Annotated in this window: 55 protein-coding genes (2 of these 55 cut by a window edge); 25 read left to right on the top strand and 30 right to left on the bottom strand. The window is 52.4% G+C overall.

Annotated features, from left to right (window positions below):
• The 3 genes from K3T82_RS19550 to K3T82_RS19540 all read left to right on the top strand — a co-directional run.
• A protein-coding gene (locus K3T82_RS19550) for a hypothetical protein (RefSeq protein ID WP_220195238.1) crosses the window boundary here: on the top strand, positions 1-63 show its final stretch. 93 nt of this gene lie to the left of the window's left edge; the window shows 63 of its 156 coding nt (coding positions 94-156); the start codon falls outside the window, past its left edge; the stop codon is at positions 61-63.
• Between the two features lie 400 nt (positions 64-463).
• Complete coding sequence (locus K3T82_RS19545; protein WP_220195237.1) at positions 464-1,024, top strand: TetR/AcrR family transcriptional regulator; 561 nt, start codon at positions 464-466, stop codon at positions 1,022-1,024.
• A 17-nt stretch (positions 1,025-1,041) separates the two neighbouring features.
• Positions 1,042-1,770 carry an MBL fold metallo-hydrolase gene (locus K3T82_RS19540; protein ID WP_220195236.1) on the top strand — a complete coding sequence of 243 codons (729 nt, stop codon included), beginning with the start codon at positions 1,042-1,044 and terminating at the stop codon, positions 1,768-1,770.
• Between the two features lie 156 nt (positions 1,771-1,926).
• Here K3T82_RS19540 and K3T82_RS19535 read toward each other — a convergent pair whose 3' ends face one another.
• Together K3T82_RS19535 and K3T82_RS19530 are read right to left on the bottom strand one after the other, a co-directional pair.
• A complete protein-coding gene (locus K3T82_RS19535; protein ID WP_220195235.1) occupies positions 1,927-2,931 on the bottom strand; it encodes an ATP-binding protein in 1,005 nt (334 codons plus the stop codon).
• A 277-nt stretch (positions 2,932-3,208) separates the two neighbouring features.
• Positions 3,209-4,108 carry a DMT family transporter gene (locus K3T82_RS19530; RefSeq protein WP_220195234.1) on the bottom strand — a complete coding sequence of 300 codons (900 nt, stop codon included), beginning with the start codon at positions 4,106-4,108 and terminating at the stop codon, positions 3,209-3,211.
• A 208-nt stretch (positions 4,109-4,316) separates the two neighbouring features.
• On the opposite strand from K3T82_RS19530, the gene K3T82_RS19525 reads away from it, so the two are divergent.
• The gene (locus K3T82_RS19525) at positions 4,317-4,958 is read left to right on the top strand and encodes a flavin reductase family protein (protein ID WP_220195233.1); all 642 of its coding nucleotides are present in this window, start codon (positions 4,317-4,319) and stop codon (positions 4,956-4,958) included.
• Positions 4,959-4,990: 32 nt separating this feature from the next.
• Here K3T82_RS19525 and K3T82_RS19520 read toward each other — a convergent pair whose 3' ends face one another.
• From K3T82_RS19520 to K3T82_RS19500, 5 genes are all read right to left on the bottom strand, one after another.
• Positions 4,991-6,313: a sensor histidine kinase gene (locus K3T82_RS19520; RefSeq protein ID WP_220195232.1), complete on the bottom strand. Its 1,323-nt coding sequence runs from the start codon at positions 6,311-6,313 to the stop codon at positions 4,991-4,993.
• A 15-nt stretch (positions 6,314-6,328) separates the two neighbouring features.
• Complete coding sequence (locus K3T82_RS19515) at positions 6,329-6,991, bottom strand: response regulator (protein WP_220195231.1); 663 nt, start codon at positions 6,989-6,991, stop codon at positions 6,329-6,331.
• A 223-nt stretch (positions 6,992-7,214) separates the two neighbouring features.
• Positions 7,215-8,480, bottom strand: coding sequence for an ABC transporter permease (locus K3T82_RS19510; RefSeq protein WP_220195230.1), 1,266 nt, complete (start codon positions 8,478-8,480; stop codon positions 7,215-7,217).
• A gap of 119 nt (positions 8,481-8,599) precedes the next feature.
• Entirely contained in the window at positions 8,600-9,028 is a 429-nt protein-coding gene (locus K3T82_RS19505) for a DUF6069 family protein (protein ID WP_220195229.1), read from the bottom strand.
• 49 nt (positions 9,029-9,077) lie between these two features.
• Positions 9,078-9,896, bottom strand: a complete 819-nt coding sequence (locus K3T82_RS19500; RefSeq protein WP_220195228.1) for an ABC transporter ATP-binding protein — start codon at positions 9,894-9,896, stop codon at positions 9,078-9,080.
• 414 nt (positions 9,897-10,310) lie between these two features.
• Between K3T82_RS19500 and K3T82_RS19495 the strand changes: the two genes are divergently transcribed.
• The 3 genes from K3T82_RS19495 (at position 10,311) to K3T82_RS19485 (ending at position 13,193) form a co-directional block, all read left to right on the top strand.
• Positions 10,311-11,630, top strand: a complete 1,320-nt coding sequence (locus K3T82_RS19495) for an MFS transporter (RefSeq protein WP_307811087.1) — start codon at positions 10,311-10,313, stop codon at positions 11,628-11,630.
• Between the two features lie 328 nt (positions 11,631-11,958).
• A complete protein-coding gene (locus K3T82_RS19490) occupies positions 11,959-12,405 on the top strand; it encodes an MFS transporter (protein WP_220195226.1) in 447 nt (148 codons plus the stop codon).
• A gap of 26 nt (positions 12,406-12,431) precedes the next feature.
• The gene (locus tag K3T82_RS19485) at positions 12,432-13,193 is read left to right on the top strand and encodes an MFS transporter (RefSeq protein ID WP_220195225.1); all 762 of its coding nucleotides are present in this window, start codon (positions 12,432-12,434) and stop codon (positions 13,191-13,193) included.
• 96 nt (positions 13,194-13,289) lie between these two features.
• Here K3T82_RS19485 and K3T82_RS19480 read toward each other — a convergent pair whose 3' ends face one another.
• On the bottom strand, positions 13,290-13,727 hold the full coding sequence (locus tag K3T82_RS19480; protein ID WP_220195224.1) for a DoxX family protein: 438 nt from the start codon (positions 13,725-13,727) through the stop codon (positions 13,290-13,292).
• 228 nt (positions 13,728-13,955) lie between these two features.
• Here K3T82_RS19480 and K3T82_RS19475 point away from each other — a divergent pair, with 228 nt between their 5' ends.
• From K3T82_RS19475 to K3T82_RS19465, 3 genes are all read left to right on the top strand, one after another.
• Complete coding sequence (locus K3T82_RS19475) at positions 13,956-15,185, top strand: hypothetical protein (RefSeq protein ID WP_220195223.1); 1,230 nt, start codon at positions 13,956-13,958, stop codon at positions 15,183-15,185.
• Between the two features lie 21 nt (positions 15,186-15,206).
• Positions 15,207-16,226, top strand: coding sequence for an NAD(P)-dependent alcohol dehydrogenase (locus K3T82_RS19470; RefSeq protein WP_220195222.1), 1,020 nt, complete (start codon positions 15,207-15,209; stop codon positions 16,224-16,226).
• 980 nt (positions 16,227-17,206) lie between these two features.
• Positions 17,207-17,566, top strand: a complete 360-nt coding sequence (locus tag K3T82_RS19465; protein WP_220195221.1) for a thioredoxin family protein — start codon at positions 17,207-17,209, stop codon at positions 17,564-17,566.
• A gap of 376 nt (positions 17,567-17,942) precedes the next feature.
• On the opposite strand, the gene K3T82_RS19460 is transcribed toward K3T82_RS19465, so the two are convergent.
• On the bottom strand, positions 17,943-18,500 hold the full coding sequence (locus K3T82_RS19460; protein WP_220195220.1) for a GNAT family N-acetyltransferase: 558 nt from the start codon (positions 18,498-18,500) through the stop codon (positions 17,943-17,945).
• Positions 18,501-18,727: 227 nt separating this feature from the next.
• On the opposite strand from K3T82_RS19460, the gene K3T82_RS19455 reads away from it, so the two are divergent.
• Positions 18,728-21,199, top strand: coding sequence for a beta-glucosidase (locus K3T82_RS19455; protein WP_220195219.1), 2,472 nt, complete (start codon positions 18,728-18,730; stop codon positions 21,197-21,199).
• Positions 21,200-21,266: 67 nt separating this feature from the next.
• Here K3T82_RS19455 and K3T82_RS19450 read toward each other — a convergent pair whose 3' ends face one another.
• From K3T82_RS19450 to K3T82_RS19425, 6 genes are all read right to left on the bottom strand, one after another.
• Positions 21,267-22,349 (bottom strand): glycoside hydrolase family 43 protein, encoded by a 1,083-nt coding sequence (locus K3T82_RS19450; RefSeq protein ID WP_220195218.1) that lies wholly within the window; start codon positions 22,347-22,349, stop codon positions 21,267-21,269.
• A gap of 140 nt (positions 22,350-22,489) precedes the next feature.
• The gene (locus tag K3T82_RS19445; RefSeq protein ID WP_220195217.1) at positions 22,490-23,560 is read right to left on the bottom strand and encodes a sialidase family protein; all 1,071 of its coding nucleotides are present in this window, start codon (positions 23,558-23,560) and stop codon (positions 22,490-22,492) included.
• 176 nt (positions 23,561-23,736) lie between these two features.
• The gene (locus tag K3T82_RS19440) at positions 23,737-25,767 is read right to left on the bottom strand and encodes a glycoside hydrolase family 2 protein (protein ID WP_220195216.1); all 2,031 of its coding nucleotides are present in this window, start codon (positions 25,765-25,767) and stop codon (positions 23,737-23,739) included.
• Between the two features lie 30 nt (positions 25,768-25,797).
• On the bottom strand, positions 25,798-26,703 hold the full coding sequence (locus tag K3T82_RS19435; RefSeq protein ID WP_220195215.1) for a carbohydrate ABC transporter permease: 906 nt from the start codon (positions 26,701-26,703) through the stop codon (positions 25,798-25,800).
• Between the two features lie 3 nt (positions 26,704-26,706).
• Entirely contained in the window at positions 26,707-27,636 is a 930-nt protein-coding gene (locus K3T82_RS19430) for a carbohydrate ABC transporter permease (RefSeq protein WP_220195214.1), read from the bottom strand.
• A 147-nt stretch (positions 27,637-27,783) separates the two neighbouring features.
• Positions 27,784-29,148, bottom strand: coding sequence for an ABC transporter substrate-binding protein (locus tag K3T82_RS19425; RefSeq protein WP_220195213.1), 1,365 nt, complete (start codon positions 29,146-29,148; stop codon positions 27,784-27,786).
• A gap of 320 nt (positions 29,149-29,468) precedes the next feature.
• Between K3T82_RS19425 and K3T82_RS19420 the strand changes: the two genes are divergently transcribed.
• Entirely contained in the window at positions 29,469-30,527 is a 1,059-nt protein-coding gene (locus K3T82_RS19420; protein WP_220195212.1) for a LacI family DNA-binding transcriptional regulator, read from the top strand.
• A 148-nt stretch (positions 30,528-30,675) separates the two neighbouring features.
• Here K3T82_RS19420 and K3T82_RS19415 read toward each other — a convergent pair whose 3' ends face one another.
• Both K3T82_RS19415 and K3T82_RS19410 read right to left on the bottom strand, forming a co-directional pair.
• Positions 30,676-30,915: a GreA/GreB family elongation factor gene (locus tag K3T82_RS19415; RefSeq protein WP_220195211.1), complete on the bottom strand. Its 240-nt coding sequence runs from the start codon at positions 30,913-30,915 to the stop codon at positions 30,676-30,678.
• 110 nt (positions 30,916-31,025) lie between these two features.
• The gene (locus tag K3T82_RS19410) at positions 31,026-31,796 is read right to left on the bottom strand and encodes a hydroxypyruvate isomerase family protein (RefSeq protein WP_220195210.1); all 771 of its coding nucleotides are present in this window, start codon (positions 31,794-31,796) and stop codon (positions 31,026-31,028) included.
• Between the two features lie 204 nt (positions 31,797-32,000).
• Here K3T82_RS19410 and K3T82_RS19405 point away from each other — a divergent pair, with 204 nt between their 5' ends.
• A complete protein-coding gene (locus tag K3T82_RS19405) occupies positions 32,001-32,735 on the top strand; it encodes an MgtC/SapB family protein (RefSeq protein ID WP_220195209.1) in 735 nt (244 codons plus the stop codon).
• A gap of 70 nt (positions 32,736-32,805) precedes the next feature.
• On the opposite strand, the gene K3T82_RS19400 is transcribed toward K3T82_RS19405, so the two are convergent.
• From K3T82_RS19400 to K3T82_RS19385, 4 genes are all read right to left on the bottom strand, one after another.
• Complete coding sequence (locus K3T82_RS19400) at positions 32,806-33,024, bottom strand: hypothetical protein (RefSeq protein WP_220195208.1); 219 nt, start codon at positions 33,022-33,024, stop codon at positions 32,806-32,808.
• A gap of 217 nt (positions 33,025-33,241) precedes the next feature.
• Positions 33,242-34,258, bottom strand: coding sequence for a zinc-dependent alcohol dehydrogenase (locus tag K3T82_RS19395; RefSeq protein ID WP_220195207.1), 1,017 nt, complete (start codon positions 34,256-34,258; stop codon positions 33,242-33,244).
• Between the two features lie 216 nt (positions 34,259-34,474).
• A complete protein-coding gene (locus K3T82_RS19390; RefSeq protein ID WP_220195206.1) occupies positions 34,475-35,224 on the bottom strand; it encodes a hypothetical protein in 750 nt (249 codons plus the stop codon).
• Between the two features lie 179 nt (positions 35,225-35,403).
• On the bottom strand, positions 35,404-35,922 hold the full coding sequence (locus K3T82_RS19385) for a hypothetical protein (RefSeq protein WP_220195205.1): 519 nt from the start codon (positions 35,920-35,922) through the stop codon (positions 35,404-35,406).
• A 527-nt stretch (positions 35,923-36,449) separates the two neighbouring features.
• Between K3T82_RS19385 and K3T82_RS19380 the strand changes: the two genes are divergently transcribed.
• The 3 genes from K3T82_RS19380 (at position 36,450) to K3T82_RS19370 (ending at position 42,837) form a co-directional block, all read left to right on the top strand.
• Positions 36,450-39,245 carry a tetratricopeptide repeat protein gene (locus K3T82_RS19380; RefSeq protein ID WP_220195204.1) on the top strand — a complete coding sequence of 932 codons (2,796 nt, stop codon included), beginning with the start codon at positions 36,450-36,452 and terminating at the stop codon, positions 39,243-39,245.
• 241 nt (positions 39,246-39,486) lie between these two features.
• On the top strand, positions 39,487-41,892 hold the full coding sequence (locus tag K3T82_RS19375) for an FAD-dependent oxidoreductase (protein ID WP_220195203.1): 2,406 nt from the start codon (positions 39,487-39,489) through the stop codon (positions 41,890-41,892).
• Between the two features lie 480 nt (positions 41,893-42,372).
• Positions 42,373-42,837: an SRPBCC family protein gene (locus K3T82_RS19370; RefSeq protein WP_220195202.1), complete on the top strand. Its 465-nt coding sequence runs from the start codon at positions 42,373-42,375 to the stop codon at positions 42,835-42,837.
• A 256-nt stretch (positions 42,838-43,093) separates the two neighbouring features.
• On the opposite strand, the gene K3T82_RS19365 is transcribed toward K3T82_RS19370, so the two are convergent.
• Positions 43,094-44,221 (bottom strand): ArsR/SmtB family transcription factor, encoded by a 1,128-nt coding sequence (locus tag K3T82_RS19365; RefSeq protein WP_220195201.1) that lies wholly within the window; start codon positions 44,219-44,221, stop codon positions 43,094-43,096.
• A gap of 130 nt (positions 44,222-44,351) precedes the next feature.
• Here K3T82_RS19365 and K3T82_RS19360 point away from each other — a divergent pair, with 130 nt between their 5' ends.
• From K3T82_RS19360 to K3T82_RS19335, 6 genes are all read left to right on the top strand, one after another.
• The gene (locus K3T82_RS19360; RefSeq protein WP_220195200.1) at positions 44,352-44,594 is read left to right on the top strand and encodes a S41 family peptidase; all 243 of its coding nucleotides are present in this window, start codon (positions 44,352-44,354) and stop codon (positions 44,592-44,594) included.
• A gap of 93 nt (positions 44,595-44,687) precedes the next feature.
• Positions 44,688-44,858: a hypothetical protein gene (locus K3T82_RS19355; RefSeq protein ID WP_220195199.1), complete on the top strand. Its 171-nt coding sequence runs from the start codon at positions 44,688-44,690 to the stop codon at positions 44,856-44,858.
• Positions 44,859-45,155: 297 nt separating this feature from the next.
• On the top strand, positions 45,156-46,508 hold the full coding sequence (locus K3T82_RS19350; protein WP_220195198.1) for an FAD-binding oxidoreductase: 1,353 nt from the start codon (positions 45,156-45,158) through the stop codon (positions 46,506-46,508).
• A gap of 93 nt (positions 46,509-46,601) precedes the next feature.
• The gene (locus K3T82_RS19345) at positions 46,602-47,045 is read left to right on the top strand and encodes a DoxX family protein (protein ID WP_220195197.1); all 444 of its coding nucleotides are present in this window, start codon (positions 46,602-46,604) and stop codon (positions 47,043-47,045) included.
• 42 nt (positions 47,046-47,087) lie between these two features.
• Positions 47,088-47,312 (top strand): hypothetical protein, encoded by a 225-nt coding sequence (locus K3T82_RS19340; protein WP_220195196.1) that lies wholly within the window; start codon positions 47,088-47,090, stop codon positions 47,310-47,312.
• Between the two features lie 47 nt (positions 47,313-47,359).
• Entirely contained in the window at positions 47,360-47,659 is a 300-nt protein-coding gene (locus K3T82_RS19335; RefSeq protein WP_220195195.1) for a hypothetical protein, read from the top strand.
• A gap of 239 nt (positions 47,660-47,898) precedes the next feature.
• Here K3T82_RS19335 and K3T82_RS19330 read toward each other — a convergent pair whose 3' ends face one another.
• Positions 47,899-48,594, bottom strand: a complete 696-nt coding sequence (locus tag K3T82_RS19330) for a response regulator (protein WP_220195194.1) — start codon at positions 48,592-48,594, stop codon at positions 47,899-47,901.
• A gap of 2 nt (positions 48,595-48,596) precedes the next feature.
• Positions 48,597-49,799: a sensor histidine kinase gene (locus K3T82_RS19325; RefSeq protein ID WP_220195193.1), complete on the bottom strand. Its 1,203-nt coding sequence runs from the start codon at positions 49,797-49,799 to the stop codon at positions 48,597-48,599.
• 266 nt (positions 49,800-50,065) lie between these two features.
• On the opposite strand from K3T82_RS19325, the gene K3T82_RS19320 reads away from it, so the two are divergent.
• Positions 50,066-50,494, top strand: a complete 429-nt coding sequence (locus tag K3T82_RS19320) for a hypothetical protein (protein WP_220195192.1) — start codon at positions 50,066-50,068, stop codon at positions 50,492-50,494.
• A gap of 338 nt (positions 50,495-50,832) precedes the next feature.
• Here K3T82_RS19320 and K3T82_RS47780 read toward each other — a convergent pair whose 3' ends face one another.
• From K3T82_RS47780 to K3T82_RS19295, 6 genes are all read right to left on the bottom strand, one after another.
• Entirely contained in the window at positions 50,833-51,009 is a 177-nt protein-coding gene (locus tag K3T82_RS47780) for a hypothetical protein (RefSeq protein WP_236031385.1), read from the bottom strand.
• Positions 51,010-51,055: 46 nt separating this feature from the next.
• Positions 51,056-51,226, bottom strand: coding sequence for a hypothetical protein (locus K3T82_RS47775; RefSeq protein WP_236031382.1), 171 nt, complete (start codon positions 51,224-51,226; stop codon positions 51,056-51,058).
• A gap of 416 nt (positions 51,227-51,642) precedes the next feature.
• Positions 51,643-51,909 carry a hypothetical protein gene (locus K3T82_RS19310; RefSeq protein WP_220195191.1) on the bottom strand — a complete coding sequence of 89 codons (267 nt, stop codon included), beginning with the start codon at positions 51,907-51,909 and terminating at the stop codon, positions 51,643-51,645.
• A gap of 153 nt (positions 51,910-52,062) precedes the next feature.
• Positions 52,063-52,545 (bottom strand): 1-aminocyclopropane-1-carboxylate deaminase/D-cysteine desulfhydrase, encoded by a 483-nt coding sequence (locus K3T82_RS19305; RefSeq protein WP_220195190.1) that lies wholly within the window; start codon positions 52,543-52,545, stop codon positions 52,063-52,065.
• A 228-nt stretch (positions 52,546-52,773) separates the two neighbouring features.
• Positions 52,774-52,950, bottom strand: coding sequence for a hypothetical protein (locus K3T82_RS19300; RefSeq protein ID WP_220195189.1), 177 nt, complete (start codon positions 52,948-52,950; stop codon positions 52,774-52,776).
• 42 nt (positions 52,951-52,992) lie between these two features.
• Positions 52,993-54,084, bottom strand: a complete 1,092-nt coding sequence (locus tag K3T82_RS19295) for an SDR family oxidoreductase (protein WP_220196483.1) — start codon at positions 54,082-54,084, stop codon at positions 52,993-52,995.
• A 141-nt stretch (positions 54,085-54,225) separates the two neighbouring features.
• Here K3T82_RS19295 and K3T82_RS19290 point away from each other — a divergent pair, with 141 nt between their 5' ends.
• Entirely contained in the window at positions 54,226-54,621 is a 396-nt protein-coding gene (locus K3T82_RS19290; RefSeq protein WP_220195188.1) for a winged helix-turn-helix transcriptional regulator, read from the top strand.
• A gap of 1,224 nt (positions 54,622-55,845) precedes the next feature.
• Positions 55,846-57,671 carry the 5' portion of an FxSxx-COOH system tetratricopeptide repeat protein gene (fxsT, locus tag K3T82_RS19285; RefSeq protein WP_236031558.1) on the top strand. Its footprint extends 706 nt past the window's final position, so only the first 1,826 of its 2,532 coding nucleotides appear in the window; it begins with the start codon at positions 55,846-55,848; its stop codon lies beyond the right edge, outside the window.

Genomic DNA, 57,671 nt, shown 5'->3' with positions numbered 1-57,671 from the left:
TCGTGGTATCAGATTTCCGGACCCAAGGGTCACCGCACCTTCGACGATGTCACGGAGTGGTGAAGACATCCCCATCGCATCACCAGACGGCGGACCCGGGGATCTCCCGGGTCCGCCCGTTTTTACCATTAGAAGGAGTGTTCATCCAAATCCTCAAGTCCTGGCCCCCTTTCAAGACCACTGACCTTACATTCTTGTTGCTGATATAACGGATGTTATAAGGGCTGGCTCTACCACTCCTCTTAAAGCCAGGGCATCCGCTCACCCATCGTTGTTGGTCGGGATTGCGTCGCTGTCGTTGTACGGTTTCCCAGCATAGCCTCTACTGACTTCTTCTTTATGAAAGAAGAAGCTTCACCCGTGTATTTTAGTTTGCTCGTTAGGCTATATGGGCCTTGACTTTCGCTAGACCAGTCGGTACAATTATAAATAATTGCTAGACCAGTCGGTACAGGAGGATACTATGGAGACAGAAGGAACACGTGCTCGTATCATCGCGACCACAGTTGAATTGATGGAGGCTCAGGGCTATCATGCGACAGGCCTAAATCAAATTCTCCAGCAAAGCGCCGCGCCTAAAGGCTCGCTCTACCATCACTTTCCAGGAGGGAAAGAAGAACTGGCCGCAGAAGCGATTTCAAGCGCCGGGCAGGCCTTTACTCACGAACTCGATGCTATCATTGGAGAAGCCACGGATGTGAACATGGCGCTCTCCTTGCTCACCACTTTTTTTCGTGAGCGCCTTCATGCTTCCCAGTTTCAAAAGGGGTGTCCGCTGGCAACTGTCACCTTAGAGATGGCGGCTACCAGCGATCCTGTACAGCATGCCTCGCGCGCTAGTTACCGCTCCTGGCTGGCACGCCTCGAACGCTTGCTGATCGCCTCTGGTTGTGAGCCTGCAAGGGCTCCTGCTAAAGCACTCTTCGCGCTCTCGGTAATAGAGGGGGCGCTTTTACTCTGTCAAGCCGAGCGCAGCACACAACCTTTAGAGCAGGTTGTGGAAGAGCTTCGGCATCTTTTCTAAGGAGATAGCGCAATCCTATGACTTTATCTAACCTTGCATCCCATCAGAAACCTCCCGCCGTTGATCCAGATCAACGGTTACATATGAAGATGATCGCTCATCATGTCTGGCAGTTGAGTAACCGCTTTCCAGACAATCTCTTCAATGTCTATTTGATCGAAGATGTGCTCATAGATGCGGCTTCGCGCTGGGATGCATCCACATTGCTCAAGCGCCTGGCTAACATCCCTCTCTCTCAGGTGGCACTGACCCATTGCCACCCCGATCACCAGGGAGCGGTCAAGCGAATTTGTACTACCAGAGGCATCCCACTTGCCTGCCCCGAAGGGGATATCGCGAGTATGGAAGGGCAAGCCCCTATGGTTCCCAGGACTGCCGCCATAAAATTGATGGAGTTGGGGTTTGCGGGCCCTGCTTATCCTGTTCAACGGAGCCTGCGCGATGGGGACGAGATTGCTGGATTTCGAGTTATCCATACTCCCGGACATACTCCGGGTCATGTGATGTACTTTCGTGAGTCTGATCGGGTGGCGATTGTAGGAGATATCTTGCGTAATAATCATCCTATTACGGGCAAAACTGGCCTGTATGAACCGCCGGTCGTCTTTACGCTGGACCCTGAAGAGAACTGGCGCTCTATTCGTAAGCTTGCGCAACTCCGTCCAACGCTTGTCTGTTTCGGGCATGGGCCAGTGCTTACTGATATGGAGCAATTTGATCAATTCGTCGCCCGACTGCCTTCTTAGGTAGAATCAAGCATGCTTGAGCTTTCGCCAATGCCATACCCTAACGCTGAATGCTTACATATCCGTGGGGTACGCCATTAGCGAAAGCTCAATGCCTAAATATAAAGAAGCTCAGAGCCTTTGATCGTTGACAGTGCTAGCGTGTGGATGAAATATCTATTCTTCCTTCTTGAAAGGAATGCTTACCGAACAGGTCACTCCATGATCCTCCGAGGAAGTGATCCAGATATGTCCTTGATGTCGCACAACAATTTCTTTGCAGATGGTGAGGCCAAGTCCCCATCCTTCTCTGTTCATGGCTTCAGCGGAGGGGGCGCGATAAAATGGTTCAAAGAAAAGGTCCTGTTGCTCCCGAGGAAGTGCGGGACCTGCGTTGTGAACTTGGAGGAGCATTGAGGACGCCTCCGTGTTTAAGGTGACGTGAATCACGCTGTGCCTGGGCGAATACTGAATGGCATTCTTTATCAGATTAGTAACAACCTGATAGAGTCTTTCGGCATCGGCTTGTAGTATGAGAGGAGCGGGCGGACCTTTCCATATCAATGTTCGCCCTGTGAAGGTCCCTTGCTCCTCTATGGCTTCCTGGCAGATAGAGCTAACATCGCATGAATTCATTCTTAATGGCATGTCTTCTGAACTTAAACCACTCAGATTGATCAAGTCCTCTACTAATGTATGCAATGTCTCGGCTCGCGCGCGAATCTTTTCAAAATGTCGCTTCCAGACAAGCATATCCAGCACAGATGTATCTTTCTGTAACCGGCGCAGAGCAAGTTGCGCCTCCCCAAGGATCGTTGTGAGTGGGGTCCTTAGTTCGTGCGCGGCCCGTATGAGAAACTGGTCCTTAAGATGGCTGGCTCGCTCCAATTGTTGATTTGCTACTTCGAGGTCTCGCGCGTAGGTGTGCATCTTATGTTCGGCGGCGAGGGCGCGTCTGTATTGCACATGATGTTGAGCCGCGAGCAGCGCAATCGCGAATTGCGCGATGACGAAAGGGGCGAGGTATTTGAAATCATTCCAAAGAGGCGAGGTTAGTAAATCGTATTGAGGAACGACGAAGATATTGAAGGCAAAGAAGCCTAAAGCCACGGTAAATAATGCAGGACCAACTCCCCAGATAAATCCAGCAACGACTGTGACAAAGCAAAATGGCGTCCACATAAAGTGCGGGGTCCTGACAATGAGGTTGAAGATCGTGCTTAATAAAACAAGAAATAGTCCAACTATATAGCCCAGGTAATGCTGTTGCCACCAGGGGGAAGTGTATGTGTGTGCGTCATGGCGGCAAAGGTACTGGCTTTCTTTTTTGTGGTATAGCATAGATACCTCTCGCAGCCCCTAATCCTGTCAACCTACTCGCGAGCTTTCTCTTTTTACTCTACACTCCTTGCAAATCACAACAGATTGAGGATGAGACAAATCTAGCCTGGACTGCAAATCACGGGATGGAAGAGGTGGTTTGGGTACCCTTGCCAAGCGCTATTATTCCAGGCAGGATGGTCGCGGCAAGAATGATGGCACCACCGAGCAATGTGAGGGGTGTGGGAATATCATGGAGCAGGAGCAGCCCGAAGACGATTCCCCACACAGGTTCGAGGCTAGCTAACAGGCTCGCAGTCTGCGCGGTAATCGTCCGCATGCTGGTAATAAAAAGGGTGTGTGCGAGAGCGGTGCAGATCATACCAATGAGGAGCAGGATGACGAGTCCGCGAGGCGTCCAGAGGGCGCTTGTGTTGTTTAGAAAGAGAGTGGGAGTAAGGACAAGCGCGGCGATTCCGTTTTGATAAAGGCTAATCATCTGGCTGGGGTAAGTTCGCCCAAGCCAGAGATTCGTGACGGAGAGTAGGGCGAACGTCGCGCCCGAAAGCACCCCCCATGCAACCCCCAGTGTTGTGCTATTTTCCAGCGTAAAAGATGGCACAAGCAGGTAAATGCCAACCAGGATGAGGAGCGCGGCGACAATCTGCACATGGCTGGGACGCCGTCGCAGGAGCAGAGGTTCGAGTGCGGCGGTGAAGAGGGGGAAGCTAGAGAAGGAGAGCAGGCCGATAGCGACGTTAGAGACGTTGATGGACTGGAAAAAGGCCACCCAGTGTAGCGCCAGGAGCGCTCCCTGCCCAAGTAATAACCAGCCGTCGCGCGTCCGAAGCGGACGCAGTGGGACGCGCCATAGCCAGCAGGTAAGTAACAGCACCAATGTGGCGAAAAAGGCCCGCCCAAAGACTATAAGCGGGGCGGGTAGTTCGCTAAGCTTTCCCAGAACCCCAGCCATGCCAAAGAAGAGTACGGCGATATTCGCGAAGAGCAATCCTTGCAGGGGTTTGTCGCGTGTGGGCATCCGGTCTCTCTTTCCTCTCTGCTTGCCGTTGCGTGTGTGGTGTTGTCAGTTAAAGACCGATGATACCTGATCCCATGCCTATTTGCAAGCCACAAATAGTCCAAGCATTCTGGTTGCCTCGGGCAAAGCTCACGGCTGAAACCCGCCAGACTTCTACCCTTATCTGATCTATACTGGTGCTCAATACAAATATGAGGGAGCGCGAACGATGCATACAGTAATTGAACCGAACATTCTTTACTTTGGAACACCAGTTGTACTTATCAGCACTATAAATGAAGATGGCTCGCCCAACCTGGCTCCTATGTCGTCTGCCTGGTGGCTAAACGATGTGTGCATGCTTGGGATGGGTACACGCTCGAAGACAGTTGAGAATTTGAGGCGTGAGCGGGAGTGTGTTTTGAATCTACCATCGGCGGATCTGGTAGGGGCCGTGGACAAGCTCGCTCTCTTGACAGGTAAGAATCCGGTACCTGAGCGCAAGGCGGCACAAGGCTATCGCTACGAGCCTGACAAGTTTGGCGCGGCGGGATTGACAGCCGTACCCTCCGATTTAGTCCGGGCTCCGCGCGCACTAGAATGCCCGGTCCAGTTAGAAGCGCGCATTCAAAACATACGCCATCTGGGGGATGAGGATAGCCATCTAGCAGGGATTGAGGCGGTTGTGACACGCGTCCATATTGAGGAACGCTTATTGATGGCAGGAGAGAAGCATTATATTGATCCTGAGAAGTGGAGCCCCCTCATTATGAACTTCTGCGAGTTCTTTGGCCTGAGCGGAAAGCTCCATCCCTCAAGATTGGCCCCCGTCTTCGGACCACCTCAGAAGAGTGTACTCAACCAACGTTAAGCGCCCTCGCGCCCATATGTAGGCACTCAGCTTTAGCGAGCGCCTTGCCCTTCAAGCAAAACATCGGAGGAAAGTGGCAATTCGGCTTCAATGGTTGTGCCCTCTCCCTGAGCGGAATGGAGCGCGAGGTGCCCGCCAATGGCTTCTATGCGTTCCCGCATCCCTCGCAATCCATAGTGTCCCCTGGGGCTACTATATGTCAGGCGACCATCTGGCTGCGTCTGGCACAATGCGGGAGGAAAACCAATCCCATCGTCGCTGATGTGTAGCACTAACTTCTGGCCCCGCTGGCTAATACGCATATGCACCTGTTGGGCATGGGCATGTTTTTCGATGTTTGTGAAAGCTTCCTGGCTTACCTTCCAGATGGTCTCTTCGAGTGCTTCAGGGAGCCGATCAATAGTGTCCTCAAAGGTATATTCGACGTGGAGACTGGTGCGCTGGGCTAGCTCCGTGGTCGCGCGAGAAAGCGCCTGATCGATTGGTTCATGCTCTAACGTCGGTGTGCGTAGGTTGGCGATAGAGGAACGCAAGGCCGTCATAGTCTCGCGCGCGATCTGCTTGGTAGATTCCATTTCGCGGTCGCAGCGTTCGGGATCACGCTCGCGGAGTCGCTGAGCGGCTTCCAGCTTGACGGAGATCAGCACCAGAGCGTGCCCGATGGTATCATGCATCTCGCGTGCCAGCCGGGTACGTTCTCGCAAGATCGCAAGTTCCTGCTCCTGAACAACCGATTGCCCGAGCTGGCGATGCGCTTCCTCTAGCTCGCCGTTCGCCTGGGTAAGTTGTTGGAAGAGGCTATTGCGCTCAAAGCGCTCCCTGATTAAATGCTGAAAGAGTGAGTTAAAGCCGGTTATACTGAGGAGTGATAGCGCCTGACCCGCGATGCTCACAAGCGCGTCGCTATTGAGCGGCCATACGAGAATGCCCTGAAAGGCGAAGAGTGTGAGGCCCATGATACTCACGGCAAGCCAGAGATAAGCCCCTTCAAATAAACCAAATCCCAGAGCAAAGAGCACATATAAATCCCAAGCAAAGAAGGGATTGATGAGCGCCAGAAGAGTCACGACGAGATACATGCTAACCCAGAGGGTTACAGAGTAGGGAAAGGGTGGCGGCCAGTTAAATTTGATGCTCATGCGGAACTGGGCAGCATAGATCAGGAATGCTAGAGCTGAAAGCGTGATAATGGCGAAACCACGCCAGTTGTGCATATATTCCTGGTTGCTCGACAGAAAGGCCGTGGTTATGACAACAAGATAGAGAGTGATCAAGATCGTGAACAGCGTAATGATACGTCTGGAGAAGCGAAAGAAGCGTGCATTATCTTTCTCTACATCGAAATGCGCTGACATAATTTGCCTCCTCCACTAGAGTAATTTTCGCTGTCGTGCCAGATAAACAGCCTGGGTGCGATTCTCAGTGTGTAGTTTGCTCAAGATATTCGAGACATGATTTTTGACGGTCCCCTCAGCCAGGACGAGCTTCTCGGCGATCCTGCGATTGCTGGCACCTTCCGCCAGTAGCTTGAGGATCTCTATTTCCCGTGGACTTAGCTCTTCTTGCTGCTTGGTGTTAGAAGCTCGACCCTTGCGCCCAAAATCCATCAGTAGTTTATTGGCGATCTTGGGTTGGATGGAGGCTTCGCCAGCATACACCTGGCGAATGGTCGCGACCAGTTCATCGGCGGGTACGTCTTTGAGGAGATAACCCATCGCGCCAGCTTTGATGGCGTCATAGACATAATCTTCATAATCAAAGGTCGTGAGAATGATCACCCGCGCGCCCGCGTCGCTGGTTGTGAGGACGGCAGTGGCCTGCACTCCGCTCATACGTGGCATTTGAACATCCATGAGCACGATATCGGGACCCAGGCCCTGATCGCGGAGTGTATTGTACTGGCTGACCGCCTCTTCTCCATCGGCGGCCTCACCTACGACCTGTAAACCCTGCTCAAGTTCCAGGATGGTGCGTAGCCCCTGGCGCATAAGGGTCTGGTCTTCACAGAGCAGGATACGAATGGTGTCGGTCATGGATACTTCTTCTCCTCAAGCTAGAGGCCCGGTGCAGGCGCTGTGTTATGGATGACAAGCGCAGGCTAAAACGTTGCGCCTACATATATGGCAATAATTGAAGGGCGCTGTGTTATTGCATTCATTATGACTGTACAGCGCTCAGCCTGTCAACGATTGTGGTTTGCTCACTCCCCGCGTCGCGAAAGAGTGACGCGGGGAGTAATGTGTAGTACAGGTGCGGTTACTTCACTACGGCGGTCTTCTGCTGGAAGCTGAAGAGGCGTAGGGAGAGCGCGAGACAAATCAGGCCATAGACCAGTAGCCCCAGGATGTCTGGTAGGACCTCCATAAAGCTCTTGCCGAGGATCATTGAACCGTTGAGTCCCTCCATAGCCCAGGCGGTGATACCGATCTTCGCTAGCTGCTGAAGCCAGGTTGGCTCCAGGAAGAGGGGCCACCACGCGCCACCGATAGCCGATGTGACGAGTACGACCAGGCTGACCACCGGGTTGATCTGGGCGCGCGTCCTGACCACAGAGACGAGCAGCATTCCCAGCCCTGTCGCGGCAAAACTGGTGCTCATCAAGAGCAGACTTACCGCTAACCAATCATTAATATGGACCTTGAATATGAAGTAGCCGACAATAAAGATGATAGAGAGCTGTGCCATGGTGACAATCCATTGCGCGAGCATCTTGCCACCTAACAGCGCGTATTTCTGGATCGGTGCGATCAATAAGCGCCGGAAGGTTCCATCCTCCTTCTCTTGCAGAATTGTGGCGGCGACGGCGTTGAGGCCGAAGAGCGAGAAGAAGATAGCGTATCCTGGAAGCGCCTGGTCGAATGGTCCGACCGTAATGATCTTGCCAGCGGTTAGAGTTTGCGTGGCCTGATCTGACTCGGTTGCAGCCTTCGCGACCGCTGCGCTAATTGCAGCTGGGTCGATGGTATTGGGCGCGCAGCGGTTCCCTGACTGCTGGCAGACCTGCTGAACCTGACCAACTCCGGCGCTCCCAACCAGTTGGGCCTGGACGACTCTATTGACAATATTCTGGACGACCGTGACGCGCAGGTCATTGGAGTTGGGTAACGTGTAGATCTGTACCAGATTCTTTGGTGTGACGCTCTGTTGTAGATTGTTGAGTAGTGTCTGACTGGCCCCTGTAGGAATTACAATCCCGACATTAGCGGCGTTGTCCGAAGCTGAGACCTGCTGTTTCACTTCCTCTGGTGAAGCATACTCGTTGACGTTAATAACTAGCTGGCTGGTATTGATTTTAAGTGCGTTGATGATGGACTTGCCAAGGAAGGCGTCTTGCGCCGTCTCCTGATTGTTGAGCGCGACCTTGATCTGAATCTGGCTGCTTCCATCGCCATAGAAGCTACCGAAGGCAAAGCCCACAACCGAGATGAGGATCAGGGGCACAATGAGCATGAATATCAGCCCGTTCCTATCTCTCGTTATTTGTAGCAGATCTTTCTTAGTGATATACCAGAGTGTTTTCATATAATTCCTCAAAAAAGACTCTTCTGTCTCACTCAAGCCTGTAGCAGCTCGCTACAGGCTTGAGCCCCCATATGTAGGCGCTGGGATATAGCAAGTGTCATGCTCACTGCGAAGCGCGCTTATCGCTTGCGTGTCAGAGTTGTGAACATGGTAATAACGATAATGGCGGAGACGATATGCATCAGGATCATGGTCCAGAAAATCGACAAGTTCATGCCTGGGGCGGGAATCTGCCCTGTCAGGGCCATGACGGGACTGAGCAATGAGAGACATAGCACGACAATTGCCAGGATGCGGTAGACGCGGATCGGGCGTCGCGCGATGCGCCCAACCAGGATAAAGGCGAGCAAAGCTACCAATAAGAAGACGATAGTGCTACCGATGATAGAAGGAGCCTGCAAGAACTGAAAAGACTCAGGCACGCCCAGGAGCGAGACGCCAATGGCGCGTATGATAAGATTGGCAATGGCGGTGACAACGATGGTGAGCGGTCCAACCCACCAGAGCTTGCGTAGAGCTACCTGTTCTACGGTTTGTGTTGCTTCCATACAATGTTTCTCCTATGTTCTTTTCGCAAAGATAGTGTTTCGTATAGTATTAGTCGCGTAAGGTCTTGCCAGTAAGTTGGATGAAGAGTTCTTGTAGACCGTGAGGACGTTGCACTTCGCGTTGCTGGTCGCGCATCGCTAGAAGCTGTTCCAGTGTGCCTAACGCGATGATCTGGCCTTCGTCTACAATCGCGATACGATTGCAGAGGCGTTCGGCCTCTTCCATATAGTGTGTGGTATAGAGGATTGTAGTCCCCTGATCGCGTAACTGTTCAATTGTCTCGAAGATGTATTCACGGGATTGGGGGTCAACGCCCACCGTTGGCTCATCCATCATCAAGAAGGCGGGCCGGTGCATCAGGGCGATAGCCATGTTGATGCGGCGCTGCATACCTCCTGAGAACTTCTTGACCGCGTCTTTGCGGCGGTCGTAGAGCCTGACGAAATGGAGAAGTTCCTGTGCGCGCTCTTTGCGCTCCTTCGATGAGAGACCATACATCTCGCCAAAGAACTCCAGATTCTCCAGGGCGTTCAAATCGTTATAGAGGGCTATCTCCTGCGGCACGACCCCAAGCGAACGTTTTACCGTGCGTGGTTCTCGCTTGATGGAGTGCCCATTGATGAGCGTATCGCCAGAGGTAGGTTCGAGATAGCCGCACATCATATTGATGGTGGTGCTTTTTCCGGCCCCATTAGGACCGAGGAGCCCGAAAATCTCGCCTTTGCCGATGGTGTATGAGATGTCCCTGACCGCCTCGTATTTGCCAAAGGTTTTGACAAGATGCTGCACTTCAACCGCTGTTTCACGACCATCTTTCGGCAGGTGGATTGGTCCTGTGCGCGTGATTTCTGAAAGCGATTCTGACATCGGTGAAGAGTCCCTTCTATGAAAAGTTGCTTGTGTTCAAGTTCGTGAGAGAAGTATAGCTGAAGTTGAAGCCAGGGGGAGAGTACGCAAAGGCACAATCCGGCATGTGACGAAAGTCATGGTCATCAATGACCGAAGGGCTACTGCTCCACTTTGCGCTAATTTGGGGGAGGATATGGACAAAAAAGTAAGCGTCCAGAATCATGAATTCTGTATAATAGGTCTACATTTAGGGGTGCTGTCTCTCGCAAGTGACTCGCGCGGGGCGAAGTATTACGCCCTTGCGGCAGCACAGGTCGGGAACACATCGACATACAGCTCTACGATGATGGAAGGACACTCAGAAAAAACTGATACGCATCCAGTGGTAAGCTAAGGTCCTCTGGTGGAATCCGCGGAGCAAAGGGGTTTGAAGTGTGGGTTCATAGGAAGCCAATAGTGCCTCCGAGCCTGCGGGAGCCAATCTTCCGCAGATACGTAGGAGCCCAGTTTGTGTCACAGGCTGGGAACGCGTCCCAGGCGTTCGCGATTGCTCTGATCGCGTTGTCTGGGCATGGGATCTGGGCGCTGCTCACAGCCGTCCTCCTGAATCAACTGCCCTACATTGCGCTCTCACTGTGGGGCGGGAGCATTGCCGACCGGTATCCACGCCGGACCGTGCTCCTATGGACGCTGGGTATCCTAATTACCCTGTCCATGATTCTCGGAGAGCTACAGCTCACGGGCACGTTGAGCCTGGGGTGGCTTTACGCAATACAGATCTTCAATAGCGCGGTGAGTGGGGTCTTTGGTCCCACTGAATCCGCGCTGGTGCAGGAGATCGTGCGCCCAGCAGTCATGCGCAATGCCCAACTCCTCAATTCCGTCGCAAGTGGCGGTGGAGTGATGATGGGTGGAGCGCTTGGGAGCCTCTTGAGTAGGCCTGAATTGCTGGGTTGGCTCTTCGCCTTCAATGCTGCCAGCTACCTTCCCGCCCTGGTGGTTGTGTGGTTGGTGCCAGTCGGAAGAGCGAGGCCTCAGGAACGGGGCATGCCCGCGCCGTATCGCGAGGCATGGCAGAGTCTCGCAGTGCGACCGGAGGCCAAGTTGGCGCTCATGGCCTATGGCATTGCTCTGTTCTTTTTCATGAATGGAGCCGTGTTGCAGCCGCTCATTGGTCACAGGCTATTGGGTGGCGCCCGGGCCTACGCGTGGATCTCGATGGCGAATGGTGTTGGCTACCTCATCATTACCGCTGCGCAAGCAATGGGAGAAGGGAACCGACCCAGGAGCTCGACAACCAGATTCACTCGAGCCAAAGGGACCCAACTTGATAGTATATTGGGCTGGGTCGTGCAAGATGGCGTTTGTATCGTGGCCTATGGCGCGGCCTTCGGGTTGTTCCCATCGATCTGCTTCATGCTCGCGTCGTGCTGGGGGTCGAACGCCGTAAAGGTCACAGTTCAGACCCTGCTTGTGATGGAACGCAACGGGCAGAAAGTCGAGAGCCGCCTGTTTGGGCGTCTTAATGCCGTGATGCAAAGTGTAGGCCTGGCTTGTATCATGCTGGGTAACTTGCTTGCGGCTGCCGTGGCTGATTTCTGGGGGTGCGTGCCGCCTCCGTGGGGATCGAAGTGGTGGGTGTGGTCATCTTCGGTGTCTGGTGGTTCTACAGGCGTCGTAGGAGCTGACGTACAGATGAGGTGTTCCGGGGAGCAACATGCCTTGATGGCGCTCCCCGGAACACCTCATTGAATATCTCTGCTTGCATCAATGACCGAAGAGCTCTTGCGCCACCTTCGCGCTAAATTGGGAGAGGATTCGGACAGAAAATAAGCATACAGAGCTCATGCGTACGGTATAATAGGTCTACATTTAGGGATGGTGTCTCTCGCTAGTGACTCGCGCGGGGCGAAGGATTACGCCCCTGCGGCAGCACAGGTCGGGAACACATCGACATACAACTCTACGATAAAAGAAAGGACACCCAGAAAACCTGATACACATCCAGAGATAAGCCAAGACCGTCTGGCGGAGCCCGCTGAACAAAGGGGTTGAAGTGCGGGTCAACAAAGAGTCAATAGTGCCCGAGAGCTTGCGAGATCCAGTATTTCGTAAGTATGTAGGAGCCCAGTTTGTGTCACAGGCTGGGAACGCGTCACAGGCGTTCGCGATTTCCCTGATCGCACTATCTGGGCATGGGATCTGGGCGTTGCTTACAGCCGTCCTTCTGAATCAACTGCCCTGCATTGCGTTCTCACTGTGGGGTGGGAACATTGCCGACCGGTATCCACGCCGAGCAGTGCTCCTGTGGACGCTGGGCATCATGACGGCAATAGCTGTGATTCTCGGGGGGCTACAGTTCATGGGTTCGTTGAGCCTCGTGATGCTGTACGCTATGCAGGTCCTCAGTAGCGCAGTGGGTGGGATCTTCAGTCCTGCTGAAGCCGCGCTGGTGCAGGAATTTGTGAGTCCGGCGGTTCTGCTCAATGCCAAACTCATCAACGCTGTCGCCATTGGCGGGGGATGACGATGGGTGGAGCGCTTGGAAGCCTCTTGTCTGAGCCTAGTCTACGGGGTTGGCTCTTCGCCTTCAACGCTGTCAGTTACCTTCCTGCTCTGGTGTTCCTGTTGCGGGCGCCAGTTGGAAGGAAGAGCCCGCAGGCGCCGGGTATGCCTGCGCCGTATCGTGAGGCGTGGCAGAGCCTCGCTTCGCGACCGGATGCTCGGTTGGCGCTGGTTGTATTCGGCATCGTTCTGTTCTTTTTCACGAACGGAGCCGTGTTGCAGCCGCTCATTGGGTACAGGCTGCTTGGCGGAGCCAGGGCCTACGCATGGATCATGACGGCCAATGGCGTTGGTAATCTCATCATTACCATTGCGCAAGCAATGAGAGAGAGTAGCCGACGTGCGGGCGCGATGTCCAGGCGGATCGGAGCAAAGGGGACTCAGCTCGACGGTATGCTTGGGTGGGGGATGTGCGTGGGCCTTTGCATCGTGATCTACGGTGCGGCCTTTGGATTGCTCCCATCCATTAGTTTCATGCTTGCGTCGTGCTGGGGGGCAAACTTCGTAAGAGTCACCGCCAACATCCTGCTTGTTCAGGAACGCGACGGGCAATATGTTGATATTCGCCTGCATGGGCGTCTCAATGCCCTGATGCAGACTATGGCTATCGTCTGTATCATGCTGGGTGACCTGCTCGCCGTGATTGTTGCCGATTCCCGGGGAGTGCGTGCAGCCTCCGTGGGGATCGAGGCGGTGGGCGTGTGTGTTGTTGGTGTCGTCTGGTGGTTCTACAGGCATCGTAAGAGCTGAAAAACAAATGAGGTGTTCCGGGATAGGCCATCAAGGCTTAGTATTCCCTGGAACACCTCATTCGTGTTTGTGCCTCTATTCTGCTTGTAAGGGGTATCAGGCGGTTTTGAGGTACGAGCGGCGGCCATAGAGAATGAGAGCGGCGAGTAGCCCAAGGACCAGGGGCATCAGGGCTCCCATGCTATCGCCACTCGCTAGCGTGATTGTGGTCGCTCCGATCATGATAATGATTAACCCGGCGGCTGCCAGGGGCGTCAGGATGCGCTGAATGCGGAAGAGTCCCGGCAGGATCAGGCCAAGCGCGCCAGCGACTTCGGCCACACCGAGGAAGCGAATGAAGAGGCCCGGCAGGGGAATCGCCATCTGGGTCGTCATCATCTCAATGGGCATGATAAGCTTACTACTACCTGAGAAGAGAAAGATAAGCGCGACCAGTACTTGAACAGCCCACAGCCCTATTGACATAGCTACTTTCCCATGTTGCGCCTTGCTATTGTTCTTGCTTGTTGCCCGATTAATGGTTAAATTCTGCATCTTCATTTCCCTCTTTCATATGATTACTTTTGTTTTGCAAGTATTACACTCTATTATTCCAAACAGGTGGTGAAAAAGCGGTAATTTAGAGAGACGGATTGAACGAGATTTGAGAAAACGTGTTAACTGTCTGGAGGGGGCTCTTTGCCCGCTTGACGTGCCTGTTTCGAGGGTGCTATCTTCAAGTAAAGGATGCCAATGTCTATTGCTATAGAGAGGGAGAGGTCAATGAAGGACCAGGAGAGCAGACAGCTTGCAGTGCAAGCCCTGGAGCAGGGAGAGGGCGTCGTAAGGCTGGCACCTGCCTGGGTGCCACGTGTATTTTGTGTGCCGGGTCGTCGTTTGCGCTTACATCCAAGCGATCTCTACGCTTTTGGCGCTCAACGTGGTGGAATTGATGAGCGCTGGTTATCGTCGACCGTGAAGGCCGATAATGGACCACAGACGACCGATGACGAAGGATTAAGCTATATTTATGTCACGGAGAATCAGCGGGTCACTCTGCGCGAAGCCATCGGATTAGAGGGAGAGGCATATCTCGGTCAGGAGGCATACACGCGCTATGGCGGATGGGTCATGCTGAGCAAGTTCTTTGACAATATGCATCCCCTGCCACACCATATGCATCAGAGCGATGAAGTCGCAGCCAGGGTTGGGCGCAGGGGGAAGCCAGAGGCTTATTTCTTCCCACCTCAGTACAACTTCGCGCTTAACACCTTCCCTTATACCTTCTTTGGCCTGGAACCAGGAACGACGAAAGAGCAGGTTATCGCGTGCCTGAAGCGCTGGCATGAAGGGGATAACGGTATCCTGCAACTCTCCAGGGCCTATCGCTTGACGCCTGGAACTGGTTGGAATGTGCCAACTGGCATTCTGCACGCGCCCGGTACACTCTGTACCTATGAGCCGCAACGCGCCAGCGATGTCCTCTCGATGTGGCAGTCGCTCGTTGCCGATTATCAGGTTATCGACCGCGAACTGTTGGTCAAAGATGTGCCCGAAGAGAAGTGGTATGATTATGAGTACCTGATTAGCATGCTTGATTGGGGGGCCAATGTTGATCCAGCGTTCGCTGCCCGGCATTTTACCGAACCTTGTCCGGCACGCGAGGCAGAGCAGATGCACGCTGAAGGCTATCATGAGAACTGGATTACCTATGGGAGTGATGCCTTTAGCGCCAAAGAATTGACCATTTATCCAGGTCAAGAGGTAACCATTACGGATGCCGCTGCCTATGGTCTTATTTGCGTGCAGGGCTATGGGCGCTTTGGCGTCCATGCAATCTCCTCGCCATCTATGATTCGCTTCCATGAGATGACCGAGGATGAGTTCTTTGTGAGTGCGCAAGCGGCCCACAATGGCGTCCATATTGTGAATCTGAGCACGACTGAACCACTGGTAATGCTAAAGCATTTCAACCCTGGCAATCCTGAAATGCCCGAGTGTAACCCGTTGTAGTGATATTAGAGGAGGAACATCATGGAGGCACTAGTTCTAGAGAAAGCAAAGGAGCTTTCGCTACGCGAAATAGAGCTACCTGACGAACTTGGACCACACGACGTACGCATCGCCGTTCACACAGTAGGCATATGTGGGAGTGATGTCCATTACTATCAGCATGGGGCCATTGGTCCATTTGTGGTCAAGGCTCCTATGGTTCTGGGGCATGAAGCCTCTGGAACGGTAGTGGAAGTGGGTCGCGAGGTCAGCCATCTCAAGAAAGGGGACCGGGTTTGTATGGAGCCCGGCATCCCCGATCCCAACAGCCGGGCAAGTCGTTTGGGTCTCTATAACCTGGACCCAGCCGTGCGTTTCTGGGCGACGCCTCCTGTACATGGCTGTCTCACTCCCTATGTCGTGCATCCTGCGGCTTATACCTTCAAACTGCCCGACAATCTCAGCTTCGCGGAAGGGGCGATGGTCGAGCCCCTGGCGGTGGGCATTCATGCCTCGGTCAAAGCGCGCATCAAGCCGGGCGATCTTGCAGTAGTGCTTGGCGCTGGCCCGATTGGTATGGTGACGGCGCTTGCCGCGCTGGCTGGCGGGTGCAGTCGCGTCGTGATAACGGATGTCTTGCAGCCTAAACTCGATCTGGCTGCGACCCTGGGTCCGATTACGCCAGTGAATGTCGCTCGCGAGAGCCTGGTGGAGGTAGTGAACAGTTTGAGTGGTGGCTGGGGTGCGGACCTCGTCTTCGAGGCTTCAGGAAATGTGCGCTCTGCCGCGAGTGTTTTTGAGTCGCTCTGCCCTGGCGGGACCGTCGTCTTTATCGGTATGCCGGGCGCTCCGGTACCTCTTGATATCGTTTCCGCCCAGGCCAAGGAGGCGCATATCGAGACCGTGTTCCGCTACGCGCATGTCTATCCGCGCGCATTGGCCTTGATGGAGAGCGGCAAGATCGATGTGAAACCCTTACTCACTGATACCTTCCGCTTTGAGGAAAGTGTCGCGGCCGTGCGCTATGAGGCGCATCGTAGTATCCCTGGCCCAACCAGGTAGAACTGAGAGGAATGTTCTAGGGTTGACGGCTCACCTTTGGCCTGAAAAGGCTAAGGGGACAGTAGCATGCCGATAACGCGAGAGGTATCTGAAAGCACTGTAAGATGCGCCTCGCAAGACCCGCGCGATATGGTAAAGGCTAAACTGCTTGAAACCCAATCTCCATTGGGGTTCACATTCCCCCATTGGTAGAGTGCTTGAAACCAATGTCATGAGATGCAAGGGCCTGAGTCCGCGACCCCTGCAACCTCTTTCTCATGAGCGATGGCTAACGAAGCCACCTAAAGAGATGAATGGGTTACCTACGTCGCGCTCGGACGTACTACGATGACGTACCATAGGATCATCTACAGGGAGAGATCCCCACGATGACGGACATCCCATAGTAGTCAGAGGAAAGGAAAGCTTTCTACACGGCAAAGGGGGTGAGGTGATGAGATACACAGAAAAGCGAGGTACTTGAGATAAGGACAGCCGAAACCGTCCTGAGTATCATTCAAGAACGTGGCCTACAGGAACGTAGGCATCGAACCTTGAACATCACTGGCGAGCCGGATGAGTCGAAAGGTTCAAGTTCGGTTCTGAGGGAGACTGAGAGAAAAGGAGCAAGCAAGTGAAACCTCGCTCCCAGTCTACCCTACTTTGAGTATGCTACCCATATGCGCCCGGAGTCGGTGAAGGCTCAAATCGTATTGCCGGACTAGACGAACGAAAGCGGCGCGGCTGGCTGTGTATAGAGCGGTCGCGTTGCTTTTTTCTTTGCTTCCCTCAAACGAAAGAGCTGCTCAGGACTCCCTACACAGACAATGTTTTCGCGAAAACAAATAGATGGTGTAGGTGAGTTTCGATGTTTAACCCCTCTTCAATATTCGCATGTTGCCCCTTGACTTAAAGTCAACTTGAATAGGTAGACTCCATAACAGGTTGATAACGCTGGTATCAGCCTGTTATGGAGTCTACCTATGAGAGGATGTTCTATCATGCAAGAGCATAACAATTTGTTCGAGGTCAGCGACCAAAATTTTGAGTCGCAGGTATTGCAATCTGAACTGCCGGTGCTGATCGATTTCTGGGCCGAGTGGTGCCCTCACTGCAAAGTTCTCGCGCCTAATTACGCGCGTTTAAGCGATACATACGCTGGCGCGGTGCGTTTCGCGACTCTCAACGCCGATGACAATCCCGATGTCCCTACCCGCTTTGGTGTGCAGGGATTACCAACGCTGCTGCTCTTCGCCTCTGGCAATCTTGTGGCGCGTATCGTTGGGCCACACCCGACGCGCTTGCAGCAGCGTATTGAGCAGGCGCTTTCCCAGAGCGGTCTCTCCCAGGCCATTCGGTAGCCTGTAATTACTGCATAAGCGTTTGATTTATGTTCAATCCGTCTGCCCTCCGCGAGAGGCAGCAGAGGCGGATATGGATTGTTTTCGCGAAAACAATTTTCCGGTGTACCCGTCTCTCGTGGGGGGAGAAGGAGTGTGGAATAAGCCCTGTGTAGGTTGAGGACTGTCTTGGGACCAACATCTTTAAGAGAAACGTCTGCATCAGCGTCCCAAGCTAATCTGCAGGGATGAGAGAAAATGGTAGGGAAAAGGCAAGATTCCCACAGATTGCACAACGAGGTGATCCACAAGCAAACAAAAAGAGAAACGACAATAATTCCTATCTTTGGAGACCTTTTTCTTCGGGTTTTGCCATGCTACCGCTTTTACGTGTGATTTAGACGGACTCGTGGAAGAACAGAAGCTCATACCGATATTCATGGCTAGTTGATCCTTTGAAAACATCGGCATTGAGTTTGGTGGCGACTCGTTGGAAACCCAGAGACTCGATCAATGTGATGGATGCCGCGTTGCGTGTATCAATCTCAGCCACGATGAGATGAACTTGATAGTCCTTGAACAAAAGATCCAGGACGCGTTGGCATCCTTCCCTGGCGTACCCTTGTCTCCAGAATGGCGGAAACAACATATAGGCAAGGTACGCGGTTTCATCAGGGTAAACTGACGCTTGAAGGAGCCCCACATAGACAGTCTCTCTCCGCTGGCGCATGGCCCAATTGAGCCAGATTTCCTGTCCATCGGGTGATCTCCTGGATGAGAGCCGCTGGTAACGGGTGGTGAGTGCCTCTGATGAGGTCGGAGGATTTTCTGGGAGAAATTCGTAGATGGCAGGTGATTGAAGAGGCTCATACAAGGCCAAGGCATGAGAGGGATAAAGTGGTTCAAGCCAGAGGCGCGAAGTTTCCAGAACAGCTTCAGATTGAACAAGATCCAAGATGGTGTTCCTCTCTTCTTTTTCGTCTCTCCTGTCTTGTGGAGATCTGACTTCCCCTCGTCAGTTTCGTCTATTCTAGCATGTTCATAGTGAAAGGGGAATACTCCACTCCTATTAGGCAGCCTGTGGGCCGCCTGCAACGGGACGCTTCAATTTCGAGAGAAGGCAGAAGCAGATTTGTGGCACAATAGATAGTGATATTTCAACTTATCAAGGGAGATAACGCTATGTCTGAATCTATTGAGAGCCTACTCCAACAAATGACGCTTCAGGAGAAGGTGGCTATGCTCGCAGGTGCCGATATGTGGCACACGGTCGCTATTGAGCGCCTTGGCATTCCCGCTTTGAAGGTGAGTGATGGTCCCAACGGGGCACGTGGTGGTGCCATGCAAGGTGGTGTCACTGCAGCCTGCTTCCCGTCAGGAATCGCCCTTGCCTCTACCTGGAATACGGAACTCGTCGAGCGTGTTGGGCAGGCGCTGGCGCAGGAAGCCAGGACCAAGGGAGCGCGCGTTCTGCTCGCGCCGACGGTGAACATTCATCGTACGCCCATTGGTGGACGCAATTTTGAAAGTTTCTCCGAAGATCCCTATCTTACGGCGAGAATGGCGGTCGCTTATATTCGGGGTCTGCAAAGTCAGGGCGTTGGCGCAACGGTGAAGCACTACGCTGGCAATGAATCCGAGTTTGAGCGCCATAGCATGAGTACGGAGATCGATGAGCGTACACTGCGCGAGATCTATCTTCCGCCATTTGAGGCAGCTGTCCGCGAGGCAAACACCTGGGCGGTCATGGCCTCCTACAACCTCGTCAATGGCATTCCCGCTAGCGAGCACCCTGTCCTGCTTCGGAATATTTTGCGTGAAGAATGGGGCTTTGATGGAGCTGTCGTTTCTGACTGGTTCCTCTCGGTGAAAAGTACCGCCGCCTCTGTCAACGAGGGACTGGACCTGGAAATGCCGGGTCCTGGTCTCTGGCGTGGCGAGAAACTTCTCCAAGCGGTCAAGGACGGCGAGGTGGAGGAGAGCACACTTGATGAGAGTGTGCGCCGCCTCTTACGCTTGCTTGAGAAGGCGGGTAAATTTGAGCACCCAGAGGAAGAGCCAGAACAAGCGGTGAATAACCCCGAGCACCGGGCACTGATTCGTGAGGCCGCCGCTTCGGGCATGGTGTTGCTCAAGAACGATCATGATGTGCTGCCATTGCGACGCGAGTCTTCTCGCTCGCTTGCTATCATTGGACCCAACGCTAAAGTCGCGCAGATCATGGGAGGCGGAAGCGCGCAGGTCAATCCACACTACATTGTGACGCCTTATGATGGCATCCTTGCCAACGCTGGCGAACAGATTACCATTGGATACGAGCAGGGCTGCACCAATCACAAACTCCTTCCGCTGCTTGACACCCAACTCCTTCTCGCAGCAGAGGATAGCGGCCTGAAGCTTGAATATTTCAATGCGCCTACTCCTGGCGAGACCCCTGTTTATCAGGAGTTCGCGACTTCCAGCGAACGGATGTGGTTTGGTCCTCTACCAGAGGGTGTAAATCCCCAGGAGTTCGCCGTACGCGCTAGTGGTCGCTTCGTGCCCAAAGAATCTGGTAGGCATTCCTTTAGTCTGGTAAGTGCTGGCTTGAGTCGTCTCTTTATTGACGGCCAGGAAGTGCTTGATAATTGGACCAGTCAGTCGCGCGGTGACACCTACTTTGGTATGGGATCAACGGAGGTGCGGTCTCAGATAGAGATGGTGGCGGGACGCGAGTATGAACTGGTCATGGAGTTTGGCAAAAGCGCGACCTCTATGGCGTCGGCTATGCGTCTGGGTTATCTGCCTCCACTTCCAGAGGATATGCTTGAGCGCGCGGTCACGCTGGCGGCTCAATCTGAAGTCGCGCTGGTATTTGTAGGCCTGAGTGGTGAGTGGGAGAGCGAGGGCTTTGATCGCGCGCACATGGAGTTGCCAGGGGAGCAGAACAAGCTCATCGCGCGAATCGCGGATGTCAACCCAAAGACCGTCGTCGTACTCAGCTCAGGTTCAGCTCTCGCGATGCCGTGGTTAGAGCAAGTCGCGGCAGTTGTGCAAGCCTGGTATCCTGGTCAGGAGTGTGGTAACGCCATAGCCGATATCCTCTTTGGCGATGTCAATCCTTCAGGCAAGCTTCCCCAGACCTTCCCCGTACGGCTGGAAGATACTCCCGCCTATCTCACCTATCCCGGTGAGAATGGCAGGGTATACTACGCCGAAGGCTTGTTTGTGGGCTATCGCTACTATGACAAGAAGCATGTTGCGCCCCTCTTCCCCTTTGGCTTTGGTCTCTCTTACACCGATTTTGTATATAGCCAATTGAATGTAAGCGCGAAGCAGATTGGAGCTGGCGAGTCTGTGCGAGTCTCGCTAGAGGTAACGAATACAGGCAAGTGTGCCGGGCATGAGATTGTGCAGCTCTATGTGCGGGATGTGAAATCGAGCTTGCATCGGCCTGAGAAGGAGTTGAAGGCCTTCAGTAATGTCCGGCTTGAAGTGGGCGAGACCCGGACGGTCACGCTAGAGATCGGACGCGAAGCACTTGCGTATTTTGATGACAACGCCCATCAGTGGGTCGCTGAAAGCGGAGAGTTTGAAGTTCTGGTCGGTTCATCCTCGCAGGATATCCGAGCCACCACGACCTTTGAGCTAACCGAGACAAGCTCCTGGCTCTAGTAAAAACGATACGGGCAGTGTGGAACGTCGTCAGTTGGCATTGCACATTGCCCGTAAGCCTGCGAATCTACATTTCACCCGAGGGCGGAGGAAGAGGTGTTTTTGTGCTCACGGGCTCCCCGAATTCCGGTGCACCATCGGTCTTCCAGGTAAAAGGTTGCGCGCGGGTCACTCGCCCTTCATAGGTAAAATCCGCAACATCCTTGGCATGGTAGAGCATCCAGCTCTCTTTGCCATCGGGAGAGGTCGTAAAGGTCGCGCGGCCCGGACCATAGACGCCGTTCTTCTCGCTGTACTTAAAGACTGGCCCCCGTTTATTCCACGAGCTACTCTGCAGTGGGTCGCCAGATCCATTATAGGTTAACAAGCCCAGGCAGTAGTTGAAGTTGCCCGTGTCGCTCCCAGAATACACGACAAAGGTCTTGTCATCGTGATAGAGCGCGGTTGGTCCCTCCGCCACGGGATAGACGGATTGCCCGGAGTCCGCGCCTCGCTCCCACGGCTCAACGGGATCAACCAGCAGGCGTGGTTCAGCGCTCTGAGTGAGTGGATCGCTCAGGGGCGCGATATAGATGGCGTTCGTTCCCTTCTCCAGCACGTACATGATATAGAGCTTCCCATTGATTTGTAAAATTGAGGGATCTATCGCTGTTGTCTGGTCCATCCCCTGTAGCTGCCCCTTGAAAATATAGGGGCCGAGTGGATCTGTGCTCTGGCTTTGTAGCACGTAGATACGGTGGCTCTCATTCTTGCCATCACTTGTCGCTGTAAAATAAATGAACCAGTGTGGTGTTCCCTGATAGTCAAGCAGAAACATTGTTGGGGACCAGACCATCTGGCCCGGCTCTCCGGCTCCAGGTGTCCAGATCGTAAGCGGTTTAGACATGCCTATCCGTTCCAGGCGTGTCTCATGCCATAGCTCCAGGGATGTGCCTGTATGGGTACCCAGTAAATAATAGGTATTCTGGTGGAGGGTAATGAACGGGTCGGCAATTGGCGCAATAGGATTGCGTAGCTGAGGCGCAGTTTTGGAGGCTGAAGCTGATCCGCCCATGCTCGCGCATGAAGAGAGGAGCGCAAGCGGGATGATGCTCAAGGAGACGAGACTCGAAATGAGTAGAGGGCGCTTATGATGTGGTTTTAGAGGCATACGTATGTCCTGCTTCCTATGATATATGCTGGCACGATATGTGTTTGTGGTTTTGTGGCTAGTGCGGCATATGTAGGGGCGCCGCTGCTGAAGCGACGCGGCTACATATGCCGCGCTTACATATGAAGCTTCGTTATCTATTAATAGTGACCGAATTTGATCTGAATAGCTCCATTGAGATTGACGACGACTCCTACTTCGTTGGAGTTTTGATAACCAGTCTGGTAGATGGCGGGCCAGGTAGAGCAACCAGCGTTCCAGGCAGGCGGATCGTTCTGGTACCAGCTCGCTCCATTATTATCGCTGATCGAGATCTGGTTGGTGCAAGCAGAGGTAACCAGGATGCGTCCACTGGAGAGGACCGCTACATAGGGACCACTCTTCTGATTGGGTAAGATCTGCCCCAGGTCATTCGACCAGCTTGTGCCATTGGAAGAGAACTTGTAGTGGATGCTGCAATCCTCAGTGCCACAGACTTCAAAGACGAGGATAAACTGACCATTCGCCATCCTGGCGAAGCCCGGCATACCGGGGCGTGCGCTCCCTGGCTGCGCGGCGGCAAAGATCTCGTTCCCCCAAGTCACACCACCGTCGCACGAAACGCGCTCCGAAACCGTCTGACTGTACGCGGGATTCCCGTCGGCGTGCTTCTCGCTGGCATAGAAGCCAGCTATACAGCCGTTGGGAAGCACTGAGAGAAATGGTTCCCACAGACCTCGATCAAAGCGCCCGCCAGAGTTAGGATTAGTATCGAGCTGACTGACAAAGGTCCAGGTATAGCCGCCATCGGTACTCTTGACAATGGGGAGCCCATACCAGTTGAGATCAGTCTGCCGATTGCGCATCGCCATCAGGATCGTACCATTGCTCAACTGAACCATTTGCGACTGCTCCTGGATATGCCCGCCGTGATCGGTGGGTGATGGGATGGAGGCAATCACGGTATAGGTGGGAACAGATGGATTGCTGCGCGCGACCTTGATGACTGGCGTTCCATTGGCGGGATATTCGGTATAGGTGACCAGATTATCACCTTGTTTATCCCAGGGCAACATACGTCCCCAGGCCGGCCCATTGCTTGTGCTCACTGTTGAGGTGACGAACCAGCTAATAGGGCCAGCGGCATAGGCGATTTGGGGCGCGATCACAAGCAAGCTCAGGGCGGCAAAGACTACCGCGATCACTTTCCAGCGTGAAATGGATGCATTCATTGCATGCTTCTCCTTCGCGTTGTGAACGCCGTGTTGTTCTGTGTACGACACGGCTCCTTCCGTTTTCGTCGTCTCTGTCAAAGGCTAGTGGGACATGGCGTGGTGCCCAGACGGACGTCCGGCGCGGGTAGATAGGCGCTCGCTAAAGCTGAGCGCCTACATATTGAATCCTCCTTTCATGTATCATTGTTGTCCATGACAATATCGAGAAAGCTTTGGGCCAGAACTTGACCGTTCTCCCCGACGAGGTGAACGTGGAGCCTGCCCGTTGAGGTATCTGTGGGGAGGTGGCCCTGTAGCTCGATGGGATCGGATGTGGTAAAGGACTCAAGGGAGAGGGCGGCGGCTGCGATAGCTTCTCCTTCTGGACCCCAACGCCAGATCAGGGTGCCAGAGAGTGCTTGCGAGCCGCGATGCGCTACCCGTACATTGAATGCGAACGAACCGTCTCGTGTCGTATAGTCTTGCCCTGGTTTGTGTGGGATAAGATCAAAGATGACTACTCTCTCCGCGTTGATCTTGTCTGGTTCGCAGTCCAGGTCCTTTGGCTGGCGATCAGCCGTATAGATGCCGCATAGTTCATGCTCAACATCGTAAAGTTCCGTGTAGAGGTAGCCACTGAAGGCGGTATGGCGGAAGAACTCTTGGGTCTGCCAGCGCAGATGCCAGCCCCGCTCACGCGCTGTATGTCCACCGCCATACTCGCCATTGATTAATGGCAGGTTTTGATGATCTGTCTCCGGCAGGCTGAGTTGTGTCTCATACCATGTATCGACCGCTATCTGGTGTCCAAACCAGCTTGAGAGGTCGTTAGCAAGGGAACTGGTAACCTCATTCCATCTCTTGAGGTCGTTGTCATAGTAATGCCAGTCGAGCACATCGGTTTTGACGTGCGACCAGCCGGAATCATCAATGATCGGTCGAGTATGGTCTAATGCTGAGAGGAGATCATAGGCGCGAGCTACCGCTTCCTGCTTCTCTCTATCCTGAGCGGTGCGGAAGTTCAGACCCCATTCTTCGTTATAAATACCCCACAGAATGATAGAGGGATGGTTGTAGTCGCGCTCAACCATCGGGACTAGTTGGGCCTCAAAGGACGCTATCGCTTCTGTGGAGTATCGACCAATGCAGGGAGGCTCGGCCCAGACGAGTAGACCAAGTGTGTCTGCCCAATAGAGCCAGCGAGGATCTTCGAGCTTGATATGCTTCCGAATCATGTTATAGCCAGCCTTGAGGGCAAGTTCAACATCAAGCTGTAACGCCTGATCACTTGGAGCGGTATAGCCGCTGGTAGGCCAGAATCCCTGGTCGAGCGCTCCGCGTAAGAAGATCGGTTCTCCATTGAGGAGGATGAGCTTCCCCTGTGTCTCTACGCGGCGTAAACCTGTATAGGTTCGCACCAGATCCTCGCCATCCTCACTGGTAAGCGTGACCTGTAGATGATAGAGATGAGGGTCAGAGGGAGACCACAGGCGGGGCGAGGCGGGAAAGAGTGTTGCCTCTACGCTCTCGGCTCCCGCTATCTCAAGAGTTGGGCTCTCCTCGCCCTCAAGCTGGATGTGAAGTGTGGACCCATCTAGTTGTGGACCTGCGAGTGTGCCCTGAACGTGAATACCCTTGAGATCTGGCGTAGGAGTCAACCGGAGATGTTGGATATAGGTCGCGGGGCGAGCTTCCAACCAGACTGGTTGCCAGATGCCACTACTGGCTGTAAAGCAACAGCTATCGTAGTCGTCCGCTGGCTGGCTGCGCTGCTTACCATGAGGGATATAGCGCTTATCGAGCGGAGCTTCGACGCGCACGATTAACTCACCCCGACCCTCCAAGAGCGCGTCTGTAATGTCGAGTGAGAAGGGGGAATAGCCGCCAATGTGCTCCCCAATCCGGTGTCCATTGACCCAGACCTGACACGCGTAATGGACTGCGCCAAAATGCAGTATCGTGTGCTTGGTAGACCATGAGTCTGGGCGCTGTACTGCTCGACGATACCAGCCCACAGGCATCCATTCCCGTCCAATGCCTGATGCCTGGCTTTCCCAGGCAAAGGGTACGATGATGTGCTGTGACCAGGAGTCCGCGTCGGTTGCCTCCCAGTGCGTAGCCAGACCTTCGTCATTGGGATCAGCCCGAAAATCCCATTCACCATTTAAACATTGCCAGTGGTGGGAACGCTCAAAATCGGGGCGCGGGTATTCCGAACATTGCATACTTTTCGCTTTCCTTTCTATGAACATGAGCTAGCCCTTCACACTACCCGCCAGGATGCCACGAATAAACTGGCGCTGTAAGGCCACAAAGAGGATCAGCACAGGAACTGTCGCGATAGTGCTTGCAGCCAGAATCTCGCCCCAGGCATCGTGTCCGGTCAGCCCAGGTTGAGCGTTGTTGATCTGAGTCGCTAGATTGGAAAGCATGACCTGTAGCGTTTGCAGTTCATCCGAACTAATAACAATGACGGGCCATACGAAGTCGTTGTAGATGCCCAGGAAGGTGAAGATTGCCAGGGCCGCCAGAGCAGGCCGCATCACGGGCAGGATGATGCGCCAGTACATCCCAAAGGGCGTGCAACCATCAATCTTCGCCGCCTCCAATAACTCATCGGGGACATCCGCGATCTGCTGACGCGTCCAGAATATCGCGAAGGCGTTGATGAGTCCGGGCGCGATCAATCCTTGATAACTATCGACCCAGTTCAGGGTGCCCATCTCCAGTAAGAGAGGTAGCAGCATTGCCACTGGTGGCAGCATCAAAGTCGCCAGGATAAAGGCGAAGAAGAAGCGCTTTCCCCGAAAGTTAAATTTGGCAAAGGCGAAACCCGCCAATGGACAGAGGAAGAGCGTTGATGCTCCCTGAATGAGCAACACTATGAAGGTATTCTGAAAGCCAACCCATAGCGGCACCGACAAAAGCAAGGTCGCGTAATTGTGCCAGGAGAGCGCGCTCGGGTTCACACTGAGCGGAGCGGTCGCGATATCACTCCCATTTTTGAAGGATGAGACAATCATCCAGGCGAGAGGATAGATGGTACAGAGGACCGCGATGAACAACAGGAGATAGCAGGCGATATCGCTCAGGCGCACCCGACGGACTGACGTCGAACGGGTCTGGGTCTGGGTGGCCGCCTGCGTGGAAAGGATTGCCATAAATTATACCTCATCTCCAGGGCGCATAAAGCGCAACATAATTAGAGAGAGCACGACCAGCAGAATGATGAGCACAAAGCTATTCGCAGCCCCCGTCCCATAGTCAGCGTTATTGATATAGGTGGTAAGGAAAAAGCCAGCCGTCATCGTCGAATTGTAGGGCCCTCCATTGGTAAGTACTTTGGGTTCTGCGAACATTTGAATAATGCCCAGCGTCGAGATGATCATAAAGAAGCTGATAGTACGGCGCAGAAGGGGCAGGGTAATATGTATAAACTGGCGAAAGCGGCTTGCGCCATCAATCGCAGATGCCTCGTAGTACTCCACAGGAATATTTTGGATGGCGGCGAGCATCACCAGCATGGCGAAGCCACTATTGCGCCAGAGTACCAGCAGGGCCACCGTCGGCTTGGCCCAGACACTAGTGGTAAGCCAGCCGATGGTTGGCAGGTGCGCGAACTGGAGCAGGGTATTGATCGCGCCAAAATCCTGATCGAAGAGGATCAACCAGACCTGAGCTATCGCGACCAGCGGCACCACGTATGAGGAGAGCAGCACCGTTCTGAAAAAGCCTCGCAAGCGGAGTCGCGGACTCGACAGGATGACCGCCAGCAAGACCGCCAGGATCATTTGTACTGGTACGACCAGGAACCAAATCATCACCGAGTTGAGGATTGATTGCCAGAAGGTGCTATCTGTGAGTAAGAAGGTATAGTTTGCCAGTCCAATATAGCGGGGATCTCCATCTCCGTGCCAATACGTAAAGCTTAAGTTCAGCGCGTAGAGAAGGGGATAAAGACCAAAGGCAAAGAAGAGCACGAAGAAAGGCGCGATAAAGAGATAAGGTGAGAAATTTCCACCTAACCACCGGCGCAGGCGTCCAACGGGAGTGAGCATCGGTGGAGAAGTATGGCTAGACGCGACACTGCGCATATGAACATCTCCTCTTTGGGGAAAGAAAGGATTCACGGCAGCATGAATCCTTTCAGGACATGTCGCCAGAGTTCACACGAAAACCACCATCGCTAGCACAAGCGAGGTAAGCGCGACACACTCTGATTTTCGCGGAAGAAGTATATACTATGAGCGCGCAATGAGCTTGGTCTGAATATCGCTTGTTGACTTATCGAGAACCTGTTGAGGAGTCATCTGACCATCGAGCATCCGTTGTACGTTCGTGCCAAAATAGGTCACCGCCTGGTTATACCATGTCGCGTATGTGAAATTGCCAGGGATGTTATTGACCGTGCCAGTGGCTACCTGCCAGAGGTCCTGATCACCCAGACCAGCGGGATTTTTAAAGAGAGGTTCTTTGAGCGCGGGAAGATAGGATGGCATCGATGTGTTCAGACCACCGGGATAAATCTTATTAGGGCCATATACAGCGCGGTAGCCCTCGGGGCTAAAGACCAAATGCTCATAATAGAGCCAGGCCAGATGCGGATTCTTGGCCTTCTTAGGAATGATAAATGAGCTACCCCCCATCACAGCCGCGCGGGTGCCTCCCTTGGTCCAGGCTGGTAGGGGCATGGCACGCCATTTACCCTTCGACTTCTTGAAGAGGAGCTCGGGTCCATAGACCGCCCAGATAGCCCAGGGGTAGAACGCGACCTGATCGGCCTCAATCGCCGCGATGTCGCCGGGGCTATAGTAGACCGCGCGCGTACCCAGGTTCTCGTCCCGTATGCGCTTGAGGAAGTTCATAATGTTGAGGTAAGGTTGTGAGTTGAGCTGTAGCTTCCCCTGCTCATTCACCATGCTCACTCCCTGCTGATTGGCGAACATCTCGACCCAGAGTTGGGTCAGACCCGGATCTTGCTCAAGGTGAATCGGCTTGACCTTGGGACCAAATTTGTCCTGTATGTTGTGAGCTGCAGTCAGCAGATCATCATAGGTCTCAATGGATTGTGGATCAACACCTGCCTGCTGAAGCATATCTTCGCGATAATAGAGCAGCCCTGGATCGAGGTCCCAGGGGATACCTACAATACGCCCATTATACGTATTCACGCGCAGCTTAAAAGGCACAATATCCTTGGTATAGGGCTTAATCCAATCCGTGATATCGTAGTACTTGGCAGCCAGAACGGGGAGATTGTTATCCTCATAGAATGCGCCATCGGGCACATTCACGCCCGTAGCTAAGGTACTTGGCAACTTTGCGTCCACATCGACGGCTACATGCTTGACCTTGATGTTGGGATATTTCTTGTTGAATGACTCTTTGGTCGCGTCAAAGACCTGGAAGAGGTCACCTGAGCGATCCCAGATAGTGATGGTTCCCGATGTTGAATTGAGATCATTTGAGGAAGCGGAACCTCCGCAGGCGGCGAGACCAGCGGCTGCGACCAGTGTCCCTGTCGCGGTACTGATGAAGGTGCGGCGAGAAATAGAAGGGTTGGTGGTGAGTGCGTTGGGTAGGAAAGTCTTCTCCGATGTTGACATCTTTGTGTACCTATCCTTTCGTCTCTGTAAAATAAAGAAGCGATAGCGCGCCATCGCGCCGAGCAGGAAAAGGTAAACACCTGTCAATCACAGTATATGCGGTTGTGTGCACAACGATATGCAAACTACCCGCGCTTTGACAGGCGATAGAAGCTTGACAAGACTTGGTTCAACGTTGAACCAAGCATAACATATGCCTCTTTCACATGTCAAGTTTAAGTATGCAGTGTTTGACAGCACTCATAATTCAGTGTTAGTATAAAGCGACACAACTCATCTAAATGCGTAACATTACAGGTAAATAGAGAAGTCGCACGCGAATGGCAACACATCTAAAAGATATAGCCGCCTATACTGGTGTCTCAATCAAGACAGTTTCCAATGTCGTCAACGGAAACTTTGCGCGAGTGGGACCGGAGACGCGCGCCATCGTGCTAGAAGCCATCCAGAAATTGAACTATCAACCCAATATCGCGGCGCGTCAACTGCGTAAATCGCGTGTTGGAGTCCTGGCATACGCTTTCCCCGACCTCTCTAACCCCTACTTCGCGGATATCGGCAACGAGTTAACTGCCGTCGCCGCCGAGCGAGAGTCGACCATCCTGCTTGACTACACCTACTCTGATCGTGCCAGGGAACTCGACGTCGTCAAGGGGTTACGTCCCCACCTCATTGACGGAGTGATCCTCGACTCGCATGCGCTTGAAATTGAAGATATTCTACCCGAGGTCGTGAAACAGCCCATAGTTTTGCTTGGCGAGCGTCTGTTTGGTGCCCCGTTTGACCATGTGCTGATCAACAATGTAGAAGCAGCCTATACCGCGACTGCCCATCTTCTAAAGCAGGGGCGGCGGCGCATCGGGGCCATTGGCGTGCAGAAGTGTCAGAGTGAAGCCCCCTCTCTCCGACTAGAGGGCTATAAGCGTGCGCTCGAAGAGGCGGGTATAGAGATGGATGAGACCTTGCTTATCAACGGTGGTAACTGGCATAGAGCTGATGGAGCTAGTGCCATGCACACCTTACTCACGCTCGAAAATCCTCCCGATGCCGTCTTCTGCTTCAATGACCTGATGGCTCTGGGAGCCATGTCGGTCTTGCATGCTGAAGGCTATCGTATTCCAGAGGATATCGCCATCATCGGCATTGACGACATTGAAGACGCGCGTTATGCCTATCCCGCACTAACAACCATCGCCCCAGACAAAAAGGAAATCGCGCGCTTGGCAGTCTCGCTGCTCATCGAACGGATTCAAGGGGAGCGGACCCAGAGCACAGAATGCATTAACGCGCCCTTCTATCTCTGTGAGCGAGCCAGCACCCTGGGCAGAGCCGCGCTAAAGGAGAAGTACTGCTGTCGAAGCGCTTGCGGACACAGTTAACCAGTGTCCGCAAGCGCTTCGACAGCAGTACTTAGAAACCTCAAGTTCGGCATATGTAGACGCAGAGCTTTCGCCTGTAGCCTGGTAAGCGCTGGCTTGAGTCGCCTGAGTATTGTTAGAGTGTACCGTTCTTGGGCTCCTGATCTGACTACTCCTCGGCTTTTTCCAGCAAGTTCTCAAGTTCTTTAATTTGCTTCTCAATCAAGGCTTGCTCACTGAGAGCATCCTCGTATTCTGCCCCCTCCCTGACACCAGCCTTTTCCGCATCGCGAATGTAATCGGCGACCTCTTTGCGCTTGACCTGGATCAGGTCGTCAAGTTGTTTCTTCAGTTGTGTCTGTTTTTCGGGCGTCAGACGATTGTTCCTTTGTTCGGATTCATTCTCCATATATATCTCTTCTTATAAATCTCGATGGTTTGTGGACGGTGGTAAATGCTTGAGCGTGCAGCTAACCAGCGCGCTCAAGCGTTTTGAGGAGAACCTGGATCTGAATATCTTTATGCCGAAGCGACTGTGCAGAGATCGAAGGCCTGTTTGAGAGCGGCTTCTGGGTCTCCTAGTGGAACAAATTCCTGAGCGATATAGCCATCAAAGTCGGTTTCGCTGATGGTTTGGACAATAGCCGGATAATTGAGTTCCTGCTTCATATCAAGTTCATGTCGTCCGGGATTGCCAGCCGTATGATAATGACCAAAATAGGGATGATATTCGCGAATGGTACGAATGATATCACCTTCCATAATCTGCATGTGGTAGATATCATAGAGAAGCTTGACATGTGTTGAGCCAACCAGCTTGCAGACCTCCACACCCCACGCCGTATGATCGCATTGATAGTCTTTATGATCGACTTTGCTATTGAGCAGTTCTAGCACTAGCGTGACGCCAGCCTTCTCAGCCGCGCCAGCCACGCGTTGAAGCCCCTCAGCTGTGATGTGCGCGCCGGTTGTATCATCCAAGCCCTCGCGATTCCCGCTGAAGACGATAAGATTGGGAATGTCCCATTTCTGAGCTTGCTCGATGTTTGCCAGAATCTCGCCCTCGATCCGAGCGTGGTGTTCCCGTCGATTCAGCCCCTTTTCAATCGAGTTATGCCCATTAATCGCCGCGATCTTGAGCCCACAATCTCGCACCAGAGACCAGTACTCTGGCCCAACCAGATCCACAGCTTCATAGCCCATTGCCGCCACCTTGCGCAAGAATGGCTCTGGTTGCAAATCCTTATGCGCGAAACACCACCAGGCAATTGATTGTTTCAAGTTATTCATATAGCTTTCTCCCCCTTGCAGCTTCATACCGTAGGCACGCATTAGCTATTGAGCGCCTCATCACGCTCAATGCGTTTCCTCAGTATAGCATAGGCATCGTAAGGGATGCGGTGGTAAGTGGTTGCCATTAGTGTATGTGCCTGCCGTCGCTGTATCGTGTAAAAGATATAACTCATAGTTTTGGGAGAAAGGGAGGAAATGCAGATGCTCCCATTTCCAACTGTGCTTCTGCGTCTGGGGGTCGCGCTCTTATTGGGGACCCTTATTGGCTGGGAGAGGGAGGGCCACGACCATGCCGCTGGCATGCGTACGAACGCGCTTGTCGCGGTTGGCTGTGCATTCTTTACGATTCTCTCCGGATATGCCTTTCATGATATGTTAGAGACCCAACATATCCAGCTAGACCCGACACGTATTGCCTCCTATGTTGTAGCGGGCATCGGGTTTCTCGGAGGGGGATCTATCTTTATCGCCAGGGATCGAAGTCGAGTAAAGGGCATGACGACTGCTGCCGCTATCTGGGTTGTTGCCGCTATCGGGATGGGCTGTGGCGCTGGAATGCTCTGGGAAGCCATATTAACCACAGGCATCACGCTAATGGTATTGATTGCGATGCGTTACCTGGAGTCATCTCGCCTGATGGGCTTTGATGTCATGGAGTATGATCTGGATTTAATGGTGAATGCTGTAGGGGATCAAAGGGCGCTTGTAAGCCGTATACACGATATTTGTATGGTCCATAAGGTTGAGCTAAAAGCTCTGGCAATACAGGAGCGAGAGGAACAATACTATATCCAGTTCTCCTGTGAGGCACCAAGTACGGTCCATCTGGCAAAGACCGTTGATAAGTTGCGTCAGCTTCCACATGTGAATGAAATTCAGTTCTCGCTGGGAGGAGAAGAGAAACCTAAGCATGTCCAGGCTAATATGCGCCCCTGATGTAATAGATAGGGTTGCAAGGGGCTAGTTGTCCCTTGCAACGCTTAAGTGCCATCTGTGAAACGATGTACTACCGATCTGACATACCAAGCAATTGTTTCGCCTGATCGCAATGTTTACGCGCATCCTGTTGCACGTTCCTGAAGAATGAGGCTACATCCTGCTTACCTTCATTTTCGGCGTCACGAATGTAGGCTGCGCATGTCTGCTCTTCTTGTAGCTCGTGGTAGAGGGTACTGATCAGATCATAATTGGTGTTGCTGGTGCTGGTCTCTTGTTTCTCTTGCATGAGACTCGATCCTTTCTGGCTTCTCTCTTGTGAAAAAATCTTCCATGAAGATTTCATTCCTTTCTAAAAAATGCCACGAAAGAGATCCTTATTTGTTGACACAAGCGTTCGGTAGTCAGCCAGGAGAAGGCGAGCCTGATCAATAAGGCAGGTATAAAGGCGCTGGCTGAAGCACAGCGCCTTTATATAGAAAGTCAAATTTGGAGATAATTGCTTTTTAAGGAAGGCGAGTCCAATCGAAGAGCACACCCATGGCTTTTGCCCGCTCTTCGCGGAGCATACGATAGGCTTCTGGAGCATCCAGAGGCGAGTAGCGATGGGTTATCAGGTCGTTGACGCGCATATCTCCACGCTGCAAATACTTGAAGAAAAGCTCTCCCTGGCGGAGATTATTCCAGTAGGAGGTATCAGTAGCAGGCAGTTCCGCATGCATGTCATGGGCGCCTACAATAGTTAAGCCCTTCGTAATCACGTCCTTGGTCAATTGCTGGGCTGAAGGCGTACCCGTATCGCCAAGGAGAATCAGGCGACCGAAGGGGCGCAAGAGTTGAAGGGCTTGTGAAAAGACTGAAGCGGCTCCGGTGACATCATAGACAACGTTGACGCCCTCATTCTGTGTTAACTTTAGCACTTCCTCACGTGCCTGCTCTACTCCCATTTGGAGTGTACTAGTCGCGCCGTGGGTGCTGGCTAAACCCAGCCGAGTTTCGGCGATATCGATAGCGATGACCTGTCTCGCTCCAAGCAAGCGTGTGTATTGTGTGAGGAGTTGCCCCAGGAGCCCTAGCCCGACAATAGCTATATCGTCACCAAGACGGTGTTCCGCTTTCCTAATACCAACCTGCACGATGGTTGCCAGATGAAACCAGGCTGCGTCTTCGTCGCTCACTTCATCGGGAATACGGTAGATGTTGGCGTTCGCGGGTACCAGACTATATTGCGCGTGCGGGTAACGCAGAGCTATGCGCTCGCCCTCATGGACGTTCTGCACGTTCTTCCCCACGGCAACGACCTCTCCAACCAGGCTATAGCCTGGGCGAAAAGGATACTTGACCCAGTTATCCCAGTGTGAGCCTGGCTCGAAGTTACGACTCAAACAAATACCTTCTGTGCCAGTGCTGATCAAAGATTTCCTGGCTTTTAGCAGGAATTCATCCGGGCCTGGATCACGCACTTCTTGTTCATATACCTCGACTTGATTTTCGCCAGTGAAATAGATATGGTGTGACTGCACAACCTGCTCCTTCAGCCAATAGCCGATTTTCATAATAGTGGAGGGCAGACGAATTGAGCGTCTCATGCCAAAATGAGGACAGTAAATAGTGGCGCGCGCCACTATTTACTGAGCTTTTCTTCGAGGAATGATCTCATCTGACCCTCAATAGTTCTGTGAAAAGTATAAATTGTGAATCGCGATGACGTCAATCATGCTATTTGTGTATCGGGTGCGTTATAGAGCGGTAATGGTCAGGCTCGCGACGCGTAATATGATGTTGTGCGACTTGATGTGTAGAGGACCACGCGAGAGCGATGGTGACACGGCGCTGCTCACGGTAAACGCTTTGACGCCATCCGCGAAAAAATCAAGGATATTATCATGAATTTCAAGACGATACACATGGACTTCTGTGCGTGGATCATAATCAAAGGGATACTGGTTAATCTGGACAGCATCGGACTGAGGATTAATGTAGGCCTGGAGTTGGGGGTGTAGACCGCCTACCTGCACATCGGGCGTAATGAGATTGCTTACCCCCGCTATATACCCATCGATCTGCCCATTCCGCTGAGTAGAAAAGATGAAACTGCCACCGCTCCTGGCCTTGTATTGTTTCACCTGAACCTTAATCTCGACGGCATAGTTGTTTGTGGTTGATTGATAGGGGAGTATGAGCTCGTCCTGAGAGCCACCTTTAGAGTACAGCTCATTATGCTGTATCTGCCACCCAGAGGCACCCTGCCACCCTTGCAGTCCATGTGACCAGTCCGCCTTATAGAGTTCAGTTCCCTTTGGAATTGTCGAAGTAGGAGTTGCTGTGGGAGTAGGATTTTGAGTATTTGATTGAGATGTGGAGGTATCGCCAGCACAGGCTGCGAGCAGAAACAGGATACCAATAAGAGCGAGGTTAAGGGGTAGTCGTCTCCAGATACTAGGAAGAGGCGATATGGGTTGTGTGTGGCTTTGAGCTGGTATAGGCATCCTGATACTCCTTTATGCGCTAAAAACCGGCATGTATGATGTAGAACATCCGGACATCGTGCCTCGAATGCGGAACAATCTAGATCAACCCTTAATAGTGTAAGCACTAAAAACATTTGTTAGCCATTACGGATGCTAGTATAAAGGGAAATATTGAAGCCTGTCAAGGTAATTCAGCTTTATTTGAAGAGAGCGAGCAATTGTCGTTCCTCCTCTGAGAGTAGGAGTTGAAGATTTTTCGCGACAGGATAGATTTCTGCCCGTTCCCATAGAGGACCTGTGACACTGGTGCCACTGCTGATGTGAACGCCGCGCTCACGCAACGCGTTAAGAAGCTGATGGGCATGAAAGAGATAGACCGCATCAATGAGCCAGGGATTTCCTACGGTCGGCAAAAGCTCAGGGCCAGTGAACACCAGATAGTAATCGGGAACCGCGTCAATCTTGACGTTAAGTTGCCCATCTCGCCTGGGCCGCCACTGAACATCGACAGTTTGCCCGGCTAGGGAGCCATATGTGAAACGCCCATCGTAACCTCTGCGCTTCCCATCCTTATCTGGTTGAATCCTGAAGATGGTCACGGCAATATATTCGGCAACATTGCCCACCTGCGCTGGACCCCCGATGAGTGTTGCAATCTTACTATCGATAGTATTGCGCGACTTTAACAGGCTCGCCAACCAGGAAAGTTCACTCATAATACCCACTCCTTCATTGCTTTGCCTATGTTTGTGATCAGACAAGCGCTTCGGCCTGGACATGCCCTGAACGAAGCGCTTGAGCGTCCTGAAGCCGTTCATTTAATGCGTTGTATTGATACTATGTCAACGCCGCGAACAGGTCAAATAGTGGGCGTAGATGAAGCGAGTTTATGGAGGAAGAGGAAAAATGTAAAGAATTGTAAGACCGTGTAACCCTCAGTAAAGTAAATTGGGTACAGTTTTTATAGCTCTCGGAAGGCCATAGAAGCTGTACCACAGCAATAAAGGAGACTGGACAACGTACTATCAAGATATTCTTCATTGATAATCTGTATGCACACAGATTCGCCTCAAATATAGGACGAATCTGTGTGCATACAGATTACTTGCAAAGGCAAGAGAAAATCGATATGATAAAGGCATCCATTCGTGGTCATCCACAATGGTAATATCACTGGAGGGATATGCACGCGCAAAAATTTGCTCTAGTGGGTATATATGCCTGAAAGAGATACTGGTCATCGATGAAGAAAAACGCGCCATCAGGTGCTAATCTGCTTCTACGGGCTGAACGTTTGCGTCACGGTTGGTCACAGCAGGAACTCGCGGACCGCGTCAATGTCACAGTTGTCACCATTAATCGCTGGGAACGCGGCGTGACTGCACCCAGCCCTTTCTTTCGGCTTCAGCTCTGCGCCCTCTATGGCAAAAGTGCTACTGAATTGGGACTCCTTCCCGAAGAAACAACACCTCTTGTCGAGAAGCGGGAACCATCGATCACGCCAGGTTTGATTGATCATCCTCAGCCTCCCAGGCAGCTTCGTCACCTTCCCTACCGACGCAATCCCTTCTTTACTGGTCGCGAAAAGCTTCTCACCTCCATCCATACCCGTATCCATGCTCTCCCCATTCAGGTGTATGCCCTCTGCGGACTAGGCGGCATTGGTAAAACACAGACTGCCCTCGAATACGCGTACCGCTATCACAGCGATTACCAGACCATCCTATGGCTCCAGGCGGAGACATCTCTTGTACTCGCGAGAAGTTGTCTCACCTTTGCCAACCGCCTGGGTATCTCTCTGCCAGATGATGCTGTGGGAGACGCTGTGAGAGACAGGATACATGACTGGCTCGAAGAACATGAGCACTGGCTCCTTATCCTTGACAATGTTGAGGAAACCTCAATTGTAGAGCCTCTCCTGCCTGCTGTGCTTACAGGAAGCGTGCTGCTTACCACACGTGCTCAGGCCAGCGGAACGCTTGCACAACACATGAACCTGACACCGATGACTGAGGAGGAAAGTACGCTGCTCCTCCTTCGACGCGCCAAGTACCTTTTGCCTCCTGCAAACCTGAACAACCTCTCACCACAGAGCGTCAACGAGGCTCGAAGCATTAGCCAGTTGTTAGGTGGTCTCCCCCTTGCCCTTGATCAGGCAGGGGCTTATATAGAGGAGACTGGGTGCAGCCTGGCAGATTATCTGGAACGTTATCAACGCCATCGGAAAGCCCTGCTCAATCGACGTGGAAGCAACCATATGGAGCATCCAGATTCTATCGCTGGTACCATCTCGCTCTGTATGGAGCGCCTTGTACAACAAAACCCGGCAGCGGTGGAACTCTTACGCTGTTGTGCCTTTCTCGATCACGAACATATTACCGAGGATCTTTTAACGGTACTTGCGCCTGAACTAGGTGAAACGCTTACTCACTTGCTTGATGATCCACTGGTATTTGATGATGCCATTGCTCATCTACGAGCCCTCTCTCTGCTCCAGAGACGCGCAGCCACACACAGTCTGGTCATGCATACACTGGTACAGGAGATGCTACGTGATGCACTGGACGATGAAGAATGCCGCCTCTGGTCTCAGCGTATCGTCCGTGGCCTTAATCGTGTCTTTGTAGAGGTGCCGGGTATCGATAGCTTACGCCAGAATGAACAACTTCTGCCACAAGTGCTCTTTAGCTTACGTTATCTCGAACAACAACGCCTCGCTTTTCCAGAAGCAGGAAAACTTTTCTCGAAGGCTGCTTACTATCTGACGTTACGTGGACACTATGTTGAGGCTGAGCGCTTTGTGCAGAAGGCATTCGCGCTCTCCCAACAGCTCCCAACTATTCAATACAGGCAAGAGAGCAAGGCTTCTCTGTATAATTGCCTTGGACTCATCTATGAAGCGAGAGGTGCTTACCAGCAGGCTGAACAGGCATATTATAAGAGTCTCAAACTCCTTGAACGGCTCCCACATTCCATGCATCCAACGCTGAGTGATACTCTCATCAATATGGGACGCCTCGCGCTCCAACGAGGAGATTTCACCCATGCAGGATGTTTCCTTGACCATGCTCTGGAACGGCAGCAACACCATTTGGGATCAAACCATCCTCAATTAGTCCCGCTGCTCAATCTTTTCGCCAATCTCTATTATCAAAAGGGGCTTTTCCAGCGTGCAGAGACTATGCTTTTACGTTCAGTCGCAATTTGCCGTGAGCACCTGGGCGATACCCATCCCCACACCATTGAGAGCCTGAGCAGCCTCGCAACCATGTACAAGGTGGAAGGGAAAATTAAGCAGGCTGCAAGGCTATATCAAGAGACGATTGCCTCGATCAGTACTGACCGCGAGTCGCTTGAATACTATACGGTCCCTGCCCTACGTGGTCTAGGTCTTGTCTATGGACTACAGGGGCACTATACGCAGGCCGAAACACTTCTCAAGCAGGCTAAAGCCATCTGTCAGCAGATCTTAGGCTCCATCCATCCTGAGACCGCCGAAAGTTGGCGTACTCTGGGTGTCATCTGTCGTTTAAAGGGAAACTACGGCGAAGCAGAGGAGATATTTCGCCAGGCCTGTACGGTCTTTCGCAAGGCGCTTGGTGCAGGTCATCCAGAGGTTGCCACAACGCTGAGTATGCTTGGTACCATCTATGGTCTGCAAGGCGAATATGCGCGAGCACTAGAAGCTCATCAACAGGCTAGCGAAATTTACCGCCGAGCCTTGGGAGAGTCTCACCCCCAATATGCCGAGAATCTGACTGCGCTGGGCATAATATTCGGCCTCCAAAAACAGTATCAACGGGCCGAGGAGCTTCTACACCAGGCACTTCGCATTCAAGAGTCAATCCTGGGAGAGGCCCATCCAGCGCTTGCCAATACTCTGCATAGTCTGGCAGCATTCTACGGAGAGCAAGGACAATGCGAGCAGGCACAGCAGATTGTCCAGCGCGCACTCTCTATTCGGGAACGAGTATGGCCTTCCGATCACATCGAGGTCCTCGCAAGCCGCGAACTCTTCAACAAACTCCATCATTCATAGCGACACCTCTCACTTCACCTTTAGATAATAAAGCCCTTCCATATTTTGATTGAAATCGATGTGTGAAATTTGAGGCAAATTCAACATGTATTTCGGGCGAAGTGTTAATATCGCTCAAAACTGATAGCAAAACTGATATATGCTGTTGTGTTCTTCAGGTGAGGAGAGGGCTATAGTGATGAGAGAGTCAAAACGGAATTTAAGCGTTCTGTAATAGAGCCCATCCAGCTAGGAAAAAACTATGTCGCATCTCGTTGATTATCCACGGATCACAGGCACAGCCTCCCAGACATCTTTCAAGCGCAATGAGTTTGGGCATCCGTCCTTCAGCATCACTATTGATGGTCAAATCATTCAGACATACGCAGGTCAAACTATTCTCAGCGCTGCTCTCGACAACGATATTCAGGATATTCCTAACCTCTGCAATGATGAAAAACTCGAGCCAACCTCCGCCTGTCGTATGTGTTTGGTACACATTGAAGGCGAGAGGCGCCCCCTCCCATCGTGTAACACTGCGGTGCGGCCTGGCATGGTGATTACCACCACTTCGGATGAACTCTTTCATCTTCGCCGTACCAATCTGGAGATGCTGCTCTCCGATCATAATGCTTACTGTCAGCCTCCCTGCCAGGTTGAATGCCCAACACATATTGATATTCCTGGCTATCTGGAGTTGATTGCGCAGGGATCAATGAAAGAGGCGGCACGTCTGGTCAAAGAAGTCCTCCCTTTCCCCTATATCCTTGGCTTGACCTGTCCTGCTCCCTGTCAGGACAGTTGTCGCCGCAAGCTGGTCGATGAGGAGATCTCAATCTGTCGTATGCATGGCTATGCCGCCGAAACGTGCCTGCTCGACGCCCCCGTTCCCTACGAGAGGGACCCGAAGACCGGAAAACGGGTTGCTATCATCGGCGCGGGTCCTGCTGGTCTCTCCTGTGCCTACTACCTTGCACTGCGGGGTCACACCGTCAGGGTCTTTGACAAGCAACCCCAGCCTGGCGGCATGCTGCGTTACGGTATCCCCGAATATCGCTTGCAGAAGGATATGATGGACCGTGAATTGCAGCAGGTCTTTGACCTGGGAGTTGAGCTACAATGTAATGTCGAACTGGGAAGAGACTTCACCATCGATGATCTCTTCGTGCAAGGCTTCGACGCTGTCTATCTCGCTCTCGGTTGCTGGACCAGCAATCAGATGCGTATTCCCGGTGAAGATGCACAAGGGGTTGTCAACGCCATCGAATTTCTCTCTGACAAGGTTGAAGGGAAGTCCATTCCCGTCAAAGAGGGAAACGAGGTCATCGTGATTGGCGGTGGCTTCACGACCTTTGATTGCACACGCACTGCCCTACGTCTCGGAGCGAACGTTCATACCACATACTACCGTACACGTAGAGATATGAACGCGACTCAAGAAGAGATTGAGGATGGTCAGGCTGAGGGAGCACGTCTGCTCACTGGTGTCATGCAGCAGCGGGTCATGACTGAAAATGGCAAAATCGTTGGCGTTGAATACGTGCGCACCCGTCCAGGTGAGCCTGATGTCAGTGGTCACCGCCGTCCTGTGCCTATACCTGACTCCTCATTCGTCATCCAATGCGATACGCTGATCCCAGCTATTGGTCAAAAAGTCGATACCACTGTACTTGGTGAGCAATCAGGCGTGAAATGGACCAAGTGGAAGACACTCCAGACCGACCCCTTCAATTGTATGACGCATCGTCCAGGCGTTTTTGCTGGCGGTGATTGTCAGTTAGGAGCCAGTACCATCATCCAATGCGTCGCACAAGGGAAGTTGGGAGCGCGTTCGATTCACTCCTTCTTGTTGGGCGAGGATATGGACGAGGTTTCCCGCCGCCTGGAACTGGAAGAGCGCAAGCCCGACCTCTTCGATATTGTGCCCTATAAACCAGTCGAACCCAGAGTCAAGATGCCTATGTTGCCCTATGAGGAGCGCAAGCACAACTTCCGCATCATTGAGATGGGTTATCTGCGAGAGCAAGCAGTGCGCGAGGCTGCTCGCTGCCTTCAATGTGCTTGTCCGGCGGCGGGACAGTGCGACTTGCAGCGTTATAGCATCGAGCATGGTCTGGCTGATAATCGCTTCCATGATGGGGAGCCAACCGATTATCATGACTATGATACTGATCTCTCACATAGCTTCATCCTGCGAGATCCCAACAAGTGCATCAACTGTACACAGTGTGTACGTGTCTGTCATGATGTAATTGGTCCTGATTGCTACGGCATGTTTGGCAAGGGCTTTGACACCATCGTGGCAACGCCCTTTAATGTGAGCCTGCACGACACAGATTGTGTCTCATGTGGAGCCTGTGTCCAGGTCTGTCCGACCGGCTCGCTGATGATGGCCGAACGTACTCTCACTCGCTACTCCTTCGCACTTGACCGTTGCATTTTTTGCGGTGATTGTGTCGAGGTATGCCCTCATGGAGCGCTTGGTGAGACACCCAATTTTGAGTTATCATTCTTCAATCGCTTTGGGGAAGATGTGACCCTGGAAAAGCAGGATCTGGCAAATGCGCTAGATTATCTGGTGCGCCAGCGCCTGCCACGCGGCAAGAAGAGTCTGCCTGTGATGAGTCCATTGGTCCGTCCTCTGCCTGCGCGTAGTATCCGCGAGTAGCTGAAGTTTTGTATCTCTTGTGGGGAGACGGGAAGGAGCGTCTTCATCACCTACCACATTTGTACGTCTCCCATTTCACGACCCAAAAAAAGCCAGCATACAGGCTTGATTGCGCGTTATCCACACGTGTTTTGAAAAGGGTTATTATGAGGCTGTTATTGATTTAGGGCAACGGGCTCGTCGATTTATCAATCCATCACAGTTCTTCGAGCAATATTGGTAAATTACCAAAGATATGGTTTTTGCTTTAGCAGTATGTCAACCAAAAGCGAGGGCTGAGGGACCGTTCGGATCTTTGAAGACCTGGGTAAATTCTGGAAACAGTTCATCACGGATGATCTTATTTTGAGACGATCAGACAATAATCCGGGATGATCAGACATAGATTACTTCTACATGCAAGGATATACTCCCTATAGAAAATATGTTCACCTTATGAGTAGCATTGCTCGAAGAAAAATAGGTAAAAAGGAAACAACGATGAATACCCTTGATCAACAATATTACACCACTTCTTTTCTCGTAGACCAATCCCCCGCAGAAGTCTTTGCAGCTGTGAACAATGTTCGCGGCTGGTGGTCAGGAGAAATAAACGGGAGTACTGATACACTCGGCGCGGAGTTTACATACCGCTACAAGGATATACACTACAGTACGCAGAAGATCACTGAGTTGGTGCCAGAGAAAAAGGTTGTCTGGCGCGTCCTGGATAGCCAGCTGAACTTCGTCGAAGAGAAAGATGAGTGGACAGGCACGAATATAATCTTTGAGATTATCAGGAAGGAAGACAAAACCGAACTTCTCTTTACGCATGTTGGTCTGGTTCCTATCTTCGCATGTTACAATAACTGTTCAGGCGCCTGGGGCTCTTTAATCACCGAGAGTCTGTACGACCTCATCACCACAGGCAAAGGGTACCCCGCACAGGGAAAAGGTTTAGATTAAGATTGGATCTGCCAACCCAAATATATATCACTGGCCTTGAAGAAAGGGCTCCATGCCAAATTGACAGGGAGCCCTTTCTTTATACCCATGGGTTGCGCAACGAGGTTTAGAAGAGAGTGAGCAAGCAGAGAAACGTATCTCCTGAGGGGGGAATACTTGAGGGCCTAAGAGATGGCATACATTCATCTCTTAGGCCCTCAAGTATAGGTAGCATTCCCTGCATCATTTATAAGTGAACAATGGATGCTTATCACTCTTAATGGGAAGTAGGTTGGAGCATCTTGTCCAATCCACGTGTGATTTCAGCAAGAGGACCGCGAACGCTTTGATAGAGCACATAGTAACTTGAACGTTCAGATGTTAAAAAGCCCGCATCTTGTAGCATTTTTACCTGTTTTGAGATCCCTGCCTCGGTCAAGCCCAGGATGCCAGCAAGCTCTCGTGTCGAACGCGGTTGCTGGCTCAGAAGCTGGAGGATTTGCAAGCGCGTCATATCCCCCGCTGCACGCAGTAACTTGAGGAGGCGTTCAGGTGGAACGGGAGCACTGCCTTCTTCCTGAAATCGCTTGATCGAGTAGACGATGGCAGTGAGCTCGTCTTTCTCACCCATGAATAACAGGCGTGGCCACACATAGGAGGATGGGACCAGAACAAGAAGATGATTCGCTCGTAACTCCCTCTGGTTTTGTGAAGGATAGTGCATGGTGATGGTCTCTTCTTGCCGATACCCATGGAGTTGTGGTGCAAGTGAGTCAAGCACTTCGAGAACACCGTGCTCAAAAAGAAGTTGGCCTCGTTGGTGGATGTCTTGCAAGAGCAACTCTTCTAGTTGAGGCCATTGTGGCGCGAGGCAAACCTCCCAGTACCAGGAGAAAAAATGGAGAAATCGTTGGTGGCTCTGCCCCGGGTGCGTCCATAATTCCTCAACCATCTGAAGCGAAGCCGGGTAAAGCTCCGCTGTGCGTGCAAGGATGTGTTGCTGTATCTCACGCGATTGATATACCTGCTCAAATGAAAAAACTCCCTCACTTTCCATAATCAATTGATTTGTCACTCGCTCAGCATAGGTGTGAGGGGAAAGCGCTTGCATTGCACGGAATTCCTCATCAAAGGTTGGGCAATCGATGGCCCGTTCAGAAGAATCCAAGAAAATATCAGGGAAGATATCAGGAATCATCGATACAAAATGAATGCCAAAGGCAGATACTTCCGCCTTTAAAGCTGGGGGCATCTGTTGGCGGATATTTCGGACCCAGGGCAAGTGGAGCGGATGTTGCGAGCTTCGGGCGAGAACTCGTAAGCTATGGACGGCTTCGTGTACGGGTGAGTATCGAAAGGCCAGTTGCTCTGTCTGCAATGAACCAAGATGGATGGTGAGTGTCATAGTGCTTTGCTTTCTGATTAGCTCATTAGTTAAAAAGTTGTCTTGTGACTCACTCTACCGTATGCTGTGAAAGAAAGCAAGCGTTTTCATCGGAAGCGCAAAGAATACGCACACTCAAAGGAGAATATCGATGCAGAGCACTGAAACTGCCCATCTTCTCTTCTCGCCTTGTGAGGTCATTGGAGCACTGATTCAACAACTTGGCGAAAAATATGTGTTCCCTGAGAAGGCTCAGGAGATGGTAAGCGCTCTCCATCAGCGGCTCTACAGAGGTACCTATGATGATATAGATGATGGGAGCTTTCTGGCACTGACGTTGGCTTCGCACCTGCAGGCGGTAAGTCACTATAAGTACCTCCGTCTTTACTGCTAGGCCGATGGAGTTTCAATCTATGTTGACGGCAACGAAGCGTATACTCCAGAGGAATTTGAGCGCATACGCCAGAAGGCTGCACAGAATTACGGGTTGAAAAAGGTCGAAATCTTTGAGGGTAATATTGGCTTCTTTCAATTCAAAGAGTTTTTGCGCCCACACGTTGCGGGTGAGAGTATGTGCGTCGCGCTCGCTGAAGCTGCTATAAGTCTTGCCAACCGCGTCGATATAGTTTCCGATGAGATCCAGGAGGAAGCCTTATGACACTACGATGAGAAGGGGCTGGCGGCATTCATCAGAATGATCACCGTCGCAAACTTCTTCAATCGCCTGATCGCCACAACGACGGGCCAGAAATTGTAAGGTGACGGAAGGAGGATAAACGAATTTGCCTGTCACATTCATGGGCCGCGTTCCGTCAATGAAGTGAAGAGCGAAATGCAGCCAGTGGAGCAGGTGACTGGCCGAACATGAGAAAAATAACAGTACCGGCGACATGACGACCGGACGATCGTATGAATGTAGCGCTACGAACGTACCATGAGAAAGGTTATTCTATTGTTGAATGTCCATGTTTTGACTGAATTCAATAAACGCGTCGCAGGAAAAGCGATTGTGCCTGGTAGCGATACCTATGAGAAACTGCGCAACGTCTTCAATCAAGTAGGAAGCCCGGCAGCAATTGTACGTGCTCAAACCCACCAAGATATCATGGAATCCCTGCTTTTTGCGCGTGAGCAGCACCTTCCACTGTCAGTACGTAGCGGTGGGCACGGATTAAGCGGGCAGGCGACCAATACTGGAGGACTGGTCCTCGATCTGGCTGCCTTCAATCAGGTGGAGCTGCTTGATCGAGAACGCCGCCTTGTCCGCCTTGGAGCTGGTGCTCGCTGGGGTGAGGCTGCGAAAGCGCTGGCGGCGTACGGCCTTGCCATATCGTCGGGCGATACAAATCAGGTTGGAGTGGGCGGCCTGACCCTCGGTGGAGGGGTCGGTTGGATGGTACGCACCTACGGCCTCACCATCGATAGTCTGCACGCAGCCGAACTCATCACAGCGGATGGCCATATCTTGCGCGTCAGTGCGCAAGAGCATCCCGATCTCTTCTGGGCCATTCGGGGTGGCGGTGGCAATTTTGGGGTTGTTACCTCCTTTGACTTCTCTGCTCACCCCTGTAAAGCGGTTATTGGTGGTTCAGTGAACTATGATGCGGCCGAGGCAGCAAGCGTACTGACGGGCTGGGCAACTGTCATGAGTGAAGCGCCAGAGGAGCTCAATTCGACCGTCGTGCTCTTCTCGGGCTTTGGTCCCCAGGTTCCTCCTCGTGTTTCTGTGTTGTTCTGTTACGCAGGAGACGATGAGACTGCAGCGCATGTGGCTATCGAACCATTGCTACACTTGGGGTTGGTACAAACACAGGATATTCAGAAAAAGCCCTATGACGCGATGCTGGAGGACGCTATATCTCCTCCTCCATCACTTAAGACAGTTGGGCATAATGGGTTTCTCAAGAAATTGAGCCAGGAAGCCATCGCGGTCCTTGCCAATAATTATGGCAAACCGGGCAAACCCATTGCCCAGATTCGCAGTCTTGGTGGAGCAATGGCGCGGGTCAGTCCTCAGGCGACAGCATTTGCTCACCGCGAGAGCGAAGCGCTAATCATCGTCCCCGCGTTTGGCCCGGCTAATGCTACTGAAGAGCAGGCCAATCAGATCAGACAGGCAGCCTGGGGTCCGCTCAACCCCTTGACTCAAGGGGCATTTATCAATTTCTTGAGTGATGCCAGCGAAGCCTCTGTCTCTGCTGCCTACCCAGGTGAGACCTATACGCGCTTGGCAAACGTCAAGGCAGCGTATGACCCAGGCAATCTTTTCAGCATGAACCAGAATATCAAGCCGAAGGCAAAAGCATAAGCTTGAAAGATAAATCTGCAGGATACGAGCGATAGGGTGAAGATAAAGCAATGCTTGGCAGGTTTTTTGATGAATGAGAAAGGAAAGAGAAAAATGTCAACGTTTCAGGTACAAGAGGGCATGATGATGAAAGCGAAAGTGATCGTCTATTGGGCGACGACCGTCATCATTACGCTCGAACTGCTCGCCGGTGGTCTCTCGGACCTGGTGCATGGGGGAACAATGCTGGTGGCAGGGGAGCCAGTGGCCGATGTTATCACACGCCTTGGCTATCCGCTCTACTTGCTCACGATTATCGGCGTGTGGAAGCTACTTGCTGTCATCACCTTGCTGGTGCCACGTTTTCCTCGACTCAAGGAATGGGCCTATGCAGGCGAAATCATTGTCATGACAGGGGCGGCAGCATCCAACGCATACAGTGGCGAAGACACAAGCATGGTCATCATGCCTCTCGTTTTTGTCATACTCGCGCTTGTTTCGTGGGCGCTTCGACCACAAAGCCGGACCTTGGGAGCCCTCTTCCCCGTGGCGGCCTAGAGGGAGACGCCACACTTCACTGGCGCCGAGCGCGCGGCCCTCGTGCTTGCCGAGGTCGCCACCCTGCTCGCCGACAGGCCCGACGCAGTCTCTGATGCGATCTGGAACGAGGCTGCCAAGAAATTTGAGGAGAAAGGGCTGCCCGTCACTCTCCTCATGATCGCTCCCACGAACCTGTTCATCCGCCTCAATGCGATCACTAAGGAACAGGCGGGCGCGACCCTGGAGCTAAATGGCCTTAATCCCGGTAGTGATAACCGGGATTAAGCAAACAATTCAAGAGAACATAATGCAAAAGTGAAAGGAAAAAAAACATGAACGTCCTCATGATCCGCGCAAAAGTGAAGCCAACACAGGTATCAGAAATCGAAGCTGGCATCAAGCACCTCTTTGGAGCACTTGAGAAAGCACAGCCCGAGGGCATTCGTTACGCGTCCTGCCGACTCGCCGATGAAGTGACTTATCTGGTGTTCCTAGAAATTGATGAGGGGGTAAGCAATCCGCTGCCTACTTTCCCAGAGTTCCACGCATTCCAGGAGGCCCTCAAGACATCATTGGCTGAGCCGCCAACCACCGAACAGCTGACGGTGAGGGGGTCATACCGACTCTTCTAACCTGTTCATCACGAACATCTCAAAACTGAGTCCAATGCTTACTAGGAGATTCCTTCACCAGAGTGCTCCAAACTCCTGTCTTTTATTGATAGGAGTGGGGAGTACTCTTTCTCTCTCATTAAACCAACGGTTTTGCTACTTATCATCCGCAGCTCAACAGCTTGGTTCTGACTCGAGCCAGAGCGCGCCAGCCCAAAATTTCAGAGATTCAGCCCCCGCTGCTTGAGCGCAGGGAGCATTCAGAGCAGGCCAAGTTCTCTGGCTTTGAGGGCGGCCAGCGTCCGGTCGCGCACCCCCAGCTTGCTCAGGATGTTGCTGAGATGATTTTTGACGGTGCCACCAGCGATGTAGAGGGTCTCGCTGATCTCGCGGTTGGAAGCCCCATGAGCCAGCAAGGCCAGGATCTCTCGCTCTCGCTCGGTCAACCGGGAAAGCTCGTTCTCACTAGAGAATGGAGGGGTGACAGAAGTGGGTGCTGGAGACTCGATGGGGGCAGAAGGGAAGGAGGCAATGACTTTGTGTGCGACCTCTGGATGTAAAAGGACCTGACCCTGTGCAATTACTCGAATGGTCGTGACGAGCTGCTCGGCAGTAATGTCTTTGAGCAGATAGCCCTGTGCTCCCGCTTGCAGACCCGCCTGGATCAACTCTCGGTCATCGAAGGTAGTCAGAATAATAATGCGGATCTGAGGCCAGCGCTCTTTGAAGGCACGTGTTGCCGCAATGCCATCCAGGCGCGGCATCTGCACATCCATCAGTACCACATCAGGGGCCAGGCGCTCAGCACGAAGGCGTTCGACCGCCGCCAACGCTTCCTCGCCATCCCCAGCCATGCCGATTACCTCCAGGTTCGGCTCCATCTCAATCAGTTTGCGAAAGCCCTCACGCAATAGGCGCTGGTCATCCACAATTAGCACACGGATCTGTTCCGCCATGTCTAGACTTTCTCCTTGGTTTCTCGACTCTCGGTTTGTTCCGATTTCTTGAGTGGGAGCACCACGTCAACGCGCCAGCCGCCTCGAGGTTGGGGACCGGCTCGAAGCGTCCCATCCAGGAGCGCAACGCGCTCGCGCATGCCCAGCAGGCCGAAGCCCGATGCCGAGTATTCGTGCTCCGGCGAACCACCTTGCCCGTTGTCCAGCACTGCCAGTTCCACCTGTTCCACCGGCCCACCGCTGGTGGAGAGACGCAGCAGCACCTTGGTGGCATGCGCATATTTGCGAATATTGGTTAGTGCCTCCTGGGCCGAGCGGTAGAGCGTGTGGCAAAGTTCTGGGCTCAGGGGATGTATCGCTTCTTCCAGATCGAGCGTGATCCTGGTCTCGGGGCAGATGGTTTCAAAATCTGCTACTAGCCTCCGCAGTCGTTCTTGTAACGAGCCTGCAGAGGTTTCATCTGGTCGGAGCGCCTCGACGGAGTGGCGGACTTCCATCAGGCAGGATTTTACCACCTGCCGGGCTTGCAGCAGTTCTTCGTGCAGCCGGTGATCTCCGCGCGCTTCGAGCTGAATGGCCGTTTCCAGTTGGATCGCCAGCAGAGTCAACGAATGGCCCAGTGTGTCATGGATCTCGCGGGCAATCCGGTTGCGCTCGCGGATGGCCGAGAGGTCTTCCACCTGAGCGCTATACTCCTGGAGTTGCGCATGGGCCAGCGCCAACTCGCGGATCGTCAGCATACACCCATAGGTGGAGCCAAACGAGATCAGGAGGATAACCTGACCGCCGATATCCAACTTTCGGGTGATGAGGCAGAACGCCAGGCTGGTACCCAGCCAGAGCGCGACCGCCAGCAGCGGGCCAAGCCACTGCCTTCTGGTTGTTGACACCACACAGGCTGTCGTCGTTGGCAGGATCGGGAGCCAGTAGGCGTTCGTGCTCGGCACAGGGATAAAAAGGGAAGCGCAGGCCAGGCAGAACAGAGCAAGCGTCCAGTTGGAATGTGTGCTTCGCCTTGCGGCATGAGAGATCACGAGCCAGGCCCCATAGATTCCCGTGAGCAGAAGCAAGTTGACCATGGTACGCTGCACCAGAAAGAGACCAAAGAGATAGCCAACCCCAACAACGCAAGTGGCGGCCCAGCGTTTAAACCAGCCTAAGAGCCTGGATGGTGTTTGGATGATTTGTTCTTGCCTGCCAAGCATGATATACCCTCTATCCGTGAAAGATCGGTTTATCTTCCCAGTATATAGCACTGGGGAGCGGGATACCAGTGTCTCCAGTCATAGGTCAGTCAAGCAGGCCTATGACGCTGGTCATAGCCGAGAGGCACCAGAAATAGGCCCATGATTCGTGACTGATGGGACAGGCGCTGTTCTGCTCATATCGGCTACACTCAGTCCATCGAGCTCCTTGAATGAGAGGGCTGAATCCAGAGAAACATCTGGTGTTGAAAAGAAAGGATCATCTCATGACCAACCGAAATATCGCTGAAGAACGCCTGAATCAGCCGCAGAGCCAGACGGCACTGCGCAACATCCAACTGCTTGTTGGCTTCTATCTCGGCCTTAGTGTGCTTACCCTTGTCGCCATCGTTTTGTTGCGCAACAACCCAGCCATCGTAACGCCAGCCGTCTGGATTCGTGGAACCATAGTTCTGGCATCCGCCCTGCTCACAGCTTTCTTTACCGTCCGGATGGCCCGAGGCTCCCGTATGGGGTATCTCGGATTGCGGCTCGAATCCGCCATCATGTTCGTAGCTATTGTGGTCATCATTGCACTCCCTGGCCTCTTCCCAATGTGGATGAAGATTGAACAGGGTATCTGTGGGTTGCTTCTGCTCGGCGTCGTCGTGATCGTCAATGGCAAGCACTTGCGATCACCATTCGCCACCAAGTAAAGTCCGCCTCGTGTCGTTGGTCATCTCGTTTGCCATCTAGCTGATTGAGCCATTTTGAGTGAGGAGGGGAGCTGTGGTGGATAGATCATCTCAAACGTGGCCAATTCTCTCAGATGGAGACGAGATACGACGGTGGAGCAGGGAATAAAATGCGCAAATGACGGGAGAGTTCTCGTGCTCTTTCACTGACATCAGAAAGGATTGTTCTCCTTGGTGGACAGCAGTTCACTGTCGTTGTTTCTGTCGGCGGTGAGCGGCTGGGAAGTACAGATGGCATTTCCTTTTTGTCTGACGGTGCAAGGTAGTGAAGCACCCACGAGACGGGATTGCCACGCCATTTATCCTTTGCTCAATGAACTGGAGATTGCTTTTCGGATAATGTTGAGGCTGCCATTCACATCGGCATTGAAACGCCTACCAGTGCTGGCGCAAGACAAGCCACGTTTGATCCGCTTGCCCACATAGCGCTCATGATGGCCAATTGGTTCAAGATCAAGAAAGCTGCATTTGCTCATGTGGTTTTTCTCTTGGAGGATGACGCGTATCCCCACCTGCTCCGCTTTATAGCGGAGCAGGTGGGGATACGCGAGCGAAAGGGTTTTGCACAAACTGTTGGTTGGTACGCTTGCCAAAGTTGCCCTCTAGCTTCCAGTTGATATTCTTCCCAATGAGGAGCACCCCAATCTCTTCTTCAACTAGATGTTCGATGGCACGATGGCTCTGGATATGCAAGTAGTGGTTGATTTTGCGTGCGCGCTTGTTGGTGAGGCGTTCTAAGCGAGGGGTAGTGTTGGCTGGGCGTAATATTCCAGAACATCATCCCACTCCATCGCGTAGATCGCCATAAACTCCAACTGACTTTCAAACTGGATGGAGCAGCCCATTTCACAGACGGATACCGCCAACTTAGATTCGAGGCTCTTCCACGTACTTGACGAACTGGAGGAGAGGTGCGAATACGTTGGATGGTGACCACTGCCTCTGGGCTTATCTTGTTGCGTTGATACCAGGCAGAAAATTCCTCGCTCGTTAAAATAGCCTTTGATCGCATCTCCTGAGCCCATTTTCTTTAGTACGAGAGAATAGCTGGGGTGCCCTACGCGACGATGGCTTGTGGTGGCGACTCCATGAAGTCAATGATGGTCATATCAAGCGTTTGCAGAGTGGTGAGTTGACCTAAGATTGATAAAAGAGGCAAGGTTTGCCGCATATTTTTTCGTTTTTGACGTGTGATGTGAGAGCAGATGGGTAAGGTAGGCGTTGGCCTCAAGCCAGCGCCTGGTATGTTCAAATGTCTTGGCGTACGTGTAACGAAAACCAGAGAGGGTATAGCGCGTTTTGCATTGCTCCTGGAGCCAGGTAAAGAGAGCGTCAAACTCCGACTGATTCAGAAAAGGTGGTATGTTGTCATCCATGCGTTCCTCTGCTCGCAGGATGCGAGTGGCGCACGTTCATGTGGGGCAAGCACCTTGTGGCTCTGTCATTCTCCTTGCAGTAGTCGACGAATGGCCTCTACGGTGCCATGGAATTGACATAGGAATTGATTTCTCTGTAAGAGAAAAAGCACCTCACCATGATGGGGTTGGCAAGTGAACACCTCGGACCGGTGCGCAATCTGTGGACCTGTCATTCTGAACATGTGACTCCAGATCCCAGTGATTGGATGTCTCAACGAGATGAACTTGAGCTCCCATTAGGTAGACCGTCAGGAGATTGCCCTGCAATAGCTGGTACTGATCACGGCTCAGAATTACGACACAATCCATGCCGACCTTACGAGCAGCCGCCATCGTTAATCGCGCATGGTTGCTTTGGGAGCTACCACAAGTCACTAGGGTGTCAGCGCCTTGTTCCTGCGCACGCGCCACTTCGTGTTCTAATTTGCGTGGCTTGTCTCCTCCAAACGTAAGATCGGTCAAGTCGTCCCGTTTCATGTAGAGATGCAGACCAAGCTTTGTACTCAGCAAAGGTAATGCTTGTAGTGGTGTAGGCAAACGCGTCAGAGAAATTCGGGGATAGCTTTCCAGGACTTCTTCAAGAGATCGGTTCATATTTTTCTCCTATTCTTTGGTACTATCACGTTTATGATGTTTCTCCTTGTAGAGATTCATCCATAGAAGAGGAAAAGTCCATGAAACGGCATTGTTGCTCTCATTGCTAAGAAATATATATATGTGATGATCATACCCGCAAAAAAATATGGAAGCCCATAAGGCTAGACATTCCCCCTAGCTCAGTGGTGATTGATCGCCCTGATGATCAACTTGCCAGTCGTTCTGCTATAAACGTGTGAGCGCTGACCGAGTATAGGTAGGGATCATCTCCATATCAGACGCGATCACCCCTACCTGCGCCCCATTGCTTTGCAGCTGCTCTACCGGTTTCTCCAGTGAAGTATCAAAGGGAGCGACCAATGGATGCTGTGAGTCATCGGCAGGTATTTTCGCTCCCTCCATTGGATCCTCGAGGACAACATGGCTGACTTACGTATGACCGGTTTAGGGAATGACCTTGCGGCGACGAAAATCCTCAAAAATGTTCAAAAACATCGCTTCCGTGTCAACATACTCGTGGAAGCCAAAGTGACGGGCTTTTGAACCGTCGGCGAACATGTCATAATCCCAGGAGAAGACGAAATCGCCAAAACCCCAGGACGCGACCTCTCGGTAGGGGTGGGGAGCAAGTCCATACTTCTCGATCATGGCATTCCAGAGTGGCTCCTTGTCAGCCATGACGACAGCGAGTGACATTGGCAGCGGAGGCGCCACCTCAAGCTCAAAAAAGCGCGCGATCTTCGGCCACATCTCGTTCCATCGGAACAGGTCCCCGTTGTTGATGTTGAACGCCTGATTGGCGCAGCGCTCGTCGGTGGCTGCCCAGACAGTCGCCCGCGCCAGCAGGCCAGCGTCGGTCATTTCCAGGAGCTTATCGTACGCGCCCGGCTTGCCTGGAAAGCGTAGTGGTAATCCCAGTTCCTTCGAGAGAGCAGCGTAGACCGCGATCACCGCAGCCAAGTTCATTGGATTGCCTAGCGCGAAGCCGCCAACCACAGACGGGCGGATCGCTGACCAGCTCCAGGTTTTGCCTCTTTGTCGCTGCTCGAGGAAGACTTGTTGATCAACGTTGAACTCAGGCGGCATATGGGGGGCATCGCTCTCGCGAGCAGGCGTCTTGAATGGGCCTAGATGCGCGCCATAGACCTTGTAACCCTGCATCAGGCTCACATGCTGCAAATCAGGCGCAATTGGCTCGACCGCCTCGATCACATTGACGAGCATAGCAAGATTAGGCGGAACCAGCTCGGCCCAGGTTGGCCGGTCCTGGTATGCGGCATAGAAAATGTGCGTCACCTGAGTGAGACCGCCCAACTTCTCGCGGCAGTCGTCTCGATCAAGCAAATCAACCGTTACATACCGAACCAAGCTGGTAGATGCTCCACTGCGTCGTGCTACACCGATGACATCCCAATCGTCGAGTGTTGCCAGATAATCGATGAGATTACGACCAATGACCCCCTGTGCTCCGACAACCAATGCCACCTTACGTTTTTGTTCATTTTCTCTGCTAGTAAATGTATATTGCGATTTCATCATGTAAACTCCCTTTATAAGTCTGTTACTGATATTGCTTGTCTGTGTGCTCTTACTATAAGCACTTCTTGGAAGCTTTACAAGTACGCACTTTGAAGTAACCGAGAAGCGTCTGGATGGGATTATGCTATACTAGGGCGTATGGAAAAGACACCGCTACGATCTTCAGCACATAGCGTATTGATGGCCCGCTGCTATTCGCGGGAAGTCCTCGATCTGATTGCCGACAAATGGACAGCTCTCATCTTTGCTCTGCTGGAAAAACAGCCTACACGCTTCAATGAGTTACAGCGTGCTATCGAAGGGATCTCCCACAAGATGCTCACGCAAACGCTGCGCAATTTGGAGCGCAGGGGAATTGTCGAACGTACGATCACGCCGACTATTCCGCCTGCCGTGGAATATTCACTCTCTCCGCTGGGAACCACCCTCATCCCGCTGATGGCTGCCCTGCGACAGTGGGCAGAAGAACACATGGAGACGGTTGAACAGGCTTTGCAGGCATATGAAGAGAAGGAAGAAAAAGCGGATTATTGAGCTGAAGCATGCCGAAAAGGACCTTCTTAGGAAAGAGCATGCTATTAAGCAGCCCAATTTTGCGGCAGCCCTTGCACTACTCCCATACAGATCATTCCTGATTTCTGTGTGATTTTCCTTTGCAATAGTGGAAGGCGGGGTAATCTGTATCATACCTGATTACTTTTTGCCGAGAGCATATCGAGGCAGGACGTCGCCGAGTCTTATAGAAATCCTCTGAAAAGGTGACGAATGAATTCTGCCCTGCATATCGCAAAATCGGCCTGAGCAGTGCAAAAATCAAAGGCCTCAGATACATCCGTCAGAGAAAGTAAGTGCATAGAGCTATTTGATTCATCTCCAGGAAAGGTTGCCATGCCCACATCCTATGTATTGTGTCAACACGTCTTTGCTGTAGAAACTTTCAATGATATGTTGATTTTCTTTCCAGAAAGTGTACAAGGAAAGGGGAATTCCTAACAGGCCAGTTATCGGCTACTTCCAGGCAAAATTGCCCCATTAGCTTTTCATACCGGTTATTATTCTTTTGTATTGTATTTTGATGAGAAGATTTTGAGCGAAGAACGATAGAACAATCGGAAGAAAAGGACATTCTTTATGCTTTTGGAGACTGTTTGCGAGAGGTACGACTGGGGCTTTCTTGCCACCTTTTCTGTAAGAGATATTCTCAATCGATACGAGCGCAAACAGCCTCAACTGCCTACCAATCTGAAAGATCTTAGAGAAATTGCAGAATGCGGATCAATGCCAATCGCCAAGCGGCTTCTGCTAACTGCCCAGTCTGCGAATATAGATCAGCAAAGAACGGGGACCTCCCCTGCCCCAGTTGATAAAATACGCCATATATGAGAAAATTTTAGTATGGACAGACAGAACGATTGTTTTGCAACATCACCCAATGTACAAGTAAGCCATGCTCTTGCAGCAAATATTGCAGCAGCATACCACCTGCTTCAATGCGGTGGCTGATGAAGGCTTTACGACACGATACTGCAATAGGGTTGAGGGGCATAAGTGCACCTATTCATACATCACAAACAGTTCTCGTGCTGTGCAGAGGAGTGCCTTTGCTTTCATCTGTTCGCGAGCGTATACCTCTCTCGACTTCATCGAAGACAACAAAACTGGAAGCAGGATTTGCCCTGATCCTATCCACTCAAAGAAAGGAGTGCAGCTTTCATCCCCATGCGCTTTATGCATGGAGATCCAGAGGCGGTGAATCTGATGATCAGCAACGGCTCGTACTCCTTTGGAGCTCTCCTACATACCTTTCGCAAACGCAAGCGTCTCACGCAACGGCAACTCGCCGCCGCCATTGGTATGCATAGTCACGCGATCAGTCGGTGGGAACTGGGAGAGGTGCTCCCGGCAAGCAAGGCTATTGTACTTGAACTGGCTCGGAGGTTGCACCTCAATGACCAGGAGACCAGAGATCTGCTGGAAGCAAGCCTGTCAGCTCCAGTCCCTCTCTGGGGAGTTCCAATTCCGCGCAATCTCTTTTTTACTGGACGCGAGGAAATGCTGAGAGTATTACAGATGCATTTACTTGTTAATGGGAGCGCTATGGCTCCCCAAGTTTATGCTCTACATGGGCTTGGAGGCATCGGTAAAACACAACTTGCTCTAGAGTATGCCTATAGACATGCATTGGATTATCGCGCTATCCTTTGGATTGAAGCAGAGACCAGTGAGCGCGTTTGGTTCAGCCTCCAACGTATTGCTGAGCTGTTACAATTACCAGAACGCGTAGAAATGGATCAACAACGGGTCGCCGCAGCGGTTAGTCGTTGGCTGACAACACACGATCAGTGGCTGCTCATCTGGGATAACGTGGAAGACCCGGAACTTCCGCAACGTATGCTATCTCCGAGCATCCAGGGAGTTCAGCTCTTCACCACACGCCGTCAGGCACTCGGAACACTTGCGCAGGGGGTAGAACTGCATCCAATGGGAGAGGAGGAAGGAATCTTGTTGCTGCTGCGACGGGCAAAAGTACTGGAGTCTGAAGCCTCATCTGAACAGGTACATCAACTAGCCGAGAGGGTGCCATCCGAGTATAGAGCAGCCTCGCAACTTGTGACGGCGCTAGGAGGATTACCCTTGGCTCTGGACCAAGCTGGAGCCTATCTAGAAGAAACAAGTTGTAGCCTTACCGACTACCTGCAACGTTACGAACAACATCGAGCGTTATTGCTCGATAGACGAGGCAGTCCAGAGGCTAACCACCCACGTTCGGTGACTACGACTTTTCTCCTTGCCAAAGAGCAGGTGAAGCGGGAGCAGCAAGCAGCAGCAGATTTGCTGGATATTTGTGCGTTTCTCAATGTCGAAGCCATTCCAGAAGAACTTTTTCAAGTGGGGGCTACACATCTGGAACCAACACTTGCAGCTGTTGTCGTTGATCCGATACAGTTCGACATGGCGCTTGCTGCTCTGCGCAATCTATCTCTCGTGCAGCGCCAGGCACGGACTCACACACTCTCTCTCCATCGATTGACCCAAGGAGTGCTGCGAGCGCAGATGGAGGGCACCAAAGAATATCCCTTGAGCAAGCAAGTTATCCGCATGGTCAATGCGGCCTTCCCATCTGGGGATTTCGGTACTTGGGCACAGTGTGAGCGGCATCTTGCACAGGCGATTGCCTGCGTACCTCTGATAGAAGTGGTGGGAAGCGAAGTTTCAGAGGCATTTGCATTGCTATTTAGAGTAGGGCGTTATCTGTTGAAGCGAGGGCGCTTTGAAGAGGCCAGACCTTTATTGGCGCATTCAGTGGTATTGGGAGAACAACATTACGGACCTAACCATCCTGAACTCATCCCTCACCTGATGGACTTGGCTGAATTGTCCTGGCGACAAGGGGAATACGAACAGGCTGAAGCATTATTGTCGCGAGTGTTAGTAATTGAAGACCAGCACCTAGGGTCAATTTATGTCCAGCAAGGAGAGACGCTGAATAACCTGGGTCTTCTCTCCTGGGAACAAGGTAAGTATGCGCAAGCTGAGTCGCTCTATCAACAAGCTATGCAGATTCAGGAGCAAGCACTGGGGCC

The organism is Ktedonospora formicarum (genome assembly GCF_016587355.1).
Taxonomy (GTDB): domain Bacteria; phylum Chloroflexota; class Ktedonobacteria; order Ktedonobacterales; family Ktedonobacteraceae; genus Ktedonobacter; species Ktedonobacter formicarum.
This window is presented reverse-complemented; position numbering and strand designations above follow the sequence as displayed.

Coding starts and splice junctions, on each gene's coding strand:
- K3T82_RS19545 (WP_220195237.1), top strand. CDS start 464: ATGGAGACAGAAGGAACACGTGCTCGTATCATCGCGACCACAGTTGAA.
- K3T82_RS19540 (WP_220195236.1), top strand. CDS start 1,042: ATGACTTTATCTAACCTTGCATCCCATCAGAAACCTCCCGCCGTTGAT.
- K3T82_RS19535 (WP_220195235.1), bottom strand. CDS start 2,931: ATGTGGACGCCATTTTGCTTTGTCACAGTCGTTGCTGGATTTATCTGG.
- K3T82_RS19530 (WP_220195234.1), bottom strand. CDS start 4,108: ATGCCCACACGCGACAAACCCCTGCAAGGATTGCTCTTCGCGAATATC.
- K3T82_RS19525 (WP_220195233.1), top strand. CDS start 4,317: ATGCATACAGTAATTGAACCGAACATTCTTTACTTTGGAACACCAGTT.
- K3T82_RS19520 (WP_220195232.1), bottom strand. CDS start 6,313: ATGTCAGCGCATTTCGATGTAGAGAAAGATAATGCACGCTTCTTTCGC.
- K3T82_RS19515 (WP_220195231.1), bottom strand. CDS start 6,991: ATGACCGACACCATTCGTATCCTGCTCTGTGAAGACCAGACCCTTATG.
- K3T82_RS19510 (WP_220195230.1), bottom strand. CDS start 8,480: ATGAAAACACTCTGGTATATCACTAAGAAAGATCTGCTACAAATAACG.
- K3T82_RS19505 (WP_220195229.1), bottom strand. CDS start 9,028: ATGGAAGCAACACAAACCGTAGAACAGGTAGCTCTACGCAAGCTCTGG.
- K3T82_RS19500 (WP_220195228.1), bottom strand. CDS start 9,896: ATGTCAGAATCGCTTTCAGAAATCACGCGCACAGGACCAATCCACCTG.
- K3T82_RS19480 (WP_220195224.1), bottom strand. CDS start 13,727: ATGCAGAATTTAACCATTAATCGGGCAACAAGCAAGAACAATAGCAAG.
- K3T82_RS19475 (WP_220195223.1), top strand. CDS start 13,956: ATGAAGGACCAGGAGAGCAGACAGCTTGCAGTGCAAGCCCTGGAGCAG.
- K3T82_RS19470 (WP_220195222.1), top strand. CDS start 15,207: ATGGAGGCACTAGTTCTAGAGAAAGCAAAGGAGCTTTCGCTACGCGAA.
- K3T82_RS19465 (WP_220195221.1), top strand. CDS start 17,207: ATGCAAGAGCATAACAATTTGTTCGAGGTCAGCGACCAAAATTTTGAG.
- K3T82_RS19455 (WP_220195219.1), top strand. CDS start 18,728: ATGTCTGAATCTATTGAGAGCCTACTCCAACAAATGACGCTTCAGGAG.
- K3T82_RS19450 (WP_220195218.1), bottom strand. CDS start 22,349: ATGCCTCTAAAACCACATCATAAGCGCCCTCTACTCATTTCGAGTCTC.
- K3T82_RS19445 (WP_220195217.1), bottom strand. CDS start 23,560: ATGAATGCATCCATTTCACGCTGGAAAGTGATCGCGGTAGTCTTTGCC.
- K3T82_RS19440 (WP_220195216.1), bottom strand. CDS start 25,767: ATGCAATGTTCGGAATACCCGCGCCCCGATTTTGAGCGTTCCCACCAC.
- K3T82_RS19435 (WP_220195215.1), bottom strand. CDS start 26,703: ATGGCAATCCTTTCCACGCAGGCGGCCACCCAGACCCAGACCCGTTCG.
- K3T82_RS19430 (WP_220195214.1), bottom strand. CDS start 27,636: ATGCGCAGTGTCGCGTCTAGCCATACTTCTCCACCGATGCTCACTCCC.
- K3T82_RS19425 (WP_220195213.1), bottom strand. CDS start 29,148: ATGTCAACATCGGAGAAGACTTTCCTACCCAACGCACTCACCACCAAC.
- K3T82_RS19420 (WP_220195212.1), top strand. CDS start 29,469: ATGGCAACACATCTAAAAGATATAGCCGCCTATACTGGTGTCTCAATC.
- K3T82_RS19415 (WP_220195211.1), bottom strand. CDS start 30,915: ATGGAGAATGAATCCGAACAAAGGAACAATCGTCTGACGCCCGAAAAA.
- K3T82_RS19410 (WP_220195210.1), bottom strand. CDS start 31,796: ATGAATAACTTGAAACAATCAATTGCCTGGTGGTGTTTCGCGCATAAG.
- K3T82_RS19405 (WP_220195209.1), top strand. CDS start 32,001: ATGCTCCCATTTCCAACTGTGCTTCTGCGTCTGGGGGTCGCGCTCTTA.
- K3T82_RS19400 (WP_220195208.1), bottom strand. CDS start 33,024: ATGCAAGAGAAACAAGAGACCAGCACCAGCAACACCAATTATGATCTG.
- K3T82_RS19390 (WP_220195206.1), bottom strand. CDS start 35,224: ATGCCTATACCAGCTCAAAGCCACACACAACCCATATCGCCTCTTCCT.
- K3T82_RS19385 (WP_220195205.1), bottom strand. CDS start 35,922: ATGAGTGAACTTTCCTGGTTGGCGAGCCTGTTAAAGTCGCGCAATACT.
- K3T82_RS19380 (WP_220195204.1), top strand. CDS start 36,450: ATGAAGAAAAACGCGCCATCAGGTGCTAATCTGCTTCTACGGGCTGAA.
- K3T82_RS19375 (WP_220195203.1), top strand. CDS start 39,487: ATGTCGCATCTCGTTGATTATCCACGGATCACAGGCACAGCCTCCCAG.
- K3T82_RS19370 (WP_220195202.1), top strand. CDS start 42,373: ATGAATACCCTTGATCAACAATATTACACCACTTCTTTTCTCGTAGAC.
- K3T82_RS19365 (WP_220195201.1), bottom strand. CDS start 44,221: ATGACACTCACCATCCATCTTGGTTCATTGCAGACAGAGCAACTGGCC.
- K3T82_RS19360 (WP_220195200.1), top strand. CDS start 44,352: ATGCAGAGCACTGAAACTGCCCATCTTCTCTTCTCGCCTTGTGAGGTC.
- K3T82_RS19345 (WP_220195197.1), top strand. CDS start 46,602: ATGTCAACGTTTCAGGTACAAGAGGGCATGATGATGAAAGCGAAAGTG.
- K3T82_RS19335 (WP_220195195.1), top strand. CDS start 47,360: ATGAACGTCCTCATGATCCGCGCAAAAGTGAAGCCAACACAGGTATCA.
- K3T82_RS19330 (WP_220195194.1), bottom strand. CDS start 48,594: ATGGCGGAACAGATCCGTGTGCTAATTGTGGATGACCAGCGCCTATTG.
- K3T82_RS19325 (WP_220195193.1), bottom strand. CDS start 49,799: ATGCTTGGCAGGCAAGAACAAATCATCCAAACACCATCCAGGCTCTTA.
- K3T82_RS19320 (WP_220195192.1), top strand. CDS start 50,066: ATGACCAACCGAAATATCGCTGAAGAACGCCTGAATCAGCCGCAGAGC.
- K3T82_RS47780 (WP_236031385.1), bottom strand. CDS start 51,009: ATGAGCAAATGCAGCTTTCTTGATCTTGAACCAATTGGCCATCATGAG.
- K3T82_RS19310 (WP_220195191.1), bottom strand. CDS start 51,909: ATGGATGACAACATACCACCTTTTCTGAATCAGTCGGAGTTTGACGCT.
- K3T82_RS19305 (WP_220195190.1), bottom strand. CDS start 52,545: ATGAACCGATCTCTTGAAGAAGTCCTGGAAAGCTATCCCCGAATTTCT.
- K3T82_RS19300 (WP_220195189.1), bottom strand. CDS start 52,950: ATGGAGGGAGCGAAAATACCTGCCGATGACTCACAGCATCCATTGGTC.
- K3T82_RS19295 (WP_220196483.1), bottom strand. CDS start 54,084: ATGAAATCGCAATATACATTTACTAGCAGAGAAAATGAACAAAAACGT.
- K3T82_RS19290 (WP_220195188.1), top strand. CDS start 54,226: ATGGAAAAGACACCGCTACGATCTTCAGCACATAGCGTATTGATGGCC.